This is a genomic window from Paenibacillus sp. J22R98, from assembly GCF_059383835.1.
The window spans coordinates 634,387-692,057 of the sequence record NZ_JBXENW010000002.1; the positions used below are offsets into that span (position 1 = coordinate 634,387).

Annotated in this window: 46 protein-coding genes, 7 tRNA genes and 1 riboswitch (2 of these 54 only partly in view); of the genes, 45 read left to right on the top strand and 8 right to left on the bottom strand. The window is 50.4% G+C overall.

Going from position 1 to position 57,671, the window contains the following annotated elements; all coding sequences use genetic code 11:
* Nucleotides 1–739, top strand: partial view of an asparaginase gene (locus AC50Y3_RS08280; RefSeq protein WP_494818303.1) — the 3' portion only. 491 nt of this gene lie to the left of the window's left edge; only the last 739 of its 1,230 coding nucleotides appear in the window; the start codon falls outside the window, past its left edge; the stop codon is at nucleotides 737–739.
* A gap of 558 nt (nucleotides 740–1,297) precedes the next feature.
* Nucleotides 1,298–1,459 carry a DUF1328 domain-containing protein gene (locus AC50Y3_RS08285; RefSeq protein ID WP_210657536.1) on the top strand — a complete coding sequence of 54 codons (162 nt, stop codon included), beginning with the start codon at nucleotides 1,298–1,300 and terminating at the stop codon, nucleotides 1,457–1,459.
* 183 nt (nucleotides 1,460–1,642) lie between these two features.
* Here AC50Y3_RS08285 and AC50Y3_RS08290 read toward each other — a convergent pair whose 3' ends face one another.
* Complete coding sequence (locus AC50Y3_RS08290) at nucleotides 1,643–2,500, bottom strand: AraC family transcriptional regulator (RefSeq protein ID WP_494818304.1); 858 nt, start codon at nucleotides 2,498–2,500, stop codon at nucleotides 1,643–1,645.
* A gap of 189 nt (nucleotides 2,501–2,689) precedes the next feature.
* Between AC50Y3_RS08290 and AC50Y3_RS08295 the strand changes: the two genes are divergently transcribed.
* From AC50Y3_RS08295 to AC50Y3_RS08310, 4 genes are all read left to right on the top strand, one after another.
* Complete coding sequence (locus tag AC50Y3_RS08295) at nucleotides 2,690–3,862, top strand: galactokinase (RefSeq protein ID WP_494818305.1); 1,173 nt, start codon at nucleotides 2,690–2,692, stop codon at nucleotides 3,860–3,862.
* 42 nt (nucleotides 3,863–3,904) lie between these two features.
* Nucleotides 3,905–4,894 (top strand): UDP-glucose 4-epimerase GalE, encoded by a 990-nt coding sequence (gene galE, locus AC50Y3_RS08300; RefSeq protein WP_494818306.1) that lies wholly within the window; start codon nucleotides 3,905–3,907, stop codon nucleotides 4,892–4,894.
* A gap of 32 nt (nucleotides 4,895–4,926) precedes the next feature.
* A complete protein-coding gene (locus AC50Y3_RS08305) occupies nucleotides 4,927–6,516 on the top strand; it encodes a UDP-glucose--hexose-1-phosphate uridylyltransferase (protein WP_494818307.1) in 1,590 nt (529 codons plus the stop codon).
* A 184-nt stretch (nucleotides 6,517–6,700) separates the two neighbouring features.
* Nucleotides 6,701–7,159 carry a hypothetical protein gene (locus AC50Y3_RS08310; protein WP_494818308.1) on the top strand — a complete coding sequence of 153 codons (459 nt, stop codon included), beginning with the start codon at nucleotides 6,701–6,703 and terminating at the stop codon, nucleotides 7,157–7,159.
* Between the two features lie 69 nt (nucleotides 7,160–7,228).
* Here the strand turns inward: AC50Y3_RS08310 and AC50Y3_RS08315 are convergent, their stop codons facing one another.
* Entirely contained in the window at nucleotides 7,229–7,456 is a 228-nt protein-coding gene (locus tag AC50Y3_RS08315; protein ID WP_091221340.1) for a DUF1128 domain-containing protein, read from the bottom strand.
* Nucleotides 7,457–7,560: 104 nt separating this feature from the next.
* Here AC50Y3_RS08315 and AC50Y3_RS08320 point away from each other — a divergent pair, with 104 nt between their 5' ends.
* From AC50Y3_RS08320 to AC50Y3_RS08390, 15 genes are all read left to right on the top strand, one after another.
* Nucleotides 7,561–8,190, top strand: coding sequence for a hypothetical protein (locus AC50Y3_RS08320; RefSeq protein WP_494818309.1), 630 nt, complete (start codon nucleotides 7,561–7,563; stop codon nucleotides 8,188–8,190).
* 36 nt (nucleotides 8,191–8,226) lie between these two features.
* Nucleotides 8,227–8,985: a sugar phosphate isomerase/epimerase family protein gene (locus AC50Y3_RS08325; RefSeq protein WP_494818310.1), complete on the top strand. Its 759-nt coding sequence runs from the start codon at nucleotides 8,227–8,229 to the stop codon at nucleotides 8,983–8,985.
* A gap of 83 nt (nucleotides 8,986–9,068) precedes the next feature.
* Nucleotides 9,069–10,217, top strand: a complete 1,149-nt coding sequence (locus AC50Y3_RS08330; RefSeq protein ID WP_494818311.1) for a Gfo/Idh/MocA family protein — start codon at nucleotides 9,069–9,071, stop codon at nucleotides 10,215–10,217.
* Nucleotides 10,218–10,235: 18 nt separating this feature from the next.
* A complete protein-coding gene (locus AC50Y3_RS08335; RefSeq protein ID WP_494818312.1) occupies nucleotides 10,236–10,820 on the top strand; it encodes a GNAT family N-acetyltransferase in 585 nt (194 codons plus the stop codon).
* 94 nt (nucleotides 10,821–10,914) lie between these two features.
* Nucleotides 10,915–11,463 (top strand): spore protease YyaC, encoded by a 549-nt coding sequence (yyaC, locus tag AC50Y3_RS08340; protein ID WP_494818313.1) that lies wholly within the window; start codon nucleotides 10,915–10,917, stop codon nucleotides 11,461–11,463.
* 20 nt (nucleotides 11,464–11,483) lie between these two features.
* Nucleotides 11,484–12,323 (top strand): alpha/beta fold hydrolase, encoded by an 840-nt coding sequence (locus AC50Y3_RS08345; RefSeq protein WP_494818314.1) that lies wholly within the window; start codon nucleotides 11,484–11,486, stop codon nucleotides 12,321–12,323.
* A gap of 34 nt (nucleotides 12,324–12,357) precedes the next feature.
* The gene (locus AC50Y3_RS08350; protein WP_494818315.1) at nucleotides 12,358–13,014 is read left to right on the top strand and encodes a DUF6483 family protein; all 657 of its coding nucleotides are present in this window, start codon (nucleotides 12,358–12,360) and stop codon (nucleotides 13,012–13,014) included.
* A 17-nt stretch (nucleotides 13,015–13,031) separates the two neighbouring features.
* The gene (locus AC50Y3_RS08355) at nucleotides 13,032–14,213 is read left to right on the top strand and encodes a class I SAM-dependent methyltransferase (RefSeq protein WP_494818316.1); all 1,182 of its coding nucleotides are present in this window, start codon (nucleotides 13,032–13,034) and stop codon (nucleotides 14,211–14,213) included.
* 151 nt (nucleotides 14,214–14,364) lie between these two features.
* Nucleotides 14,365–16,035: a histidine kinase N-terminal 7TM domain-containing diguanylate cyclase gene (locus AC50Y3_RS08360; protein ID WP_494818317.1), complete on the top strand. Its 1,671-nt coding sequence runs from the start codon at nucleotides 14,365–14,367 to the stop codon at nucleotides 16,033–16,035.
* Nucleotides 16,036–16,047: 12 nt separating this feature from the next.
* Entirely contained in the window at nucleotides 16,048–16,734 is a 687-nt protein-coding gene (locus AC50Y3_RS08365; RefSeq protein WP_494818318.1) for a GGDEF domain-containing protein, read from the top strand.
* Nucleotides 16,735–16,770: 36 nt separating this feature from the next.
* Entirely contained in the window at nucleotides 16,771–17,853 is a 1,083-nt protein-coding gene (locus AC50Y3_RS08370) for an HD-GYP domain-containing protein (RefSeq protein ID WP_494818319.1), read from the top strand.
* Between the two features lie 31 nt (nucleotides 17,854–17,884).
* A riboswitch (cyclic di-GMP riboswitch) is annotated at nucleotides 17,885–17,988 on the top strand.
* Nucleotides 17,989–18,116: 128 nt separating this feature from the next.
* Nucleotides 18,117–18,830, top strand: a complete 714-nt coding sequence (locus tag AC50Y3_RS08375; protein ID WP_494818320.1) for a PilZ domain-containing protein — start codon at nucleotides 18,117–18,119, stop codon at nucleotides 18,828–18,830.
* Nucleotides 18,831–18,984: 154 nt separating this feature from the next.
* On the top strand, nucleotides 18,985–21,096 hold the full coding sequence (locus tag AC50Y3_RS08380; RefSeq protein WP_494818321.1) for an O-antigen ligase family protein: 2,112 nt from the start codon (nucleotides 18,985–18,987) through the stop codon (nucleotides 21,094–21,096).
* A 50-nt stretch (nucleotides 21,097–21,146) separates the two neighbouring features.
* Nucleotides 21,147–21,437, top strand: a complete 291-nt coding sequence (locus tag AC50Y3_RS08385) for a MazG nucleotide pyrophosphohydrolase domain-containing protein (protein WP_494818322.1) — start codon at nucleotides 21,147–21,149, stop codon at nucleotides 21,435–21,437.
* Between the two features lie 94 nt (nucleotides 21,438–21,531).
* Nucleotides 21,532–21,894, top strand: a complete 363-nt coding sequence (locus AC50Y3_RS08390) for a hypothetical protein (protein ID WP_494818323.1) — start codon at nucleotides 21,532–21,534, stop codon at nucleotides 21,892–21,894.
* 132 nt (nucleotides 21,895–22,026) lie between these two features.
* Here AC50Y3_RS08390 and AC50Y3_RS08395 read toward each other — a convergent pair whose 3' ends face one another.
* Nucleotides 22,027–22,338 (bottom strand): dehydrogenase, encoded by a 312-nt coding sequence (locus AC50Y3_RS08395; RefSeq protein WP_494818324.1) that lies wholly within the window; start codon nucleotides 22,336–22,338, stop codon nucleotides 22,027–22,029.
* 158 nt (nucleotides 22,339–22,496) lie between these two features.
* Nucleotides 22,497–22,943 carry a cupredoxin domain-containing protein gene (locus AC50Y3_RS08400; RefSeq protein WP_494818325.1) on the bottom strand — a complete coding sequence of 149 codons (447 nt, stop codon included), beginning with the start codon at nucleotides 22,941–22,943 and terminating at the stop codon, nucleotides 22,497–22,499.
* A 159-nt stretch (nucleotides 22,944–23,102) separates the two neighbouring features.
* On the opposite strand from AC50Y3_RS08400, the gene uptA reads away from it, so the two are divergent.
* The 4 genes from uptA (at nucleotide 23,103) to AC50Y3_RS08420 (ending at nucleotide 27,328) form a co-directional block, all read left to right on the top strand.
* Nucleotides 23,103–23,729, top strand: a complete 627-nt coding sequence (gene uptA / locus AC50Y3_RS08405) for an undecaprenyl phosphate transporter UptA (RefSeq protein WP_494818326.1) — start codon at nucleotides 23,103–23,105, stop codon at nucleotides 23,727–23,729.
* Between the two features lie 80 nt (nucleotides 23,730–23,809).
* Nucleotides 23,810–24,376: a thioredoxin family protein gene (locus tag AC50Y3_RS08410; RefSeq protein WP_494818327.1), complete on the top strand. Its 567-nt coding sequence runs from the start codon at nucleotides 23,810–23,812 to the stop codon at nucleotides 24,374–24,376.
* A 1-nt stretch (nucleotide 24,377) separates the two neighbouring features.
* Entirely contained in the window at nucleotides 24,378–25,013 is a 636-nt protein-coding gene (locus AC50Y3_RS08415; protein ID WP_494818328.1) for an MBL fold metallo-hydrolase, read from the top strand.
* A gap of 110 nt (nucleotides 25,014–25,123) precedes the next feature.
* On the top strand, nucleotides 25,124–27,328 hold the full coding sequence (locus tag AC50Y3_RS08420) for a Tex family protein (protein ID WP_494818609.1): 2,205 nt from the start codon (nucleotides 25,124–25,126) through the stop codon (nucleotides 27,326–27,328).
* Nucleotides 27,329–27,428: 100 nt separating this feature from the next.
* On the opposite strand, the gene cmpA is transcribed toward AC50Y3_RS08420, so the two are convergent.
* Nucleotides 27,429–27,563 carry a cortex morphogenetic protein CmpA gene (gene cmpA / locus AC50Y3_RS08425; protein WP_090984639.1) on the bottom strand — a complete coding sequence of 45 codons (135 nt, stop codon included), beginning with the start codon at nucleotides 27,561–27,563 and terminating at the stop codon, nucleotides 27,429–27,431.
* Between the two features lie 123 nt (nucleotides 27,564–27,686).
* On the bottom strand, nucleotides 27,687–28,040 hold the full coding sequence (locus AC50Y3_RS08430) for a hydrolase/acyltransferase (RefSeq protein WP_494818329.1): 354 nt from the start codon (nucleotides 28,038–28,040) through the stop codon (nucleotides 27,687–27,689).
* Between the two features lie 198 nt (nucleotides 28,041–28,238).
* Between AC50Y3_RS08430 and AC50Y3_RS08435 the strand changes: the two genes are divergently transcribed.
* The 6 genes from AC50Y3_RS08435 (at nucleotide 28,239) to AC50Y3_RS08460 (ending at nucleotide 29,614) form a co-directional block, all read left to right on the top strand.
* On the top strand, nucleotides 28,239–28,718 hold the full coding sequence (locus AC50Y3_RS08435) for a SprT family protein (RefSeq protein ID WP_494818330.1): 480 nt from the start codon (nucleotides 28,239–28,241) through the stop codon (nucleotides 28,716–28,718).
* Nucleotides 28,719–28,746: 28 nt separating this feature from the next.
* Nucleotides 28,747–28,822: transfer RNA gene (locus AC50Y3_RS08440), tRNA-Asn, on the top strand.
* An 8-nt stretch (nucleotides 28,823–28,830) separates the two neighbouring features.
* A tRNA-Ser gene (locus AC50Y3_RS08445) sits at nucleotides 28,831–28,921 on the top strand.
* An 81-nt stretch (nucleotides 28,922–29,002) separates the two neighbouring features.
* Nucleotides 29,003–29,077, top strand: a tRNA-Glu gene (locus AC50Y3_RS08450).
* 36 nt (nucleotides 29,078–29,113) lie between these two features.
* A tRNA-Leu gene (locus AC50Y3_RS08455) sits at nucleotides 29,114–29,195 on the top strand.
* A gap of 77 nt (nucleotides 29,196–29,272) precedes the next feature.
* Nucleotides 29,273–29,614, top strand: coding sequence for a DUF952 domain-containing protein (locus AC50Y3_RS08460; RefSeq protein WP_494818331.1), 342 nt, complete (start codon nucleotides 29,273–29,275; stop codon nucleotides 29,612–29,614).
* Nucleotides 29,615–29,677: 63 nt separating this feature from the next.
* Here the strand turns inward: AC50Y3_RS08460 and AC50Y3_RS08465 are convergent, their stop codons facing one another.
* A complete protein-coding gene (locus tag AC50Y3_RS08465; RefSeq protein WP_494818610.1) occupies nucleotides 29,678–30,724 on the bottom strand; it encodes an LLM class flavin-dependent oxidoreductase in 1,047 nt (348 codons plus the stop codon).
* Nucleotides 30,725–30,988: 264 nt separating this feature from the next.
* Here AC50Y3_RS08465 and AC50Y3_RS08470 point away from each other — a divergent pair.
* The 11 genes from AC50Y3_RS08470 to pyrB all read left to right on the top strand — a co-directional run bounded on the left by AC50Y3_RS08470 (nucleotide 30,989) and on the right by pyrB (nucleotide 52,910).
* Nucleotides 30,989–31,063 (top strand) — tRNA-Glu (locus AC50Y3_RS08470).
* Between the two features lie 5 nt (nucleotides 31,064–31,068).
* Nucleotides 31,069–31,141, top strand: a tRNA-Lys gene (locus tag AC50Y3_RS08475).
* A 38-nt stretch (nucleotides 31,142–31,179) separates the two neighbouring features.
* Nucleotides 31,180–31,261: transfer RNA gene (locus AC50Y3_RS08480), tRNA-Leu, on the top strand.
* Between the two features lie 124 nt (nucleotides 31,262–31,385).
* A complete protein-coding gene (locus AC50Y3_RS08485) occupies nucleotides 31,386–32,042 on the top strand; it encodes an HAD family hydrolase (RefSeq protein ID WP_494818332.1) in 657 nt (218 codons plus the stop codon).
* A 147-nt stretch (nucleotides 32,043–32,189) separates the two neighbouring features.
* Entirely contained in the window at nucleotides 32,190–35,561 is a 3,372-nt protein-coding gene (locus AC50Y3_RS08490) for a GH36-type glycosyl hydrolase domain-containing protein (protein WP_494818333.1), read from the top strand.
* 191 nt (nucleotides 35,562–35,752) lie between these two features.
* Nucleotides 35,753–36,118 (top strand): hypothetical protein, encoded by a 366-nt coding sequence (locus tag AC50Y3_RS08495; RefSeq protein ID WP_494818334.1) that lies wholly within the window; start codon nucleotides 35,753–35,755, stop codon nucleotides 36,116–36,118.
* 130 nt (nucleotides 36,119–36,248) lie between these two features.
* Nucleotides 36,249–38,219 (top strand): glycoside hydrolase family 127 protein, encoded by a 1,971-nt coding sequence (locus AC50Y3_RS08500; protein ID WP_494818335.1) that lies wholly within the window; start codon nucleotides 36,249–36,251, stop codon nucleotides 38,217–38,219.
* 453 nt (nucleotides 38,220–38,672) lie between these two features.
* Entirely contained in the window at nucleotides 38,673–42,602 is a 3,930-nt protein-coding gene (locus AC50Y3_RS08505; RefSeq protein WP_494818336.1) for an immunoglobulin-like domain-containing protein, read from the top strand.
* A 71-nt stretch (nucleotides 42,603–42,673) separates the two neighbouring features.
* Nucleotides 42,674–50,410, top strand: coding sequence for an immunoglobulin-like domain-containing protein (locus tag AC50Y3_RS08510; protein ID WP_494818337.1), 7,737 nt, complete (start codon nucleotides 42,674–42,676; stop codon nucleotides 50,408–50,410).
* A 145-nt stretch (nucleotides 50,411–50,555) separates the two neighbouring features.
* Entirely contained in the window at nucleotides 50,556–51,908 is a 1,353-nt protein-coding gene (locus tag AC50Y3_RS08515) for a TrkH family potassium uptake protein (RefSeq protein ID WP_494818338.1), read from the top strand.
* An 81-nt stretch (nucleotides 51,909–51,989) separates the two neighbouring features.
* Nucleotides 51,990–52,910 carry an aspartate carbamoyltransferase gene (pyrB, locus tag AC50Y3_RS08520; protein ID WP_494818339.1) on the top strand — a complete coding sequence of 307 codons (921 nt, stop codon included), beginning with the start codon at nucleotides 51,990–51,992 and terminating at the stop codon, nucleotides 52,908–52,910.
* Between the two features lie 87 nt (nucleotides 52,911–52,997).
* Here the strand turns inward: pyrB and map are convergent, their stop codons facing one another.
* Nucleotides 52,998–53,744 carry a type I methionyl aminopeptidase gene (map, locus tag AC50Y3_RS08525; protein WP_494818340.1) on the bottom strand — a complete coding sequence of 249 codons (747 nt, stop codon included), beginning with the start codon at nucleotides 53,742–53,744 and terminating at the stop codon, nucleotides 52,998–53,000.
* 153 nt (nucleotides 53,745–53,897) lie between these two features.
* On the opposite strand from map, the gene AC50Y3_RS08530 reads away from it, so the two are divergent.
* The 3 genes from AC50Y3_RS08530 to AC50Y3_RS08540 all read left to right on the top strand — a co-directional run.
* Nucleotides 53,898–56,276, top strand: a complete 2,379-nt coding sequence (locus tag AC50Y3_RS08530; protein WP_494818341.1) for an AraC family transcriptional regulator — start codon at nucleotides 53,898–53,900, stop codon at nucleotides 56,274–56,276.
* Nucleotides 56,277–56,474: 198 nt separating this feature from the next.
* Nucleotides 56,475–57,422, top strand: coding sequence for an ABC transporter permease subunit (locus AC50Y3_RS08535; RefSeq protein ID WP_494818342.1), 948 nt, complete (start codon nucleotides 56,475–56,477; stop codon nucleotides 57,420–57,422).
* A gap of 14 nt (nucleotides 57,423–57,436) precedes the next feature.
* Nucleotides 57,437–57,671 carry the start of a carbohydrate ABC transporter permease gene (locus AC50Y3_RS08540; protein ID WP_494818343.1) on the top strand. 656 nt of this gene lie beyond the right edge of the window, so 235 of the gene's 891 nt are visible here — the first part of the coding sequence; its start codon is at nucleotides 57,437–57,439; its stop codon lies beyond the right edge, outside the window.

Here is a 57,671-nt window from a genome sequence, read left to right on the forward strand (position 1 = left end):
GTATACGCAGCCGGAGCATCCGCTCCAGCAGGAGCTGCTGCGCACAGTCGCGACAATGGCGGAGCTCGCTCCGGAGGAGATCGGCAGCGCTATCGACGGCTGCGGCCTGCCGGTGTTTGCGATGCCAATGTGGCGGCTCGCACTGGTTTATGCGCGTTTTGCCGCTTGGGGCAGCGAAGCTGCGTCTCCTGTTGCGGCAGAGAACGCCGCCGTGCTGGCGAGTGAGTTTGAAGGTGAAGCCGGAGCGGCTTCAGCTTCCACTGTGGCGGTAGGAGGCGGCGAAGCACGTGGGGCCGCATTGAAAAAAGCGGAAGCCGGAGTGGCTGGGACGCCAGGGACCGGCGTTGCAGGCGGAGGCGAAGGATCAGCTACATTGGCTGCCATTGCAGCCGCTGCGAAGCGCATCACCGCAGCGATGATCAGCCACCCGACCCTAGTGGAGGGTCCGGACCGGTTAGCCAGCGTGATGCTGGGTGACGGAAACGTAGTCGCCAAGAGCGGCGCGCAAGGCGTCTTCGTTTTCGGCCTGCGCAAGGAGCGGCTGGCAGTCGTCATTAAGTTGGCCGATGGTGGAGAGTCACCATGGCCTGAAGCGGTTTGTGCCATCCTCGAGCAGCTGAAGCTCGGCGAGACACTCATCACGCGGATCCGCAGCCAAATCTCACCCGAGATCCGCAACGACGCCGGCCAGCTCGTCGGCCACCGAAAATCCTGCTTAACACTGAAGCTGAACGTATAATCGCTATCTTGTTTCCGCCAGGAGTAGCTCTCAGGGATACACATATGCGCTAAACTGCCGATTTCAGTGGAAGAGTGGCACTAGGAGCAACACAAAGGTGGGAAACCGTTAGTTAGTGGCTGAAGAGTGGCACTAGGAGCAACACATAGGCGCAGAACCATCGGATTCGGAGAAAGAGTAGCTCTGGGAGCAACACACTTGCCCCGAGATCTACATGGGAGCCGAATCAGCGAATATCGTGCAAGAAGCTCGCCCAGAGTAGTGCGAAGTTGGTTGAAGAGCGGCGAATGGAGTAACTTAGGGGGGTGTAAGAGACCGTACCCAATACCTCACATTCGGTGAAAAAACCTGAATTACTATAATGAGCGGTATTGGATACCTCTCATATTTCGAGTAACTTTTAAAGTAAGTGAAAACAGAGGGTTACCTCATTACATCCGGGAACGTGGATGATGAGGTAACCCTTGTTTGCGTTTCAAGTACGTACAGGCTGTTTAAAGCAGAGTAAGGCAAGGTGCTACACCAAACAAACCAATTAAACCGAAAGGGTGAGGAATGATGTTGGGATATGCACTTATGTTTTTTATCATTGCTATTATTGCTGGAGTACTCGGGTTTTTCACACTCGCGTCAGCAGCAGCCGGAATAGCGAAAGTGTTGTTCGTTGTGTTCCTGGTGCTGTTCGTGATCTCGTTTATTTTTGGCCGCAGACGCGTCTAGCGCTTCGGTCTAGCCTCTAACGACGCAAAGCTGCGCCACTCGCGGGTTCCGCACCGACGGACCCGCGGCTCCGCATGCGCCTAGATCATCCGCGGATCTAGCGCCACGGGCTTCACTCGCGCCTAGCTGCACCAGCAGCGCCACCCGCGCGCGTTTCCCCGCGATCCGCGCGCGCCGCCGGCACTAAAGCCGGCGCATCGCTTCGCGATATGCCGTCGGCGACTGCCCGTAGAAGCGGCGGAACTGCTTCGAGAAGTACAGCGCGTCCTGGAAGCCGACGGACGCCGCGATCTGCTCGATCGTGAGCTCGAGGCGCTCGCGCAGCAGCAAATGCGCTTTGTCGATACGCAGCTTCAGCAGAAACGTGACGGGTGTAATGCCCGTCTGCTGCTTGAAGATGCGCGACAAATAAGCGCGGTTGTAGCCGAGCGCGTCGGCCATGTGTTCGATCGAGATCGGCTCGGCGTATTGCGTCGACAGATACCGGATGACGTCGCCGGCAAGCGCCTCGCTGTCTTGCCCGCGCTGCGCCGCGCCGGAATCCGTATCGGGCCCAGCCGCGCCGAACTCCGCGAACAGCAAGTACAAATAACCGACTGCGCGCAGATGGGCCGCCCCACCGCCAAGGCGGAAGGTTCGCTGGATGCTGCGGAACAACACGGCAACGCGTGGATTGCCTCCCGTATCCACGATCGGCATCGCCGAATCGAGACCGGCGCCGGCCACAAGCGGCTCCGCGTGCCGGCCTTCAAAGGCGATCCAGCGGTACCGCCAAGGATCTCCTTTGCTGGAGGCGTAACTGATCAGCTGCCCGGGCGGAATGAGGAAGGTCTGCCCGGCCCGCAATTCATACTGTCCGCCGGCATAGGTGAAGGTGCCGGAGCCGGACAGAATATGATGCATCAAATAGAAATCATAGACTTTAGGCCCGATCAAATGATCGGGCTTTGTCTGACTTTCCCCTGAGAACAATACATATAAATCACCATGTTCGTTCGGAACCGGATTTGAGAGCACGGTATAGGTAGGCTGCAGCGACATCGTGCTGAAACACCTCCATTTTCCAAGTGATTAGCTTACAGGTATTATAACACAGCAGGCTCGTTAATACCGTTAACAGGTCACAAAATTCCATGTGAAGTTCACATCAAGCCATTTTGTTCCTCTCTCTATTCCGCTATACTAAACCTATAAAACAACAACTAAAATCCAAGAAAGCGGTGTAGCACAATGGCGAACATCCATGAATTGACTGAGCGGTTTCTGAACACATACGGCAGGGAGTCGGCAGAACAAATAGCAGTATTCCACGCACCGGGCCGCGTCAATTTGATCGGCGAACATACGGACTACAACGGCGGCTATGTTTTCCCGGCTGCACTGACCTTCGGTACTACACTGCTGATTCGCAAACGCGAGGATCAACAGCTGGGACTCGCTTCCACAAACTTTGATCTTCATAAACATATTCCGATTTCACCGATCGTGCATGACGAAGCAGATGACTGGATGAATTATCCGAAAGGCATCGTGAACGAGCTCGAGCAGCGGGGCATCACGTTCAGCCAAGGCTTCGATCTCTTGTTCCATGGCGAAATTCCAAACGGAGCGGGCTTGTCGTCCTCGGCCTCCATCGAAGTCGTAACGGCTTATGCACTTCTAACCATGACAGGTCATGCGACAGACACGGTCCAAATTGCACGTCTCGCACAGAAGTCCGAGAATGAATTCAATGGCGTGCAATGCGGCATCATGGATCAATTCGCAGTTGCAAACGGCAAGAAGGATCATGCGATTCTGCTCATGTGCGACACGCTTGAATACGAGCTGATCCCGTTTAATTCCGGCGATTACCAAATCGTCATCGGCAACACAAACAAACGCCGCGGACTAGTGGACTCCAAATACAACGAGCGCCGCAGCCAGTGCGATCAAGCGGTTCAGGATCTCAAAGCAGCATTCCCTGAGCTAACGCTGCTCGGTCAGCTTTCCTTGGCGCAATTCGAAGCCAACCAGCACCTCATTCAAGATGAAATCGTATTGAAGCGTGCGAAACATGTAGTTGAAGAAATCGACCGCGTGCTTCAATCCATGAAAGTGCTCAAAGAAAATGATCTGCAAGCATTCGGCCAATTGATGAATGCCTCTCACGATTCGCTTCGCGACCTGTACGAAGTAACAGGAGACGAACTGGATACCATGGTAGCTGCGGCACGCACCGTTGACGGCGTACTTGGCTCCCGCATGACAGGCGCAGGCTTCGGCGGCTGCACGGTATCGCTTGTTCATAAGGACAGCGTAGAGACATTCAAAGCAGAGGTTGGACGCATCTATACAGAAACAACCGGACTTGTACCAGATTTCTACGTGTGCACGATCGGCAATGGAGTCGAACAACAATAATAGTAATCAATCAGTACCCAGATATAGAGGAGGAGAAACCATATGGCAGTTCTAGTAACAGGAGGCGCAGGCTACATCGGGTCGCACGCAGTGGCGGCTTTGCATGAACGCGGCGAGGAAATTGTAATTATCGATAATTTACAGCAGGGTCATAAGGAAGCGGTGCTTGGCGGAAAGTTGTACGTAGGCGATTTAAGAGACGGCGATTTCCTAGACACGGTATTCGGAGAGAACGCGATCGATGCCGTCATCCATTTTGCAGCAAACTCGCTCGTCGGCGAGAGCATGAAGGATCCCGGCAAATATTATCATAACAATGTCTACGGCACACTTTGTTTGCTGGAGAAAATGAACCAATACGGCGTCAAACGAATCGTGTTCTCGTCAACCGCAGCTACCTACGGCGAACCGGAAAACATTCCGATTCACGAGGAAGATCGTACGTTGCCGACCAATACGTACGGCGAAACGAAGCTTTCGATGGAGAAGATGATGAAGTGGTACGACACCGCTTACGACATGAAATACGTGTCGCTGCGTTATTTCAACGCAGCAGGCGCGCATGCAAGCGGCCGAATCGGGGAAGATCATCATCCGGAGACGCACTTGGTGCCGCTCGTGCTCCAAACCGCGCTCGGTCAGCGCAGCCATATCTCGATATTCGGCGATGACTATGCGACCGAAGACGGAACCTGCGTACGCGACTACATTCACGTGAGCGATCTGGCAGACGCCCATGTCCTTGCCGTAGAGCGACTGCGTCAAGGCGGCGACAGCGCCATCTACAACCTGGGCAATGGAACAGGCTTCTCCGTGAAGCAGGTCATTGATATTGCTCGCCAAGTAACAGGCCGCGAAATTCCGGCTGTTACGGAGACACGCCGTGCCGGCGACCCGGCTGTGCTTGTAGCTTCTTCGGATCGGGCACGCCGAGAGCTTGGCTGGAATCCATCCCGCAATAAGCTGGAAGACATTATTGGGAGCGCATGGGCTTGGCATCAAGCAAATCCAAGCGGCTACAACAAAGACTAGCATGTACCCGTGCCGCGAGAGGAGTAAATGCAATGACTAACCACCAGATGCCACAAGCGAGCACGGACACCGTGCTCCTTCATATAGAACGGCTCGTGCAATTTGCGGTGCAGCGCGGAATGATTGAGCCTCCGCTGGATGTCTTTGCATCCCGGAATGCGCTGCTTGAATTATTCGGGTTAACCGAAGCCTACGAAGGTATTGTGCCGGAGGAGCGGCTTGAGAGCGCCGTACCTTTGCTTGATCCGCTGCTGGATTACGGGGCTTCGATCGGGTTGATTGCAGATAATACGACGACCTTCCGTGATCTGCTGGATGCGCGTATTATGGGACTGCTGATGCCGCGTCCTTCCGAGGCTGCTGCGAGGTTTCGCCGCACGTCGGAGAACGAAGGCGTGAGTAAAGCAACCGATGAGTTCTACCGACTGAGCATCGATTCCAACTACATTCGGATGGACCGAATTGCGAAGAATCAGTATTGGGAGCAACCGACGGCCTATGGCAACCTGGAGATTACCGTCAATCTCTCCAAGCCTGAGAAAGACCCTCGGGAGATTGCATTGCTGAAGTCGCTTGCACCAACGAACAGTAATTACCCCAAATGTCTGCTATGCGCCGACAATGTAGGCTATGCCGGCCGAGCGGACCATCCGGCTCGTCAAAATCTGCGAATCGTGCCGCTGGAGCTGCAGGGTGAGACGTGGTACTTCCAATACTCGCCGTATGTGTATTACAACGAGCACAGTATCGTATTCCACGGCAAGCATGTTCCCATGCGTATCTCGGCGCTTACGTTTGCAAGACTGCTGGATTTCGTAGAAGTCGTTCCGCATTACTTCATCGGCTCCAATGCGGATCTGCCGATTGTAGGCGGCTCCATTCTTAACCATGACCATTTCCAAGCCGGACGCCATGTCTTCCCCATGGAGACAGCCGCTGTCGAGCACGTGTTTGCTCATCCGCAAGGGGACGGCGTTACGTACAGCATTGTAGCTTGGCCGATGTCAGTCGTTCGTTTGAACGGAACGGATAAAGAAGCGGTACTGCGCGCTGCAGGCAGCATCCTCGATGCATGGCGTGCATACAGCGACGCGGAAGCGGATATCCTTGCGTTCTCCGAGAAGAATGGCGAGCGGATACCGCATAATACGATTACGCCGATCGCAAGACTGCGCGACAATGGCGAATACGAGCTCGATCTGGTGCTGCGCAACAACCGCACAAGCGAGGAGCATCCGGATGGGATTTTCCACCCGCATCAGCATCTGCACCATATTAAGAAAGAGAATATCGGGCTCATCGAGGTCATGGGACTCGCGGTTCTTCCGGGACGTCTCAAAGCCGAGCTGGAACAGATTTCAGTCATTCTAACCGGCGAGCAAGCGTTTGACAGAGCCTCCCTCACGGGCGGACCGCTCGACAAACACGCCGATTGGATTACATCCATTGTGGAGAAGCACGGATCGTCGCATACAACCGAGCAAGCTGAGGCGCTTCTTCGTGACGAAGTCGGACGCAAGTTCCTTGAAGTGCTGATGGACGCAGGCGTCTATAAGCGTACACCGCCAGGCGCAGAAGCTTTTGCGCGATTCCTTCTCTCACTTGGTTTAAACCGGGTCTAAACGACAAAAGCCCATCCCTTGTGACAGGAGGAGATGGGTTTTTCTATTCTCGAGAGCAAGAAAATAATTATTTTCGAACAAATAATTTATATAATTTGTAATAATTATAGAATTTGAAGAGGGATATCGGTTGTTATGGCGAAAAACATATAGAAATCGTATTTCAAAGTCGGGGGGATGTTTAATGCCGCTTCCAATTATTCCTATTGATGAATTTCTGGCGTTGTCGACAGATGATCAAGTCGAGAAGCTGAAGCAGTGGAAAATGGACTATACGCTCAAGGATATTCGTGAAGCCTGGGGGTTCAAGCACTCGGCTCAGTACTATATGCTGCTGAAGAAGCTGCGGATTTACGAGCGCGTCGTGAACAAATCAGACAAATTCTCGCCGGAGCAAATTTTAACCTCCAGATCAGGCCCGGAAGCCTATACGGCGGGTGTTTATACGTATACCGAACGTTCCGTTCCGGCTGATCAATTCGGCTATGAATTGAATGTAACCCTGAGCGGTCCGGAGCTTGCTGATAAGCTGGAACGTCTGGCTCATTTTCTGAAAGGCGAGCATAAGGCTGTATCCATAAAGCTGTCCATCTCTGCATCCAAGGCAATTCAAGCTGGCGAAGATGAAAGCGCAGACATCTAGTCTCGTACATAACGGAACAACAAAAAAACCGAGCGCGTCCCGACTCGGTTTTTCTATTATCCAATTATCTTATTTCTCGCGAAGCTGGCCAAGCTCGGAGACGATGGCTTCCACTTCACTGATGCTGAATTTATCTTTGCTTGCCACAATATCGTAGATGTCCTTCAGATCCTCGTATCGTTCTAAGCTAAAATTATTCGCTTGCATCGCAGCGCCCGAGGCCATGCGCAGCTTGTTCTTTATCGTATCAATCATAAACGCGACGTTGTCTTGGGTTGCTTCCGATAAATTGTTCATTGTTTGATAGCTCCTCTCCATACTTGTCTGTGCTCGTATTGTAACATGCCTCACATCGTACATGCTACGCCCAATAAGACGTTGTTAAAGAGTGGAGGATATGGATGAAGATACGTTTGCTGCATAAACAACTCGATTCGGAGCAATGTCCCCTATTATATGAAACGAGCTTTGAGCATGAACAGGAGCTGGACAACTGGCGAATTTGCAGCGGAGAGTGGTGGGTCGAGAACGGCTGGCTGCAGGGCAGAAATCCGCTGAATGCGCCTGGAGTGCTGCTGAGCAAGCAGGATTTTCAAGGCAATGTGCTGGTGGAATTTGAAGGCCGCACCGTTCTGCCGAGCACCCATGATATTAACCTGATGTGGAATACCAGCTGGGACGAGGAGAAAAACATGCGTGGCGCCGCTTACGTCGCCGGACTCCAAGGCTGGTGGGAGGGCAAAATCGGACTAGAGAAGTCTCCTGACTATGTGCTGAATGCCGCTACGCCGTTGTTTGATTTTGAGCCCGGCCGTATTTATCACATTCAAGCCGGCAGCATTGATGGTCACTGTTTTGTCTGTGTGGACGGGAAGCTGCTGCTTGAGCTAACCGATTACGATCCAATCGATTCGCAGCTCCATACGAAGGTTGGTTTCGAGGCCTATGCAAGTTTTATCCAAATCCGAAATGTAAAGGTAAGAGCCATCGAATGGCAGCCGCTCGTTCGTTCGTACCCCGCTGAATTTTAACCCTACATTCCAATCATACGGAGGCTTAACATAACTATGACTGCACCTAAACTGGGCTTAATCGGTATTATGCATGAAGAAATGAAAACCGATCTGTGGGGAACACTCCGCCGGATCGCGGAAGTTGGATACAAAGGGATCGAAGGCGCGGAGCTGCTGCTCCCGGGCGATACAGCTGAGAATGTACGCCGGTTTCACGATCTCGGACTGCATGCCATCACCCTAAGTGCCAGCCGTGAGACGCTGCGCGGCGAACTGGATACGATTATTGCGAATGCGAAAGCGGTACAATCCTCCCATGTAACGGTTTGGTGGGGGCCGTGCAGCTCCAAAGAAGAGCTGCTGCTGGATGCTGAGCTGTACAATGCGGCAGGCGCTAGGCTGGCTGAAGAAGGGATTAAGCTTTGCTACCACAATCATGAGCATGAATTCCTAACCTCTTTTAACGGCGTGTCCGCCATGGATATTCTCGTGGAATACACCGATCCGAAAGCGGTATTTTTCGAAATGGACGTTGCCTGGATCACAATGGGCAAAGCGGATCCGGTACAAGTACTGCGCAGGATGGCCGGACGTATCCCCTCCATTCATATCAAGGACGTATTCAGTACAAGTGAGAAGGGCCACTGGACCGCAGTCGGGACAGGCGTTGTCAACATCGGCGATTCCATTCGTGCAGCGAAAGAGATCGGCGTAGATTGGATGGTTGTAGAGCAGGACAATCTGCGCAATCTTACTCCGCTTGAAACGATCACGGCAAGCTATTTGAATTTGAAAGAAGCCGGTTTGATCTAAATATAGCGAATAGAGCGATTGCTTCGGGGAACTGAGGCAATCGTTTTCTTTTAAGAATCCAACATGTGGAGGCGGCTGAAGAGATGCCGATTAAAGTTGGTATTGTTGGCGCAAGAGGACTTAGTACCCTGCAAGGCTTTCGGTGCATCGAGGATACGGAGGTTGTGGCACTGTGTGATCTGGATGGCGATTATGTGAAGGAAGCAGCGGCGAAGAACGGTATTCCTCGGACCTATCGCGTATTCGAAGATATGCTGGAATCGGATATCGATTCGGTTGTCATTTCAACGCCTATGCAGCTGCATGTCCCGCAAACGATTGCTGCCATACAAGCAGGCAAGCATGTATTAAGTGAAGTGACGGCAGGCGTTACAATGGACGAATTATGGTGGCTGAAGGAAACGGTGGAGTCATCGGATAAGGTGTATATGATGGCGGAGAACTACTGCTACATCCCGCAAAATCAACAAATTTTGAATATGGTCAAGCAAGGGTTGTTCGGTGATGTGTATTTCGGCGAGGGTGAGTATCTGCATGACGTACGCAGTCTGGCTACACGGTTCAACCGTGAAGGGAGTGCTGGGGGCTCGAAGCCGACCTGGCGCAGCTACTGGCAATTAGGCAAACGCGGAGCCTTCTATCCAACGCATAGTCTTGGACCGGTGATGCAGTGGTTTCAGGGCGACCGGATTCGTTCCGTATCCTGCTTCGGAGCCGGCTGGCATACGGATAAACGTTTCCGCCAAGAGGATACCTCCGTCACGATGTGCCAGATGGAAAGCGGGAAGCTGATTAAACTGCGAATAGACTGCATTTCGAAGCGTCCGCACAATATGAGCTACTACACCCTCCAAGGGACAAAAGGCAGCTTCGAGGCGCCTCGCGGCCTAGGCGATACGCACAAAATTTGGCTGGAGAGCATGGGCGATCCCGAGGATCATGCCGTTTGGCGACCGCTCAGCGATTATAACGATTATTTGCCCGAGCGTTATAAGAACGTGACGGAAGAGCAGAAGGCAGCAGGCCACTGGGGCGGCGATTATTTTATCGTGGAGGACTTTGTTGAAGCGGTGAAAGGCAATCGCAAGCCTGCTATCGATGTCTATGATGCTTGCGAATGGACGGCAGTTGCGCTCTTATCGGAGTTATCGATCATGAACGGCGGACGGACGATCGACATGCCGAATTTCAAGACAAGCTCATCCTTTAAGGATCAGATTATTAAACTATAAAAGAGGAGCAACTATACCATGAGCGAACAGCAGCATTCATCCCAACTTTTTATGGTTCGAGAGCATATTTCCACATTGCCCGCGCTTTCACTTCCTGCCGGATATGGTGTACGCAGCTTGCAGCCGGGGGACGAGAAAGCTTGGGAGCATATCATTAATGACTCGTTCGGAGGGGAGCATCCTTTCGATAAGGAGATGGCCTCCGACGAGCCCTATAGGCCGGAGCGGGTATGGTTCATCACGGATGAACGGAATGTACCGATTGCTACGGCATCGGCGTGGTTTCGCCCTCAATACAATGAAACGACAGGCTACTTGCATATGGTAGGTCTCCTGCAATCGCATGAAGGCAAGAGACTGGGGCTATCTGTCAGCCTGGCAGCACTGCTGCATATGGTGCAGGAGGGCTGCACAAGAGCGGTGCTGAACACCGATGATTTCCGCATCCCTGCCGTCAAAACCTACCTGAATCTCGGATTTGTACCCGTATTTACGGACAGCGGCCATCAGGATCGCTGGCAAGCTCTGGCGAACAAATTGAAATACCGCATAGACGCCATTCAAACCGATGGTACGCCAATCGTAATAGAACCTAACGCTTAATCTCCGACTGATGCCTCTTATTGGGAGGTAGATTTGAAGAGCGAGCGGCATTTCGTTACAATGAAGTCAGCTAAGATCGAAGGAGTCGTTCATCATGGGGAGTCGGGCGAAAGCGCGCAGACACCGAAATGAAGACCCGGTTGCCCGGGAGCGAGCAGGCATCGAAGGCGCGGAAGCATTGCTGCGCGAAGCGGCAGTGCTCCAGCCTGTCCGATCGAAGATGCTCTTCGTATGTATCGGTACCGATTGCTCAACAGGCGATTCGTTCGGTCCTTGGGTAGGCACGATGCTGCAGGAGGCCGGCTGGCCGAATGTGATCGGAACCTTAAAGCATCCTTGCGATGCCGATCACTATGAAAGGCTCGTTGCCGACATCCCGCCATTCATGACGGTGGTTGCTATAGATGCTTGTCTGGGTAAGAAGAATGAGGAGCCTTGCTATATGATTGGCAGAGGCCCGCTGTTTCCGGCGCAAGCGGTTGGTAAACGACTGACGCCTATCGGCGATTATAGCATTGCCGGTATCGTAGCGCCGCACAGTGTGAAACCCTATTGGGTGCTGCAGCACGCTTCTTTATTCGAAGTGATGGGAATGGCTCGCACTCTCGCGGATACAATAAATGAAGTATGGACGAAGAGTTGAATGAGAAGGGAAGAAGCCGCATGACAAAGAAGCAGCTTTCTCTGGCGAATAACGCCTTTCAATTGCCGAACGGTCAAACGATTGCTTATTTTGATTCGGCACCACAAACCGGCGAGTCCTCGGCCGATACTGCAATCGTGCTCTTGCATGGATTTTGCGGAAGCTCGGCCTATTGGGTGGAAGTGGTATCCACACTCTCGACGCATGGGCGGGTACTAGCACCGGACCTTCGCGGTCATGGCGGAAGTACGGCTCCGGATCAGTCTCCCTATGAGATGGAACAGTTCGCAGAGGATCTCCTCCTGCTGCTGCGTGAGCTTGGTATCGAGCGCATCTGCTTATTCGGGCATTCGCTTGGCGGTTATGTGTCATTAGCTTTCGCAGAGCAGCATCCGGAGATGCTGAAGTCATTTGCGCTTGTGCACTCTACTGCGAAGCCTGATAGCGAGGAAGCCAAAGGAAACCGGGAAAAAGCGGCGAAAGCGCTGCTTGCCGATGGCATTGGTCCGTTTGTAGAAGGACTGGTTCCAAAGCTGTTTGCACCTGCGCATAAAGAAACGATGGCGGCGGCTATATCCGATATGATCGAGATTGGACGAGGGACTTCGGCGGCCGGAGCTGCGGCGGCGGCGCTTGGCATGAAGGCTCGTCCTGATCGGACCGGTGTGTTGGAACAGCTGAATATACCGCGTCTGCTCGTTGCAGGATCTGAGGATGGCGTCATCGCTCCGGCGAATACATTTACGGTAGATGGTCCGCATGTTACACAAGTGCTCCTTGAGGGTTCCGGTCATATGAGTATGATTGAGGCGTCGGAGCAGCTGGTTGGTGAGATGGTCGCGTTTTTGAAGTCGCTATAAGCGGCAAGCAAGCTGAGGAGAGGGGATGCGGCCTTTGTTTCAAAGGGATTATTTTATGCGGATGATTGAGCAGATGAGTGAAGTTGCCGGCCAGGTTATGGGTCTGAGACAGCAGCGTAAGCAGGAGGAAGCGCTGCTTGTCATTGACGAGCTGCTCGATCGGCAGTTTCGGATGAACGGGAAGCTGATCCGTCAATTGTCCGATGCGGATCTTGTTCGGATGATGACAACGAACGGAATCGTAGAAACCGCCAATTTGCATGCGGTGGCGCTGCTGATTAAGGAAGAAGGCGAGATTCTTACCGAGCTTGGCAGGCAGGAGCAGGGGTATCCCCTGCAGCTGAAAGCCTTTCATCTCTTCATGAGGCTCGCTATTCTGGATGCGCCGGCGCTTCTGCGCACGCCTTCGGAAGAAGCGGCAGAGCTTGAAACGAAGCTCGGCATTTATGAGCTCCCAAGAGAGACGAAGCTTCTAATGTGGGAGTGGCACGAAAGCGGCGGGCGTTATGATGAGGCTGAGAACGTCCTGCATGAGCTATCAGAGGATGGTGCAATAGAGGCGGAGGAAGCGGTTGAGTTTTATCGCAGGCTCTTGCTGCTGCCGGATGAGTCGCTCCTGCAAGGCGGCTTACCGCGCGATGAGGTTAAAGAAGGTTTGGAACGTGTGAAGCAACAATTGACGCAAGCTTAGGAGCTGAAGAGTAACAGATGGAAAGCAAGGAACAATGGCAATCGGATATTGAGCAGTGGGTAGGCAGTGGACAGCTGCGGCAGGCGACCTTTAGCCAGCTGCGCCGCAAGGACGGCCAAGTGCCTGCGAAAACAGTCATTCGTCCGATTGAGCTTAAGGGAACGCTGCATTATCAATTTCAATATTATATCGACAATAAAGTGACACATGAGAATGTGCCGCAAGCGGATGCCGCAGATCGGATCGCAGCTTGGCTGGAGCAGCATTACAGGCAGGCGTTGTTCAAAACAAACGATGCGGATGTACAGGTGCTGTTCTCGAAGAAGGGCAAAGCAGCGATCGTGACGAAGCCTGCTACGGCTAAAGCAGAGTCCGAATCTCTGGCCCATAATAGGCAGAAGCAGCGTGTCGTACAAGAAGGCGAGGCAGCGCCGTTCATGGTGGAGCTTGGCATTATGACCAAAGACGGCCAAGTGATTGCGAAGAAACAGGATAAGTTTCGTCAGATCAACCGCTTCTTGGAGATGGTTACGGATGTGCTTCCGCATCTGCCGGCTGATCGCGAAATTACAATTGTGGACTTCGGCTGCGGCAAGTCCTATTTGACGTTTGCCCTCTATCATTTGCTTGCCGTGAAGCAGCAGCGAAGCATCTCGGTTGTCGGACTGGATCTGAAGGCCGATGTTATTGCATTCTGTTCCGAGCTTGCACAGAAGCTCGGTTACGATAAATTAAAATTCCAAGTCGGAGATATTGCGCAGTATAAGGATCAATCCAAAGTGGACATGGTCGTTACCTTGCATGCTTGCGATACGGCAACGGATGCAGCTCTGGTTAAAGCGATCGAATGGGGAGCTTCAGTCATTCTGTCCGTACCTTGCTGCCAGCACGAGCTGTTTCGGCAAATTCAGAACGAAGCGATGGCGCCTCTTCTGTCGCACGGGCTTCTTAAGGAACGGTTCTCTGCGCTTGCTACGGACGCCATCCGCACGCAGCTCTTGGAAGTGCTGGGCTATCGCACGCAGCTTCTGGAGTTTATCGATCCGGAGCATACACCCAAGAATATGTTGATCCGAGCAGTCCGCACAGCAGGAGGAGGGGCTGATTCAGCGCGTAAATGGCAGGAGTATGTCGTCTTCCGCGACATGCTGCAGGTGAAACCTTACTTGGAACAGGCACTTGAGGAACGGTTAAAGTAGGCGACCAAATAATATTTCTTCCCCATGTCAATAAAGATAACAAGTTTATTGTCGAATAATTAAACTGTATGATAGAATATAGTTACTTGTAAGTAGATTGTCCCAGTTCTTTTATGCGTTTAACAATTTGATTGTGATTTGGGTGAAGCGAATGGGACTAATGACAGGGCTGGATTTGAGCCTATTTCTTTTTTTATTCACCATTTTCATCTATGTATTTGCATTTAATGTAATCACAACACAGCATAAGGTCTACCTGTTATTTCACTTCTTCATGATGATTTGGCCACTCGGTCAAGTCGGCGTCCACACAACGGATCAACCACACCTCCAGATTATATACATTAATATTTCCTTTGTTGGTTTATCGATGCTTGGCTTTGGGTGGCTCCTGTTTACGAAATTTCTGGTGAACGCCAGCTACAGGCCGAGTCGCGCCACGCTCGTTTATATGATGATGCCATCGGTGCTCATCTCGATCGGCGTCTTATGGAATCCGTGGAATGCCTTCGCGACTACGGTGGATAATACTTACGACGAGAGGGTCTATGGTCCTATTTTCTGGGCGATGGTAGGCTTGTTAGTTTCGTATTACGTCTATACGGTACGCATCTTGCTGAAGGCCTATCATTCACGTAAGCTGTCACAGGATCGGGTACGGATCGCCAACGCGCTCACAGGCATATTTATTATGATGGCGTTTCCATTAATGGATTTAGTGGTAAACGTCATTCTTGATCCTTGGCTGCCGGTTATTCCCGGCCTTACGTCGCTTGGCATCGTGCTGTCTGATCTGTATTTTGTATTCTCCTTGAAGAAGCATCGTTCGCTCGACTTGGTTAAGATTGCGCAGCAGGATGTAATGGATACGTTGTCTGTAGGCATTATCGTGCTGGATGAGCATGACAATGTCATCGAGATGAACCGGATTGTCAACCCGCGTCTTCAAATTGCCATCGGTGAAACGCTCAATATGGAGGAACTCCTTTCTTGGTGCAATATCGACAAAGTGAATGAAGATGAGTTTCTGTACACGTACAGGATGGACCCTTCTCAGCGAATCCAGACCGAAATCATGATTGAGCAGGGCAACTCGCACAAGCAGTACTTCTCTCTGCATGTCGGACCGATTATTGTGAATGAAGGCCGGATCGGGAAAGTCATCACGTTTCAAGAAATTTCGGAGCTGAAGTCTCTGATCTTCAAGTCGCAGGAGCAGTATGCCTCGATGCAAGAGCGCAATCGCGCGCTTATCTTTATGCAAGACGAGCTTTTTCAAGCGAATCGCAAACTGGAGCAGATGGCGATTACAGACAGCCTGACAGGCTGTTTCAACCGCAGGTTTCTGATGCAGCAGCTGGAGCATGAGGTATTGACGAATATCCGCTACAAGATCCCATTTGCTCTCTTATTGTTTGATATCGATTTGTTCAAACTCGTAAACGATACATACGGCCATGTGATCGGTGATGAAGTCATTCGGAGAACGGCCGATGCCGTTCGCGGGGCACTTCGAAGAACCGATATATTGGCTCGCTACGGCGGTGAAGAGTTTACAGTCTATTTGCCCCATACAAATAGAGAGCAGGCGGACATGCTCGCCCAGCGCATACGGGAGGTCGTTCAGAACAACGAGATTGCAATCGGCCGAGGACGTTCTCCGGTATCCGTAACAATTAGCATGGGAATGCTTGTGGTAGAAGAGCAGTCCGAACTTCAGATTGAAGACGTCAAAGGTTACATAAGAGACTTATTCTCGAAAGTGGATTCCGCATTGTACAGAGCTAAAGACAATGGTCGCAATCGGGTAGTGAATTTATAAGGAGGACTGCGAATGTCGCGTAACGGACGTCTTACAGCGTGTGTGGCATCTTGTGGAGCAACACTAGCTACAGCGGGATTATGCCTACTTGCAAGTAAGACACCTACGCCGCTCGCTGTTCTATTCGGCACTGCTGCATTCGCAGCGATTGCCCTGCCTATTGGCTATTTCTTAGGACTCAAGTACGATCGATTGAAGAAAGCTTCCATAGTAGACAGCTTAACAGGACTGTATAATCGCAGGTTCATCGAGACGAATTTCAAGAAGCTGGCGATTAAAGCAAAGCGTAAACGGAAGAAAATGACGGTCATGTTGCTGGATGTCAATGACTTCAAAGAAGTCAACGACCGTATGGGCCACAGCCAAGGGGATACCGCGCTTGCGCTGATTGCAAAAACACTTACGGAATGCGCAGTTTACGGTGAAATTATCGGCCGCTGGGGCGGCGATGAGTTCATCATTATTTGTCCCTATGCAGATGACAAAGGAATAGAGCGTTTCGTAAAGCTCATTCACGATCAGCTTTTTAGCATTTCATTGCGAACCGGATTGCGATTGTCAGTTTCGGTTGGACATGCTTCATTTCCAGAAAACGGTGTGGAGCTTGGCCAGTTGTTGCAGTCAGCGGACAAGCGGATGTACGCAGAGAAATATGTCCGTAAGACGCAGTTGACCGAACCGGCAGCTTTACAGGCTTAAACCGGGAGCAAGCGGTAAAGGCGGGAAGAAACACCGATGAGAAAAGTTCACATCAACTCCGTTCAGCCGGGAGAAAAGTTAGCTCGCCCTATTTTGCAGGAGAATGGGAACATATTGCTTGGCGCCGGTGTGGAGTTAAATCAACGATTTATCGACAGATTGGCTGGTTTAGGCATTGACATGCTTTTCATTGATGATCCCCTGACAGAGGGTTTAGAGCCGACTACGGCTATTCAAGACAGCACGCACAAAGCAGCATCGGATACGATTTACAAGACGATGAATACGCTCATGGACCAACAGGTTACGAAAGGGCGAACGATAGCCCCCGAGCTTGGCCGCACCTTCCGTAAAGTATTCGGCGATATTATGCAGGACCTCATTAGACGTGAAGATGTAATGGTTAGCTTAACTAACATTCACGTGGCAGACAGCTACTTGTTCCACCATTCCCTGAATGTCACGATTCTGGCAGGCATCATGGGATTGGCCAGAGGGTATAACCGTACGCAGCTCGAAGAGCTTGGCATGGGTGCGATGTTATTCGATATCGGAATGACACGGCTGCCCAAAGAGATTTTGACCAAGACGACGGCATTAACGCCAAGCGAGCGGATGCTCATGGAGAAACATACCGAGGATGGCTTCAACATCATTCGGGCGCAGCATGATATTAGTTTGCTTTCGGCTCATTGCGCGCTGCAGCATCACGAGCGCTATGATGGTTCGGGTTATCCGCGTAAGCTTAAGCGGGAGGCCATTCATGAATACGCTCAGATCGTAGCGATCGCGGATGTCTATGATGCGCTGACCTCTCCCAGGCCGCATCGGAAACGTTATACACCATCGGAAGCGATTGAGTTTTTGTTTGCTGCAGGAAACACCTATTTTGATCTGGATTTAATCAAGATTTTCTGTAAGCATATTTCCATTTATCCGGTCGCGACAACGGTACTGCTCAGCTCAGGGCAAGTTGCCGTCGTTGCTGTGAACGACCCGCTCGCGGTTCATCGTCCAACGGTTCGGATTATCCGAGAGCCTGACGGAACAGCGCCTGCTGCAGCCTATCAGATCGACCTCAAAGACCAACATAAATTAATGATCGTGAAAGAACTGTAGATAGGTTAGCATTCTGCTGACAACTGCATATCATCGATACTGGCAAACTTATCGAAAGGTAAGGACGCAAAGTTAAAGGGTCTAAATGTCCGCTCATCATTTTAGTAGCGAACGAATGACAGCCTGACTGCCGAAATGAACCCCCGAGTTATCTCGTGGTTAAGGAAGCGGCTCCAGTATTGCATGAGGAAGCGCTTTTTCTGTTTTTTAGCGCCGTACTGTCGTTGCGGGAGCGTTTCTTCATATGTGAAGGAGGAAAGTAAATGTCAGGCATGAATGAACGAATCGGATCAGGCAAACCAACCTTTGCCATGAAAGCACTGCTGCACAGCCGTACGATGGTTGAGAAAGACGGCTATGTTGCCACTGGCGTGCTTGCCCATGCAGAAGGCGAAATGATGGAGATCGAACTGACGGAATTCAAAAACTTCGAGCTCGGTGAACCGGTTAGTTTAACCGTCTATTCACCTGTCGGCATTCACCGGCTGCAATCGACGATTATTGCGAAGGCAGAAGGTTCTATCGCGGTTATTTTCCCGGCTCGCTCGCTTGCGGGACTTGAAGAGAAACGGGAATCGCCGCGTATTGATATTGAGGCGAGAGGAACGATATCGCGTACCTATTCGCAAGAGGTCGAAGGCTCCAAAGGGGATAAAATAACGATTGAAGCTACAGATAGCTTCGATATAGAGCTGCGTAATATAAGCGATACCGGCGTGGGCTTCTCACTAATGAGCCCTCCGACACTAGTAAAAGGCGATACCCTCATCGCGAGTTTATCGCTTGGCTTCAAGCTGGATTGTGAAGTTGAAATTATCCGCAAGGAAGATGGAAGTGAGTGGAAGTTTTATGGAGCTCGCTTTCTCGATTTGGACGAGCAGCAGCAGCGGGCGCTTCGAGCGTATTTACTGCGCATGCAAATAGAGGCCTATTTCAAGCTTAAACAGGAGAAAGCAACAGCTAAGAAGGGCAGATAAACGCGATTTCCGCGTTGCAAATATAAGAAGGCGTTTGAACGGATGATCGTGATCCGGCAGCGTCTTCTTTTTTATAGTCAGCCTATTAATTATGGTACAATTGGAAAAATAACGGAATTCATGCGTTGGGGTTCGAGTAAAAGGGGAAGTGGTTATGCGAAGTGGGTTGACGGGATTAGCCGCGCTGGCCGTGGCTATCGTGCTGGGGGGCTCGGCTTATCATTATGGGATGTTCTTTGATACGATCTTTTATCGGTGGGAATCGATCCTTATAGTCGTATGCGTGTTCGTTGTAGGAACGGCTCTAGTTGTTCATTCTCGGAATGAGAATACGCGGCGCTGGAAGAGCGTTCCCACTGCGTTCTATAGCCTGTTGGCGATTGCACTGCTATATGCTGTGGCGCTGCTTCATCGACCGGCCTCCATGTTAGGCAGCTTCGATGAGGCTTTGCGGTGGATGGCGTATGCTGCTTATGCAATCACATTGTACAGCTGGTTTTGTTCCAGCTCCGATATGGCGGTGCTGCAGCAGCGCCGGATGTGGCTATCTGCGGCGATTCAAGGCTCTGGCGCTTTCGTATTAGCAGGCGCGATTGCGGGATGGATGGGATGGATCGCTTTTCCCGAAATCATCATGACCACCGGCGATGTGAGGTTATCCGCTGTAGGTGCCCGTTTGTCTGGGTTCATGCAATATCCGAATTTTCTGGGTGCTGTAGCAGGTGCCTATCTATTGTTCTACTTACTCTTGCTATTACGAACAAGGACTGCTGTATTATCGTTTATCGGGGCTGCGGCGGGAGTAGTGCCTGCTGTCTTAGCATTGCTGCTGACAGAATCAAGAGGAGCCTGGCTCGTGACCGTTTTTGCATGGTTGTGCGGTCTCTTGCTCCTGCGGAGTAAGGAGCGTGTTACATGGCTTATCTATAGCGGCTGGGCATTGATTAGCGGAGGGGCTGCCTATCGAGCCGTCGTTCATGCAGGCTTGCGTAGCGGTGCCTCAAGTGATGCTTCGGGCGAGAAAGTCCAGCTAGTGCAGCATGGGGCGACTGCGCAAGAGACCGTGTTTCTGGTTCTAATCTGTGCGGCTGCGCTTGCGGGATTCATTGGTTTGAGGTGGGTGCTGGCAAGGGGAAGAGAGCGGCTGCTCAGCCGAATTGCGTGGGGATGCTGGCTTGCGGGTATATTTGGCATGGTCATGCTGCTTCCGTCAGTGATTCAAGGCCGATTAAGCGGCGGGTTTCAGACGGCCGGTGCGCGCGGGTTATTTTATCAGGATGCGTGGCTGCTCATGAAGGAAGCGTTGTTCTTCGGCCGTGGCGGCGACACCTGGCGGATGTTGTTTACTCAAGTGCAGACGGCCCCTTATGTTGGGAATGAAGTGCATAGCGGTTACATTGAAATCGCGCTTGATCTGGGTATTGTCGGGCTGTTGGTTTTTGCCTTGGTTCTGTTTGTTCTGCTGCGGCGCGTGTGGCGATCGCATCCGATCGGACTTCTGCCTGTTAGTGTACTGCTGCTGCATGCTGTGGTGGATTTTGATATGTCCTTCGGGTATTATTGGCTCTTGCTGCTCAGCTGGGTGGTCTACTACTCCGGAGAAAGCGAGAGCCCGGTGGGCGTAAAGCGCGCTAGGGATATGGCGCCGCTGCAACGACCGCTGCGGACCGCGCTGCTCGCCGCGGCCGCGGTAGGTCTAACCGCCGCCGCTGTGCTCAGCGTTCGGTTCGACCGTGCCGTGCAGTACCGCGAGGCGGCTGTATCAGCCGCCCGCAGTGCTGCTGCGCAAACGGCCGCGCTTCGCGCGGCGCTCGAGTTGAATCCGTATTGGACGCGTATTCGACTCGAGCTTGCAGCACTGGCACCGCCGCGGGAACGGGCGGTGCTGCTGGCGGCCGGACTGCGCTATGAGCCGCAGTCCGTGCCGCTCTTGTGGGCGCTCGGCGAGCTGGCGGCCGAGCAGAGCGATGTGCACGGCGCGGCGGCGTACTGGCGCCTCGCCTTGCACTATGATCGTTACGACCGCGACAAGCAGACGGACGCGGTCGTCACGATGGCGCAGCTCGCGGATGGCATGCGAGCTGCTTCGCGCCTCGCGGATGCAAGGCTGGCCGCGCAAACGGCCGTCTCCTTCTTCGAAGCGTACGAGGCGCAGAAGGACAACCCCGGCGTGAACGGCCGCAAATTTGCCGTCACGGCACAGTCGCAGGCAGCGGCGGATCAAAGCCGCCTGCTCCTCAAGCAGCTCGGCTCAGCAACGAGCTAGCCATTTTGTATAATATGCCTATTCCTAACATAGAGAGGAAAGTAACGAAGATGAATACAGCCGAATTTCAGCAATATGTGAAAGAATGGAGCGCGCTCAAAGGGTTTGATCAGAGCTCCATTGAACAGAGGATGTTGTATTTAATGACGGAAGTCGGTGAGCTGGCTAAAGAGGTGCTGTCCGTCTCGTACCATCCGGATGCGGAGCGTAAAGCGAATCTGGGCCATGAGATGTATGATGTGGTCTGGAATATTTTCGATTTGGCGAATATGCTGGGTATCGATCTGGAACGGGCCTTCAAAGAGAAGATGCAGATTAATAACACGCGGACCTGGGCTTAGTTTTCAAAACAGGCGCATCACCCGTGAGGTTTGTCCACTCTTCCCGGTCAGGCTCGGCATAAGCTGTAAGCAACCCCCGAAAGGAGTGATGCTTATGGCATTGTCACGCGTAAGACCCAAATATTACTTGCCAAGCTCCGGTAAAGTCATCCGTACATCTGTGCCCAAAACATTAAATGAAACCACAACCACAGGTCCTACTTTCAGTCGACTAACCGTTGTTTGGGTAGCTCAAAATGGCGTGCCATTCCTGACAACCGGCTTCTTCGCCCGTTTGTTCCGGAATAATCAGGTCGTCGCCACAGCTGCGTTCGACTCGTTCGGCGTAGTTCGCTTTAACAACATCGGTACATTAACGAATGTGACTTACACGATCCGCACCTTTAATGCAAACGGTGTTCTGTTTCGTACACGTACCATTCCGTCCGGTGTTCAAACCTATGCAATCATTGGTTAAGCTCGATCTTCCCCTTCGCAAAACTCTCATTCACGACAACAGCAGCACGGCTCTTCAGAGAGAGCTGTGCTGCTGTTTATGTTTCGGGACGTGCTGCTGCGACGTGCGAAGCAAGGGAGGGAGGGGCGATCATCATCCTCCGAAGGCATCGCGGAATGCCGTACATAGCTTAGGCTGATCCACTTCCCACAGCGTGGCTATATCTGCGCTGACGTTCTCGTCAAACCAGTCGGAAAGCACCTTCCGGTTGCTGGCATGCTCATGAATCCACTGCAGATTGAGAATCACCTTTTGGACGTAGAGCTTCTCGGCGAGCTCCATTTTATCTTTGGGAATGTACACGCCAAGCCGTTTCACCGTACGGTAAAGCTCATTCTCGCAAGCGCGTCTGATTTTGCGTGCAGAAGGGTACTCCGAGGCGTGCTTCTGGGTGGAAGGTTTCATCGTAACCGACTCCTCTCTACCCCCTATATATGCACAAGCGCACATACTGGTCACAGTCGACAGAGGTCGGTTACGGCCAGCGTTGAGCAGCTCTATGGAGTGCCTCCTCACGCGACTAGCGGCTCCTGATAATGCTGCCTTCCGCACCCTCCCGCGTCCTACTGCACCACAATATACCCTACCATCGGCCCGCCGCTCGCCAGCGATGTATGCGTCAGACATAGGATCGGGTATGTCCCGCGCTGATCTGCAGTGAAGCGCACCACGGTAGTTTGACCCTTATTCACTTCTCCTTTGATGCCAAGCTCTTGGATGACAAAAGGATGCGATTTCCCGTTAATGCCCGTGATCCGCAGCTCGACATGCTCGCCCTTATTCACGACGAGGGTGCCGGGATCGAAGCGGTACACCTCCAGCTCCTTACCGTCATCGGTTTTGGTTTTGAACTCACCGGTTACAAGCTGATAGACGCGCGACTCCTGCTGCAAGGCGCCTGCTGCTCTGGATTGGTTCCATCTCAGGCTCGCGGCTGCAATCACGATGATGAGCACCAGTAGGGTGAATAACCAGAGCTGCTTTCTGCTGACGACAAAAACATTCGACATATTTGCTCACCCAGCTTTCCTACAAAAGTTACAGCTAGTCTATGCGGAGGCTTGGCCATGAATGCCTGCGGTGGAGCAGGGGGATGGAAGTATGCTAGAATATCGTAAGAGAGGCTTCATTTCTGGCAAATTGAAATCGAAGAGTCCTCAATATAGGGAATGATAGGAGTTGACGGAGTGGCCTGGTTTCATGAGTTAGTTGATACATTGCTGCAATGGATAGAGGGATTGGGGTATTTTGGAATACTGATCGGCCTCATGATCGAAGTTATCCCGAGTGAAATTGTTCTTGGCTATGCCGGCTACCTGGTACATGAGGGCAAGATTTCCTTTATCGGTGCGGTCATATTTGGTACATTAGGCGCGGTAGCTCAGCAATGGATTCTATATGCAATCGGTCGCTATGCGGGTCGGCCATTCTTTGAAAAGTACGGCAAATTTATCAAAATCAAACCGAAACACCTCGACATCGCGGAACGTTGGTTTCTGCGCTACGGGTCAGGCATCGTATTTACCGCAAGGTTTGTTCCGGTGATGCGTCAGGTTATCTCCATTCCTGCCGGAATGGCGCGGATGTCCTTCTTGCGATTTACCGTGCTCACTGGACTGGCTTCCATTCCATGGTCGATCCTATTTGTTTACTTAGGACGCTCGCTAGGTGCGAACTGGCATAATATCGACGATAAAGCGGCTCCGTACGTGCAGCCTGCCATCCTCATTGCGCTTGCGCTGCTGATCGTATACGTGCTGTATAAAGTGATGAAACGCAAAGGCAAGACCATTTAGGACGAGACGGTTTGTGCGCAGCCAGAAACATTTGATACAATGTAATAGATGAATAAGATTCCAGGAGGAGGCAAATTCACATGGCCAAAAATGTAGCAAATAAGTTGAATAAAGGCATCAGCCCCCAGCAATTCGTAGATTCCATGCAGAAAAATAAAGAAGCGTTTCAAGATTGGGGAAGCCGCTTCGAATGGGCAAGCGAGGACGACCGCGAGTTCTTCGAATCCATCAACAACCGCGATGATCTGCGCTGCTTGATACTTATGGCGGAGTGGTGCGGCGATGTTGTTCGCAATGTACCGGTTATTTTCAAAGCCATGGAACTGACTGGCATGCCAATTGACGTCCTTATAATTGAAGAGCATATGGAAACAATGGATGAGTTTCTGACAATGGGCGGACGCGCGATACCGATCGTCATTATTGCAGACACCGGCGGCCATGTGCTTGGCCAATGGGGCCCTCGTTCTGCCTACGTGCAGGAGCCGATGACAGCGTTCAAATTGGCGAACCCAGACCGTGAAGCTGCCGATTACCAAGAGAAGATCGCCCTCGCGCGTCAAGAAATGGGCCGCCGCTATGGTGAAGGTACGGCGTATCAGCAAGACATCATTAAAGAGCTGCGCACGCTGCTAGCATCGGTCTAATATGTTCAAGATGGAGACATTTACACTGGGTCCTCTGCAAACGAACTGTTACCTTCTCACCGAGGAAACCGGTAAACGCGCTTTCGTCATTGATCCCGGCATGGTACCGAAGCGACTCATCGAGCGAATCCGCGAGCGCGGGCTTATTATTGAAGCAATTGTTTTGACGCACGCGCATTTTGACCATATGGCGGGTGTCGATGAGATGCGCCGTGCATTCAGCTGCCCGGTATATCTCCATGATGCCGAAGCCGATTGGCTGACGGATGCGCGGAAGAATGGCTCTGCCCGCTGGTCGGATGTGACGGAGCCGCTCACCACGGAACCTGCTGAATTCGGGCTGTCCGAGGGGCAGAAGCTGGAGCTGATCGGACATACCTTCAGCATCCTGCACACGCCGGGACATTCTCCGGGCAGCGTTAGCTTGCTTTGCGGCGAGCATCTGATCAGCGGCGATGTGCTCTTCAAGCAGTCCGTCGGTCGCAGCGACTTGCCAGGGGGCAAGGAACGCGATTTGTACGATTCCATCCGTTTGAAATTATACAAGCTGGACCCTGCGGTACGGGTATATCCCGGTCATGGTCCACAGACGACAATAGGTTATGAAATGGCAAACAACCCTTTTGTGCCGGCTTAAACAGCTGGCCTTAAGGGTTCTATTCCGTTAATTGATGGAGGAATTGAAGCGTGGCTGAAACGAAACAGAAGTTGAAGGATGAAGAGATCGAGGGGAGCTCTGCCGGCAAGATCGAGTTATCGCCCGAAGAGAAAGCAGCTGAACAAGAACGCATCGTCAAACGCGTCTCTGCAGAGTTAAACTTGCCGCTTACCAAAGTAAAGTCAGCCGTATCGCTGCTTGATGAAGGCAATACGATTCCTTTCATCGCGAGGTATCGGAAGGAAATGACGGGCGAGCTGGATGAGAATGAGCTGCGCGGCATCGAAGAGAAGCTGCAGTACATGCGCAACCTGGAGAGCCGCAAGCGCGAGGTTATCCGTCTGATCGAGGAGCAGGGCAAGCTGACGGAAGAGCTGCGCAGCTCCATTATTGCTTCTGTGAAGCTGCAGGAGATCGAAGATCTGTACCGTCCATACCGACAGAAGAGAAAAACCCGTGCAAGCGTAGCGAAGGAACGTGGTTTGGAGCCGCTGGCGCAGTGGCTGCTGTCACAGCCGCGTCAAGCGGATCCCGCACGCGAGGCTGCACGTTACATAGACGAAGGAAAAGGCGTTCCGACAGCCGAAGACGCGCTTCAAGGCGCAATGGACATCATTGCCGAGCAGCTTGCTGATGATGCCAAAATTCGCGCGTGGGTGCGTCGGTACACGTTTGATCAAGGGATTATGCGCACAGAAGCGAAGGATGCGAAGCAGGAGACGGTGTACGAGATGTATTATGCGTATCAAGAGCCGCTGAAGAAGCTGCCGCCGCATCGCACGCTTGCTATCAACCGCGCTGAGCGAGAAGAAGTTCTTCGTGTCACATTGGATCTGCAGTCGGATAAAGTCCATGACTATATCGATCGCCAAATAATCCGTCCGCAGACAGCACCTGCGATCCGTACGATCTTGATGCAAACAATAGAGGATGCATACAAAAGATTAATCGCTCCGTCGATCGAGCGCGAGGTGCGCGGCGAATTGACGGAGAAAGCGGAAGAGCATGCCATCAGCATCTTCTCGACAAACCTGCGCAATCTGCTGCTACAACCGCCGGTTCGCGGCAATGTCGTGCTAGGCGTTGACCCGGCCTTCCGGACAGGCTGTAAGCTCGCTGTCATTGATGAAACGGGCAAGCTGCTTGAAGTAGCCGTTTCTTATCCGACGGCGCCTCATAATAAAGTAGCCGAAGCTGAGAAGCTGATTGGCGGCCTGATCGACCAATACAAAGTCGAGCTTATTGTCATCGGCAACGGTACGGCTTCACGCGAAACGGAACAATTCGTCGCGGAGCTTATCGGTAAACGCAAGAAAGCCAAGCTTCCTGGGGCGGATGCACTCAAATATATTATCGTGAATGAAGCAGGAGCGAGCGTTTATTCGGCGTCCAAGCTTGCTGCAGAGGAGTTTCCGAAGCTGGATGTTGCCGAGCGAAGCGCAGTTTCGATTGCACGTCGTTTGCAGGATCCGCTTGCTGAGCTCGTGAAGATTGAGCCCAAAGCAATCGGTGTTGGTCAATACCAGCATGATGTCAGCCAGAAGCGGTTGGAAGAGACGCTTGGCGGAGTCGTGGAATCCGCGGTTAACCATGTCGGTGTCGATGTGAATACGGCATCTCCGTCCCTGCTGTCCTATGTAGCCGGAATCAACGCAACAACGGCGAAGAATATCGTGAAATACCGCGAGGAGAAAGGCAAGTTCAGCGATCGCAAGACGCTGCAAAGCGTGCCAAGACTCGGTGCCAAAACCTACGAGCAGTGCATCGGTTTCATCCGGATTCCGGAGAGCAGCAATCCACTGGATCGTACGCCGATTCATCCGGAATCCTATGCCGTCGTTGATAAGCTATGTGCAGCGATTGGCTTGAAGCTGGATCATTTAGGCTCAGAAGCGTTCAAAGCGGCAATCTCCGCTATTAACACGGAAGAAGTCGCACAAACGCTGGGTGTTGGCGTTCCGACGCTGAGAGATATCGTGGACAGCCTGCTGCGCCCGGGTAGAGATCCGCGCGAAGAGCTGCCGGCCCCGATTTTCCATACGGATGTGCTCAGCATCGAGGATTTGACGGCGGGTATGGAGCTTCACGGCACAGTTCGCAACGTGATCGACTTCGGCGCTTTCGTCGATATTGGCATTAAGAATGATGGGCTCGTCCACATCTCGCAGCTCAGCAATAAATTCGTGAAACATCCGATGGATGTTGTATCCGTCGGGGATACCGTTACGGTATGGGTGCTTAGCGTCGATCATAAGAAGGGCAGAGTCAGTTTGACAATGCGCAAACCGGATTAATCAGCAGCAACTCATGGCATGGCAAAAAGGGTGTTATCTTCGAGCAGTCACGACAACAAGCGTCACTGCAAAGAGATAGCACCCTTTTTCTACAAATCGCTTACAAGCTCGCAGAATCCTCATCAGGCCGTTGACTCGTACGGTAGAAATACCAGCAATCGTTCAATAGACGAATTTGCCTGTGGTCTTTCTTCAGAAAAGCGCGCATCAGTTGATTGCACAGCCATTGCGGCATAGCTTCGCCCTCCTTCCAGCCATCACTTGTTGTACTAATAAGTGTATGGAAGTGGGCGAATGTCCGTGCATGTCCAACTAGCGCGAATGTTCAAGTTTTTGCAAAAACACGCGATTCGAAAGCTTAAATGTCGAGTTCTTCCTCGTACCACTGCTCTAATTGAGCTTGCAAAGCGCGAATTTCGGTGAGCAGCGAGATGAGCGGATAGGATTTCTCTTCAACGGACGAGAACTCTTTCTCCAGCTGATTCATGTAGTCAAGCCCGGAGTGGATGACAACGGATTTGTCGTGAAGCTCTACATCTGCACATTCTGCAATCGCATAAGGCAGTACCGGCACTTCGGTAGCGGTGAGCTTGTCGATTTCTTTATGCAGGCGCAAATTAAGCGCGCTTAATTGATACGCATGCGAGGCAGGCATTTCTACGAACGAGACATCTTGTCCGTTTTTCATTATGATATAACGCATTTCTGGCATGACAGTTTCTCCCCCTAATTAAACCAATCATCTAGATGAATGCTGATTAGACAATGGTCTACTCAAACCAATCATTTAGATGAATGCTGATTAGACATTGGTCTACTCAAACCAATCATCTTTACTACTTGACAGTGTAGCGTATTCATCCTTTAAAATTCAAGTATTATGGGTTACAAAATCAAGGGAGCGCATCAGATGCAGGATAATCAGCTACAAGAATGGGTCGAACGGGTTTCCCTGCAATATTTCGGAATTCCTTTCAGGCACCAAGCAACCTTCAACGGCAGATTGAAGTCTACGGGAGGACGCTATTTTACGAAGTCGCACAATATCGAGATCAGCCCTCATCAATTGGCCAATTATGGCGAAGAGGAAACCGAGAAGATCATCAAACATGAGCTATGCCATTATCATTTGCATATATTGAAGCGGGGATACCAGCATCGAGATGCGGATTTCAAGCAGCTGCTCGCCAAAGTAGGCGGGACGCGATTCTGCAAATCTCTGCCGGAAGGGGTCAAACGCAAGCAGGAACCCTATCGATTTAAGCTTGTTTGCCGCAGCTGCGGGACGGAATATTTGCGCAAAAGAAAGACCGATCCGCGCCGCTATGCATGCGGAAAATGCCGCGGAATTTTGTTGCTTTATAGGCTTGACTTCAATTCTCAGACATGATACATTATTTCTTGTCACTCATTACTATTCCCTGATAGCTCAGTTGGTAGAGCACTCGACTGTTAATCGAGTTGTCACAGGTTCGAGTCCTGTTCGGGGAGCCATTTCTTTTGGAGAGATACCCAAGTGGCTCAAGGGGACCCTCTGCTAAGGGGTTAGACTGCGTAAGTGGTGCGAGGGTTCGAATCCCTCTCTCTCCGCCATTTTTTCTGAATGGAACGCACTTATTAGTGGACATTCAATTCTCCAATCTCGTTAGCAGCGAGAGGGAGCTTGCAACAAGAGGCCCGTTGGTCAAGTGGTTAAGACACCTCCCTTTCACGGAGGTAACAGGGGTTCGAGTCCCCTACGGGTCACCATCTTCATTCTCGATATGGACAACTACATATCACTTCGCGGTCGTGGTGGAACGGCAGACACACCATCTTGAGGGGGTGGCGCTCACAAGGCGTGAGGGTTCAAATCCCTCCGACCGCATTCCCTAGAAAAACCCTTGAATATTCAAGGGTTTTTCTTCTGTTTAAATAGCTCATTGCGATGAAGGAGAGTACGAGATGATTTATCATTTTATCCATAAGCATGAATGGAAGGCGGCCAGAGAGCTTAATACATATGAGCCGCAGACGATCGCTTCTGATGGATTTATACACTGCTGCACGCAGGCTCAAATCAATCTGCTGGCCGGCATGTTGTTTAAAGGTGAGGAGGATTTACTTCTACTTGAGATTGACGAAACGGTTGCAGAGGCCGAACTTATATATGAAGATTTATATGAAATGAATCAACTATTCCCGCATCTCTATGGCGCTTTAAATCTGGATGCAGTCACGGAAATCTATCATGTGCAATTCATTGAAGACGATGAGGTTATATTACAACCCATTAGTAAAGAATAAAGAGCGTTGCCCATTCTCGAAGTAGTCGCTTACGAGAATAGGCACGCTCTTGTTGTTTCGTTCTTATGCTTCCAAACGTGCAAGCTCTTTGCGAACGATTGGCGCTACTTTGGTGCCAAGCAGCTCGATCGCGTGAAGTGTTTCCTTATGCGGCATTGTTCCGACGTTCACATGAAGGAAGAAACGCGTCACGCCTAAGTTCTTGCGCAGCAGAATGATTTTCTCTGCGACATATTCGGGATCGCCTACGTAGAGAGCGCCGCGGAGGCTGCGCGCTGCATCGAAAGTGGCACGGCTGTAAGGCTGGGTCCAGCCGCGCTCACGCCCAATGACGTTCATTTGGGCTTGGGTCGGGAGGAAGAAAGCATCAGCGGCTTGTTCAGAGGTGTCGCTGACGAAGCCATGTGAATGAGTCGCGATTTGCAAGGTAGCCGGATCATGGCCTGCACGAGCTGCCGCTTCTTTATAGAGATTCACTAATGGAGCGAAGCTCTCGGGCATGCCGCCGATGATTGCAAATGCAATTGGCAAGCCGAGCATACCGGCCCTGACCGCGGATTCCGGATTACCGCCGCTGGCAATCCACACCGGCAGCGGTTCTTGAACCGAGCGAGGGTAGACGCCAAGGTTTTGGAAGGCCGGGCGATGGCCGCCGCGCCAGCTTACTTTCTCTGACGCGCGAATTGCGAGCAGCAGCTCCAGCTTCTCTTCGAATAACTCATTATAATCGTGCAGGTCGTATCCGAAGAGCGGGAACGATTCGATAAACGAACCGCGGCCGGCCATAATTTCGGCACGTCCGTTCGAGATACCGTCTAAGGTGGAGAAGGCTTGATAAACACGGACAGGATCGTCCGAGGATAGAACGGTCACGGCGCTTGTGAGACGGATGCGTTTGGTCATCGCAGCGGCAGCTGCAAGCACGATAGCCGGCGCGGAGCCTGCATAATCTGATCGATGATGCTCCCCGACCCCATAGACATCAAGTCCAACTTGATCGGCGAGAACGATTTCTTCAACCGCATGTCGCAGTCTCTCCGCATGGTTCACGGCTTTACCGGTTGTAAGATCATTTGTTGCTTCTAAGAACGTGCTAATTCCTATTTCCATATTTACAGTAGTGGTGGTCAATTTGTTTCTCCTCCTTTATTAGTACTAGTGTACTCAGATGTGCGAAAGAAAAACAAGCTAATATGGAATAGTTAGTAGAGTTTTAGGGGATCGTACCGATGCACAGCGCAATGCATGGTTTTGGGCATAATTGTAAAATATAATCAGTGAAATAAATTGAAAAATAATGCTTGCTATTGCTGAACGGTTTAGATATAATAACACTTGTCGTTTGAAAAGCATGTCGAAAAACGACGATAATTAGGCCCGTTGGTCAAGTGGTTAAGACACCTCCCTTTCACGGAGGTAACAGGGGTTCGAGTCCCCTACGGGTCACCATTTAAGAGCCATTAGCTCAGTTGGTAGAGCACCTGACTTTTAATCAGGGTGTCGTAGGTTCGAGTCCTACATGGCTCACTTTACCTCATTCGATATGGAAATTCACATATCACTTCGCGGTCGTGGTGGAACGGCAGACACACCATCTTGAGGGGGTGGCGCTCACAAGGCGTGAGGGTTCAAATCCCTCCGACCGCATCCCAAGAAAAACCCGTAATTCCTTGCAGCATAAGGAGTTACGGGTTTTTCTGTTTTTTCTGCTTAGATAGAATCTGTTACAATGGTTATTATTTCCTGTTGTAACCAAGGAGGCGTACTCGCTATGTCCATTAAGGCGGTATTATTTGATTTTGATGGAACGCTCGCCGATACATTGCCATTATCGTTTCGTGCTTTTAAAGCCGTGTTTAAACAGTACGATCATCGAGAGGTGACCAACGATGAGCTTGTTTCCATGTTTGGTCCGACAGAAGAGGGCATTATAGGCGGAAACTTTACAGACCAAGCTTCCGTTTCACAGGCTGTTGAGGATTATTACGTGTTATATGAGAAGGGGCATTATGATAACTTTCCGAAAGAGCAGGAACTCGTTGCTTTACTTCAATTTCTGAAGGAGCAAGGCGTGAAAATTGGCGTCATCACCGGAAAAAGCAGACGTGCGTTTGCGATCTCATCCGAGGCATTGCAATTGCAGCCGTTTTTTGACGTCGCAATTACGGGTGATGACGTCGATAAACCGAAACCGGACCCCGAAGGCATACATAAAGCGCTGTACCTATTGGGAATAGATAAATCCAGTGCCATATTTGTCGGGGATAGCAATGCGGATATTCTCGCAGGTAAGGCTGCAGGACTTCGTACATACGGAGTTCGCTGGTTATCGACTTACCAAAGCTCGGTATATGATGTTGTACCGGATGGCGTGCTTAATCGTGTAGCCGAATTTTATGAGCTTCTTGAAACCGAGCATAAAGGATAGCAGCTAGAACAAATAGGAGAAGTGACGTAATCGCGTTGCTTCCCCTTTTTTTGTAAATTCCACCATGCGAATAGGGTATCAAACATGGTATTATATAGGTGGTGATACGTTTCACCAAATGAATAAATGAAATGAGAGTGGGCTAACGTGAACAACTCAGCTGAAACGAGCAAATCTCTTTCCAAAATCTCATTGAGTGGGGGAGGCCTGCAGTTTACTTTTTTGAACAGCGGCGACCTCTACCAAGCTTCACACGGGGATGTACTTCTCAATCAAGTACTCTCGAATGCGATCGACGGATCGTTTAACAATTTATTTCTGAGGTTATTCGCCGAAGATGGATCGATTGCGGAGGTTCTTCCACTGCTCGGCGTACGATCCCAAAGCCGCTTTGCTTACTCCGAGCATGCTGCCGTTTGGGAAGGCTCGGCGAAGGGCGTATGCTACAAGGTCATTTTCCGGTTATCGGATCGCGGCATCTGGTTCTGGGATATTGCCTTATCCGGTGACGGCGTTCAAGCAGATCTTGTGTATGGACAAGATATCGGCATCGCCAACCGAGGCGCCGTTCGTTCTAATGAAGCTTACGTCTCACAGTATATCGGTCATTCCGTGTTCGAAGACACGAGCAAAGGCTACGTCATTTGCTCCAGACAGAACCAACCGCAGCAAGGGAAATTCCCTTATTTGCAGCAAGGGGCGCTGACAGGCGCGATTGGCTACTCGACGGATGGATTCCAGCTCTTCGGATTGTCTTACAAAGATAGCAACGAAGCGGCAGGACTGCTACAGCCATCATTGGCGAACGAAGTCTACCAATACGAGTTTGCCTATGCGGCACTGCAATCGGATCGGATACAATTGAACGGTTCTGCGCGAGTCGTGTTCTATGGTTTGTATAAAGACAATCATGCCGATGCGGTTGCCACACTCGAATATGGCGATGAGGTTGCAGAAGCTTGGGCGTGGGCTGATTCACAGTCGCCGCTGGAAACGGTTCAAGAGCTTGAGAAGGTATCACTTCAGTCGAATATCGGTCAACCGCTTAGATCCGCATCATTGACCACAGCCGAAATTGAGCAGCGTTATCCTACGCGTCAACAAGAAGAGTGGGACGGAGAGACACTGCTGTCCTTCTTTACACCTACTCACGAGCATGTGGTGCTTAAGGAAAAGGAACTTCGCGTAGAACGTCCGCATGGTCATATTATGATGACTGGCAATAACGATCGGATGAACGAGCGGGTTCTTGCAACGACTTCCTTCATGTACGGCATCTTCAATTCGCATATCGTCGTGGGCAATACGTCCTTTAACAAAATGATGTCCAACGCTCGAAACGCGCTCAATATGATGAAGACATCCGGTCAACGCATCTATGTCGAAGTCGAAGGAAGCTATCGTCTGCTGGCGCTGCCATCCGCCTACGAGACTGGATTCAACTATGCCAAGTGGGTTTATAAATTGCCTGAGGACCAGATCGTCGTGACGAGCTTTACGACGGTGGATACGCCGGAGGTTCAGCTGCAGGTCGTTTCCGAAAGCGGCAAATCGTATCGTTATTTGGTGACGAACCAAGTGACAATGGATAATAATGAATACGAAGTTCCGTTCCGTATGGAGCAAGAAGGCGATGTCCTTACTTTCCGCGCGGATGATCGATCATATAGCCGTTCCGTTTATCCTGAGCTATGCTACCGTATGAAGCTTGCAGGTGCTTCGATGAGTGTTGGCGATGAGTGGCTGCTGGCTGACAATGTTCAGGCCGGCGATGCATCACTCGTTGTGCTGCAAGTCGATGCTGCCGCCATTTGGAGCTTAACGATTCAAGGACTTTTGAATGGGGAAGAGCTGCCTTTTGTGAACCGCAATTCGGAAGAAGAAGCGGCTCGTTACCGTGATTTCTACTTTAAAGTCATGAACGGCTTCCACCTTTCCATAACGGATGAGACAGCGTCGAGCGAGCTCGGTAATGTGAACACGCTCGCTTGGTGGTATACCCACAACATGCTCGTCCATTTCTCTACGCCGCATGGTCTTGAGCAATATGGCGGGGCTGCTTGGGGCTCGCGTGACGTATGTCAGGGGCCGGTAGAATATTTCATGGCCACGCAGAAGTATGACGTCGTTCGGACGATTCTTCAAACGGTGTTCTCCCATCAATATGAGGATACGGGCAACTGGCCGCAGTGGTTTATGTACGACAAGTACACCAAAGTGCAATCGGAAGAAAGCCACGGCGACATTATTGTTTGGCCGCTGAAGGTGATAGGCGACTATTTGAACGTGACCAAAGACTACAGCATTCTTGAAGAGCAGATCCCGTATACGAATCGGCATACGTTTGAGTTTACGGAACAAACGGATACGCTGCTTGGGCATGTGCTCAAAGAAATCAATTATATTAAAGAGCACTTCCTGCATGGTACGAACTTGTCTTCTTATGGCGATGGCGATTGGGACGACACCTTGCAGCCGGCTAATGCCCAGCTGAAGAAATATCTGGTCAGCAGCTGGACCGTATCCTTGACCTATCAAGTGATGAAGCAATTAGCCGCGGCGCTCGCTGATTACAATAAGGAATTATCGGAAGAGCTTAGTGTGCTGGCATCGGGCATTCAAGCCGATTTTAACCGTTATATGCTGCCAACAGGCACGATTCCGGGCTTCTTATATATGGAGAATCCGGAACAAGTGAAGCTGATGATTCATCCGGATGAGAACGAGACAGGCATCCAGTACCGGCTGCTGCCGATGACCAGAAGTATGATCGGCGAGCTGCTCACCAAAGAGCAAGCTTATGCCCATTACGACATCATTAAGGAAAAGCTGTATTTCCCGGATGGCGTACGGCTGATGAACAAACCGGCTGCCTATACCGGCGGCGTTAGCACGCGCTTCAAGCGTGCAGAGCAGGCTTCCAACTTCGGTCGGGAAATCGGCTTGCAATATGTGCATGCGCATATTCGGTTTGTCGAGGCAATGGCTAAGCTTGGCTTCCAGGACGAAGCATGGAAGGGTCTGCAGATGATTAATCCGGTTGGTCTGCGCGACGTAGTGCCAAATGCGGAATTACGCCAAAGCAACGCCTACTTCAGCAGCTCCGACGGCAAATTTGGCGACCGCTACGAGGCGCAGGAGCGATTCGATGAGTTAAGACAAGGCAAGGTTCAAGTGAAGGGCGGATGGAGAGTGTACTCCAGCGGCCCGGGAATCTACATGAACCAGCTCATCTCGAACTGTCTGGGCATTCGCCAAGAGGGCGGCGATCTCGTCATCGATCCTGTGCTGCCGAAGCATCTGAACGGGCTGCAGTTTGAGTTCCGACTAATGGATCAGCCGATCCGATTCGTCTATCATCTGGATGGCAGCGCTGAACGCCGGGTAACGATTAACGGGACGGAGGCTTCTCTGCAACCGACAGCGAACCGTTACCGTCAAGGCGGTGTACGGATTAACCGGGAGACGCTGCTTGCGGGATTGCGTTCCGATCAGAATGTAATTGAAATTTATATGTAGATCCTTCTACTAACGAACAACGCGTATCGATACGTTATCGGTGCGCGTTGTTTTATTTTGTGAATTGGGACATTCTCATAGTAACTAATAGTAGAATTATCCTAAAAATTGTGATATATATGATAATACAATAGTTCTATTGGAATAGTGTGGAAGGCCTACCATTATAGTTGCGATGCGAGGGAGTCATTATGAGGGAGCATTCGCCCAGCGGCAGCAAGATCTTTATTCAGCAGGATGCTGCATCAACAGTCATGAATGAGGCATTAATTGATTTTTATCTGGATACCCGCAATTTTAAAGCGATAGCAAAGCTGCAGGAGCTTCAATCCCAAGCCTGCAGCACCTGTTGGATTAAAGCGAAGATCTGCGCTGAAGGTGAGTATTTTATCCCGGAGCGGGTGATGGAACAGATTCAATGCAAGATCAACGAAATTGCGGCATCCGGGACGGTTTACATTGCAGATCCGATCTATTTCATCGAGCAGATGAAGGGGCAGCTTGTGGCAGAGTATCTGGAATGCAAAGGGAATCCCTATTATTTTGTACCTGTTTAACATGCGCAGCCTCCGGAGATATTCGGGGCTGTTTTTTTTATGTTTGGAAGGAAATAACTTCTTCATGTCGAACTTTAGGAATTGCTGTATGTATACATTGGACAAAGGCAGAAGGGAATGAAAGATTGACATGCATAACATTGCACAGGTAACTTGGAAAGATGTTTCGTTGGAGGAAGGCTTCTGGGGCAAGTGGCAGCAAACCAATGCCCGTTCTACGGTTAATGCGGTGTATGACCGCTTCTACGAGACAGGCAGAATTAATGCCATGCGTCTGGATTGGCAAGAAGGAATGGACAATAAACCGCATATTTTCTGGGATTCCGATGTGGCCAAATGGATGGAAGGCGCGGCGTATATTTTGTATTACCATCCGGATGAAGAGATTAGCAAGAAGCTGGAAACGGTAATTGACTATATCGAGCAGGGACAAGACGAAGATGGTTATTTCAATTCGTATTTTTTGACATGTGAGCCGGTGAATCGTTTCAATGACCGGACCGCGCATGAGCTCTATACCGCAGGCCATATGATGGAAGCGGCCGTTGCTCATTTTTACTCAACGGGCAGTAAGCGCTTTCTAAACATTATGACACGTTTTGCGGATTTTATTGAAAAAGCGTTTAAGCTTGAAGGAACAGCTAAATATTCGGCACCGGGTCACCAAGAGATTGAATTGGCACTTGTTCGGTTGTGGCAGGCTACAGGAGAAGATCGTTATTTGGAGCTCTCGAAGCATTTCGTTGATATCCGCGGTACGCAGGCGCATGATCGCATTTTCTCCGTGAAGAACGGAACTTGGCCGGCTAGCCCGCCGCTTAACAGCCAATTATTATATAACGATACCTATGCGCAGGATGATGCGCCGGCGCGTCAACTCCCGGCAGCTGCAGGTCATGCGGTAAGAGCTATGTATTTCTACTCTTCGATGGCCGATCTTGCCAGGGAGTATAATGATCAAGAGTTGTACGAAGCGTGCTTGCGGCTGTGGGATGATGCTACACTTCGCAAAATGTACGTTACCGGCGGCGTGAGCGGGGAACGCTTCGGTGAGGCGATCGGTGCGGCTTATATTCTTCCAAACGCAGACTCCTACGCGGAGACATGCGCCTCGATCGCAATGGCGTTCTTTGCGCAGCGGTTGTTCTCGATCCACCCTGATGCACGCTATGCGGATATCATTGAACGCCAAATGTATAATGGTGCTCTGGCGGGGCTGTCGCTTGACGGAGGGGCTTTCTTCTATGATAATGCGCTGCAGTCTGCCCCGGCGCATAATGATTTTCTGAAAGGTATCCATGATACACGGAATCTGTTCCCGCATTATCGTCGCGAGCGTGTATTCGAATGCTCCTGCTGCCCGCCTAACATCTTCAGGTTCATCGCTTCACTTGGAGAGTACATCTATGCGACGGAGAAGGATACGCTGTACATTAGTCAATATGTGCAGAGCAAGGCTGATATCAAGCTGGCTTCCGGTACGATGCCGGTCACGCAAACGACAAACTATCCTTGGTCGGAAACGGTGGCTGTTCATGTGGATGCCGAGCAAACGCCCCATGCAATTATCGCATTCCGGATGCCTGGGTGGTGCACGAACCCGAGCGCCGCGATCAACGGGGATATAGTATTCGATACGAACACGCTGGCTTCGGGAATTGAATTGAAGCATGGCTACTTGTATATCCCGGCAAGCTTGATTGAGGGAGGCAGCGTAACGCTCACCTTCCCGATGCCGGTTGTCGAGCTGGAGGCGAACCCGCTAGTAGCGGAAGGTGCAGGCAAGGTTGCCTTAATGCGCGGACCCGTCGTGTACTGCTTGGAAGCGGCGGACAATGATTTTAATCTATTCGATATGACGATTCTGCGCGAGCCGCAGTACAAGTCCGAGCTGCGGGAGGTTAACGGTGTACCGGTTGTGATGCTGCAAGGGCAGGCTGCGGTCCGTTCTAACGAGGAATGGGATCAAACGCTATATCGCTCCGGCGGCTCCAAGTATACGAAGGTAAGCTTTACTGCCGTCCCATACTTTGCTTGGGCTAACCGTGAGGTTGGCGATATGGTCGTCTGGCTGCGCAAGGAATCAAATTTATTCGCTTAATGAGGTTTTAGGAGCAGCTTCTCAAGAAATGGAGAAGCTGCTTCTTTTTTGCTTAAATCTGTGGAAATTCGAGAATGTTTTCAATAATAATCTGTCGAAAGTGAGGGGGATTAACATATTTATTAATGAGAAACATGTCGATTCCCCCCATTTTAAGCATTGGCCGAGCGTAGTGAATAAACGCTTCATGAATTGGAATTGCCTGAAAAATTACGTGAAATAGTGGATGAATTTTACAGTTATCGGATGTTTTATTGCGTAATTCCCCCGATTTACTCGAACTAAGGCTCCTATTAGAATAGGGTTTACAATACATTTACGTTTAAATAGTTAGCGAAGGGAGACTCGCATCAGCTTCGTTGGACAAGCAGGCAGAGGAATATGTTCGGTAGGATTATGATTTATCGATTGTTTAAATACAAACAAAAATTCACAGAATGAGGGCTGATCTCCATGATTCAAGTAAGAAATAAAGTGATGCAGAGCTCTCTGGCAGCACTTCTGCTGTTAGGACCTGCAGTTGGATCGATTCCACAGCATGCGGCGGCAGCGGTTGTAGTGAATCCTTTGGCTGTTGTCACGGATGCAGATGCAGTTGCCGCGGATGCAGCGGCACTGGCGCTTCAATATGTTTCGAATGCTCCTATTGATATCACTGCCGTTACACAAAATCTACTGCTGCCGACGACGGGAACGTTGGGCTCAACGATCGTATGGACGACAGATAATCCTACTTATATAAAGATGTATGGCGCAAGTGATTTTAATAATCAGAATGGTAACGTCAACCGTCCTACATCAGTAGATCAAGTGGTGCATTTGACAGCATTGATTACGAAGAATGCCGTTTCGGAAACGAGAACCTTCGAGGTTACCGTGAAGGCAGCAAACTACAACGGTGTTCAGCAATATGGCTGGGGCGGGACTAGTCCGAATAATAAGTACTCGAGTGCCGCTGACGTAACTTTTGACGCGGCCGGAAACATGTATGTTGTCGATGTGGCGTCGGTTTTTGATTGGTTTACTGGCGCGGGAACTTCCAATACGGTTGTCAAGAAGTACGACGGCAATGGGAATTTCGTGAAGAGATATGCAATTAATGACATCGGCCTTAAAAATATTGTTGTTGTAGGCAACACACTATACGGCATTTATAAAGTAGCTAGCACAGAAGAATTCGGAGCAGCGACGAACTATGCGATGAAATATGACTTGCTTACTTCCGCAGCGATTGGCGATCCGGTTGACTTAGGCCTAGAAGATAGCGATCAAGCCGTTACGCAAGCTCTGGCAGTGGATGGAGCAGGTTTCTTTTATATCAATTTTGGAGGTACAAGCATTAAAAGGTTTCATCCGGATGGAACGCTTGATGCCGGATTTGCTTATGATGGCAGCGACTATTTAGGGGCTGGAACGACTTTAAGCAAAGTAAACGAGATTGCCGTTAATAACGGGAAACTTTATGTTACATCGGATAATGGTTATTTCTTAGTTTGCGACACTACTACCGGCCTAACGGACGGAACACTGACCGATGCAATGAAAGCGTCATTGCCGGTTGCCGGTCCATTCAAGATGCCGGTTGTTTCAAGCGATGCTTCAGGAAACGTCTATTTGATGGCGAATAATGCGGTTTATAAATTCGATCATCTTGGCGCGCTTGTAAGTAAGATCCCAACCAACCCTACCCTATCGAATAACGGAATGAAAACGGTACTTGGTTTGGATATACAGAGTCTGGATGGCGTATATACCAATGATTTCGGTACTGTACTCAACAAAGTCAGCGCAGCAGCAGTTAGTGATGCCTATGCGGTTGCTTTTGATAAGTTCAATTTATCAGTTGGCTACCGTACGGATGAGACGCCATTCGCAGTAAAGAGCAACCTATCGCTGCCTGCCAGCGGCGTTGATGGATCTGCAATTGCTTGGACATCCAGTGATCCAACGGTTATAGCTGCTAACGGCACGATAACTCGTCCAAAACCGTCTCAAGGCGACAAATCGGTTACCTTGACGGCAACGATCACTAGAGGCGCGGCAACTCCCGATTCCAAGACATTTAACCTGACCGTAGTGGCAAGAACGCTTGCGGAGATGGGGCCGGCGGATGCACCATCTGCAGCGCTATCGCAAGGTACCGCAGCCGGAACGACGAAGCTTAGCAGCGTAGATGCAACGATGAAGTACTCCGTTAACGGTGGAGCATATGAAAGCATTGCAGACGGTGTGACTTCAATCGATAACATTGCCGTTAAAGTCGGCGATACCATCAAGGTTTACGTAGATGCGACGGTAGATCACCTGGCATCAAGCGAGCAGACGTTGACTGTTGGGCTTGCGAATATTAAGCCGGTTGGTGCTCCTTCTACTACGTTATCGCCGGGCTCCACGGCAGGCACAACGAAGCTCAGCGGCATAAATGCGACGATGCAGTACGCTGTAGGAAATGGAGAATACCAAGCCATTGCTGAAGGCGTGACCTCAATCGACATTCCGGTCAATGTCGGCGATACGATCCAAGTCTACATACCTGCAACCGAAGAAGTGCCTGCTTCTCCGGTGCAAACGTTGACTGTGGCATTAGCGGATATTAAGGCCGCCGCAGCACCTGCAACAGGAGCTCTTCAACTAGGAACTACAGGTGGGACAACTACGCTGATCGGCGTAACGACTGGGATGGAGTACAAAGTAGGGAACGGCGGCACCTACACGCCAATCGAAGGAACAACTGTTGAGATTCCGGTTAACGCGGGCGATCATATTTTTGCGCGAATTGCTCAAACAAGTGGGCAGCCTGCATCGGATGCGCAAGACCTCGTAGTCGGATTGTCAAACATTAAGCCTGCAGCAGCACCGAATGCCACACTGGCAGTTGGGTCTACCAACGGCTCGACGAAGTTAAACGGCGTATCAAACGCAATGGAATATTCGTTGAATGACGGCACCTACACAGCCATTTCGGGAACTTCGGTTGAAATTACGGATGTTGCTGAAGGTGATGAAATTAAGGTTCGCGTTAAAGCAACAGCTTTGCAACCGGCATCCGACGAGCAAGTACTACCGGTAACGTTAGACTTGATCAAACAACCGGATCCAGTAATACCGCCTAGCGGTGGTGGTGGTGGATTTGTCGGCAACGGTGAAACCAAAGAGGTTGGGCGAGCCGGCGATGCGACAAATACTCGCACTACGCAACCGGACGGAACATTCAAGGACGAAGTCGTTCTATCCGCTGAAGATGCAGCGAAGGCATTAACTGCAGGTAAGAAATCCGTGGACATTACGCTAACGGATGAGAAAGACAAAGTGTCCAGCCAATCCGTAACGCTTCCAAGCGATGCAGTGAAGAAGCTGGCAGACGCCAAGGCTGATGTAGCGATCAATACGACTAAAGTCCAAGTGCAAATTCCAAGTACATCCTTGAACAGCACGAAGGCAGATGTACAATTCACGATTAATCCGATTCAAGATACGGCCGGATTCGAAAAAAACGCTGTTAAACAGGCAGTGGTACAACTAGTTGCAGGCGGCAATGAATTGAAAGTCATCGGCAAGCCTGTCGAAATTGCAACCAATCTTGAGGGACAGCCTGTAACTCTTGTTTTGCCGCTTGGAGATTTGAACGCGGATGATCTGAATGATATCGCCATCTATATTGAGCATGGTGATGGAACGAAAGAGCTCGTCCACGGTACGGTTGTCCAATACGACAAGTCCGGCCAGCAGGGTCTATCGTTCAAAGTAACTAAATTCAGTACATTCTCCATCGTGAAGATTCCGGGCGTAGACAACTACCTCGCCGAAGGAACCGTTCAGAAAGCTTTCGTGCATGGCTATGAAGACGGTACTTTCCGTCCGAATGCTCAAATCACGCGTGCCGAAGTAGCGACGATTATCGCGCAAATCGCTCCAGTCGAAGCAAAAGGTGCAGATATTGCGTACTCCGATGTTAATGGCAGCTATTGGGCGAAGAATGCGATCTCTACCGTCACGAAGATGGGCCTCATGAAAGGTTATAACGATGGCACCTTCCACGGTGGTCAAAACATTACACGCGCAGAAATGGCAGCGATTATAGCGAAGCTGCTAGGCTCGGCAGATACGTCGGCAGCAAGTACGTTCAAAGATATTACGACAAGCTGGGCACGTGCCTCCATCGAACTGGTCTATGCCAAAGGCATTATTAAGGGCTACGAGGATGGAACATTCCGTCCGCTGAACTCGCTCACTCGCGCAGAAGCAGTTACGATGATCAATCATTTCTTGGGTCGCAGTAAAGTAACCGGGGCAGTTGCAGCAACATGGTCTGACGTTCCGGCTAGTTTCTGGGCATTCGGTGAAATCGAAGCAGCTTCAAAGGATCTACCCCATAAAGCATAGTTGTATGTCGCTAGAGAGAAGACGTCAACATTGTCGTTGACTAAAAATTGACAGAGGATGGGTTGCAACAGATGAATTATTCTAAGTTACTCTCAAAAAGACTCACCAAGAGCATCGCCGTATTGTCCGTTTCAGCTCTTATGATGTCGAACATGGCAACTGCATTTGGCGATCGAGCCGTGCTTCCAAGCCCAGTTCCGGGACAGCAAGGATTGTTTCCGAATACGCCTGCTGAAGATGAACACAAGGGGATCTCCGTAAGTTATGCCAGCGATTCGTCGCTAACGCAATCGGAGCTTGATGCCTTCAAGCAGCAAGCTGCAGAAAGCCTCAATGCTGCTCGCGAGCGTTATGTGCAAAGTCAGTTGAAGGTTCAGCTAGTAGATGCTGACGGTAATCCGTATAAACCCGACGATATCGTTAATGTTATCGTACAGCTGGAAGGACAAACCGTTTCCCAACTGACGGCTGCCAACAGCGGTCCTCGTCCAACGCAGCAAGCTGTAACCAATGCAAGAAATAAAGTGCTTGAAGATATTCAGGCTACACAAGACCTCATTCAGAGCGGTCTATCGGGAAATGGCGCTATAAACCAATTAAGCGGAGGCGCGAAGACGGGAGCTCGTCAAGTTGTTTTCAAGCAAGAATATGAAAATGTTTTCAAAGGCTTCAGCGTGGATCATATCAAATTTAGCGATATCGACTATATTAAGTCGCTGCCAGGCGTGAAATCCGTTACGCTGCAGCGCACGTTCATGCCGGCTGAATCTACTTTGAACAAGCAGCACGAATTTACGCATATCGAGGATCTGTGGAGCGGTGCTGCAGTAGGGAAGCCTGTTGGTTACCAGGGTGAAGGCATGGTCGTTGCGATCGTCGATACGGGCGTGGATTATAACCACGAAGCGTTCCCGGATCCGACTCCTGGCGCTATGGCGAAAGCGAAATTCAAGACAGGGAAGTATAAGAGAAAAGACGGTTCGACTTCATTGAAAGTAGTCGCGGGCTACAACTGGGCGGATCAGAACGATGACATCATTCCGCGCGTTGAATTGCCAACTTCCAATACCAGCTCACACGGCGTTCACGTTGCCGGGATTGCCGCAGGAGCCGGACCTATCCTAGATGGCGTTGCGCCGGAAGCGCAGATCATCGCGGAGAAAGTGTTCTCCGATCATTTGCCGGGCGCACTGGAAGAGGACATCGTGAAGGGGATTGACCATGCGGCTTCCCTTGGTGCGGATGCCATCAATATGAGCTTGGGTTCCTCCTCCTCCTTCGATGAGAGAGATCCTCAAGATCCGATTGGCATTGCAATCCGCAATGCAACGGATGCCGGCCATATCGTTGTCGTTGCGGCAGGCAATGCTTCGAACGCCTATGATGGGCAGTCGAAGAATTTGAAATCAACGATTCGCTTAGGCGAAACGCCGGATTTGAATAAAATCGGTTCTCCCGGCGTGTATCCGGATTCGTTCACGGTAGCTGCCGCGAACAATTTGATTAACAAAAGAACGATCGGCTTCCAATTCATGGATGAGAACGAGCAGGACGTTGTCATTCATGGCGAGGGATTAGATAGCTTTGAATCGGATACTAACACGATCGTTTCCTTGGGTCCGGATAAAGTCGGCGTTCCGGCTGATTTTGCAGGCAGAACAGATATTGCAGGTAAAATCGTCCTTATTAAGCGCGGATCGCTGTCATTCAATGACAAGGTTGCAAATGCGAAGAATGCCGGTGCGAGTGGCGTTATCGTCTATAACAATAGCGACGAGAATCAAGCTCCGTCACCGCAAGGCATGATGCATGACACTCCGTTTTCGTTCATTAGCAATGCAGATGGTCTTGTATTGGAATCGGCCATCGCAATATTTAACGAGTACGACGGCGGCGGTAATGTCGGCATTGGTGGGGCGGTTGTTCAAACATTGGCAGCGGGAGCGAAGATCAAGAAATATGGAGCCATTCCAATTACGATCGTTTCGGATGTGGAAGGCTCGGCTTTCTCAGCTTCCAATCCGGGTCATCCTACTGACTTTACATCATGGGGTACGACAAGCGATTTGAACTTGAAGCCGGATATTATGGCTCCCGGGCATATTATCGTGTCATCCATCCGATCTTCGGATCCGGCAATTGCTAATGGTGCCGATAATGCCTACGAGCAGGAGAGCGGTACATCGATGGCAGCTCCATATGTAGCAGGCGCTGTTGTGGATGTGATGCAAGCTTTGATCGATACGAAAGGCTTTACGCCGGGTACGAGGGAATTTGCGCAAACCGTTAAGAACTTATTGATGAATACATCGATCCCGGCTGTACGTGATTATGTAACGGATGCCGATGCACCTGATTACATGACGCAATATCAACCGAGAAGACAAGGCTCCGGTATGATTCGTCCGGATCTGGCCGTGCAAACGCCTGTTGTCGTAGCAGGGGCGGATGGAACGGCAGGTATCAGCCTGAAAGAAATCGACGAAGAGACGACGTTCACCTTGACGGCTACGAATCTGACGAACCAGCCGGTTAAATACGATCTAAGCGGCACCGTTATGGAGGATATCCTGAACGTTGCGTCAGATTCAAGTTCAGACAACATCCGTAGTAAGTATAGGAAAGATTCCACTGTGGAATTTACTTCAAAGGGTCAAGATGTGACAACCATTACCGTTCCGGCTAATGGGAAGGCGAACATCGATGTTACATTGACGATTGATAACAGCTTCACAAGAAATACATTTGCCGAAGGTTATATCAAACTTCAGCCGGCTAATGCCAGCTTGCCTGCGCTAAGTGTGCCATATAACGGCTTCTACGGTAAATGGGATGAGCCAAGCATCATCGATACACCGATCATGCAAGACGATTCCGGCGTATGGGCGCATAATGAGCCAACGTCCATCGGCATAGCGACGCCAATTGGGACGTTCTTCCACCCGCTTCCGGAGACGGCTGAAGAGAAAGCATTGGGAGATAAATTCTATTCCTTTAGCTTCGATCGACGTATGGGAATCGCACCGGTTTCGCTTCTGGCTTTGCTGCGGAATGCACGTCATCTTAATGTAGACGTTGTGGATCAGACTCACACTCCGGTCACGCATTTAACGGATGATGAGTGGCAGCCTAAAGCGGATCCATATACATCCGGATCCTCCGCAATTATGACAGGTGACATGATCTGGGATGGCACGAATGAAGGCGTACCTGTCCCTGACGGTCAATATTATTTTGCGGTAACGGCAACGGCTGACTATCCGGGTGCTCGTCCGCAGCCAACCGTATATCTGCCTGTGTTCAAGGATACCACTGCACCTGCGGTGACGATTCTGAAGCACCAAGGCTATGAAGACTTCAATAGTCCGGAAGTGGCGGCTAGCGGCGGTTACACGCTGAAATTCACAGTGGCTGACGAGAGTATTACACCTAATAATTATGGGAATGTCGTTCTCGCACAGAATGGTATTGAACTGACGCCGGCTGAAATGCCGTTGATCACGAAAAATGAAGACGGCACCTATCAAATTGACTTATCCGGCAAGGATAATTACGGTGATCCGTGGCTGAAGAACGGCAAAAATGTGTTCAATCTCTATGTATTTGACCGTGCAGGCAATGCAAGCAATGATGAAACGGTCGTCATCGAGAATAACCAGAACGCCGTTACGATCGATCTCCACTCGGCATCCTACAATCATGGTGTCAGGAGCCTTTACTGGGATGCCAATGTAAAGCCGGGCGGCAATGTGAATCTAAGCATTGATGCCTATGGAGAAGAGCTCGAAAAAGTTCAAGCTGTCATCATGGGCGAGGCCGATGGTAGGTTCTCTGTACTGAAGACTACTCCGGTCGATGTTGCCTTTACGTCCACGACTTTGACGAATCATATCGAGAAGAAGTACTCGGTTGAAGCGGATATCGCAATTCCGAGCGACTTAGCGCCCGATATGTACAGAGTGGGCTATGTGTTCCTTAAGAATGGCGAAGTTTGGAACAGTCCGGGTGTTCCGTTCATCGGGATTGACACTTATGTAAGTAACGAAGCGCCGACGATCACATTGAACACGAGTCAAGCAGCTGATCAAACAGGTACGACGACTTCGAGAGCCTATGCCGTAACACCGGGCGAAGGGCCAGTATCCTTGATGCTGAATACGACCATTTCGGATAAGTATGTGTTATCAAGAGGCTACAAAGTAAGCGTACAAGTGGATAGCGGAGCTCCGGTAGTGATGGGCAGCATTATTCATACGGTCGCCGGTCCGGAAAATCTGCGTTATCCGGTGCAATTGGCCGAAGGCGCTCATACACTCGTATTCACAGTCGTTGACGCAGTAGGTGATTCCAGCACCGTTAGCTATAATGCCAATGTCAATGATACGACTGTTGATGTGATGAATGGCGGTACATTAATTGATAGTATCCCAATCAAAGCTGCCGGAACGCTATCGACAGATGAAGCAGTTGTAGACTTCGACGGAATGGATAGGGAAGTTCATTCGGAGTCCGATGATCCGTATCTTTCCGGAACTTTGACAACGCCAAATGGTAGTGATCCTTTAAATCCTAATCCTGATTTTGCACCGGTATTGTTAATGGGCGATCAGCAGGAGTCGGCTGTTCTCCATTATCTTTCCAAAGATTTTAGAGCTAGCCAAAACGGTCAGGAAATTTTTTATCCTGCGGGCACTTATCTCTTCGATCGCCAATTAACAGGTTATCGGGATGCAGGCGGATACGGTCAAGGATATAGTCAAATTCCGGTAACGGTCATTGACTATATGGGCAATAAATCGGTGTCTTACATCGATCTGTACAAAGACAATGTCGAGACACGGGTAGATCTGGACGGTGCTATGAAGGATCCGGCCAATACCGTATCCTACTACACCAATGACGACACATTCACCATTACAGGAACCGTAACGGATCCGGTGAGTGATATTTATGCACTCATGGTTGATTGGCATAAAGCCAGAGAATGGACGATTGAAACACCGATTGAAGTCAGAAATATGTACAGAAATTTGTTTGGTACTGAATGGATGCAAACATTTGGTTGGGATCTGCAGGCTGAAGGATTGGTTCAGAAGCTTGCGGATACGGCAGATATCGATGGTGATGGAAAGCCTGATGGCGTGCATACGTTCAGCTTTACCGCAACTGATCTTAAGCCCGGTCATAACATGTTCGAGATTGACGGCGGCAAAGTCATGCCGAACGCTAAAACATCGTTCACAGGTAATCATCCCTTGGTACTCAATATTGATGTATTCCGTTTCGCCGGATCAGAAGCTTCCGATGGAGGTCTCGTATCGGATGTTGCTAACGGATTGACGTGGGATCGCATCAAAGGCCAGAATCCGGATGGCGAGCTGAATAAGGCTTATACGAATCTGGCGTTGCCGACTTATGACAAAGCCACTCAAACGACGATCAGCTGGAGCAGTACGCCGAATATCATTTCGAATGAAGGTCTGGTAACCAGACAATCGGTTGATACGGACGTCACGCTGACTGCCACAGTTACAAGAGGAACGGAGTCCGTTACGGTGCCATTCACCGTGAAGGTTCCGGCACTTAACTCGGTTGACCCTGTTGATGAGGATCTCTCGTATCTGACATGGGATACGATTCGCGGTGCCAACCTCGATCCAACAGATATCAGAGAAGCGCTGACACTACCATTACATGGTGCTAACGGCACATCGATTAGTTGGAGCTCAGATACGACTCAGTATGTGACCAATGAAGGAATCGTTTATAAACCGGTATTTGGCGAACCGGATGCAGTTGTACATCTGACTGCGACTGTAACAGATGGCACTGTGACGAAGACGAATACATTCGATGTAACCGTTAAGGCAGATATGGACAATCAAATCGAGACGCAGATTCGCAGAGCCATTCAAGCACTCGATGTCAAGAAATTGCTCGGCAAGAACGTCTCTGAGATCGATGTCACGCAAGACTTGGTGCTGCCTGCAAGCTTCGATGGCGGAGGTGCGATTATTTGGGAATCGGATAACGGCTATGGTGTTGGAGATCCTTCTCCGTATCTCTCCGCAGCGGGTAAAGTAACCAGACCGACTGCAGAAGAAGGCAACCAAGGTGCCAGCCTCTATGCGAGATTTACGCTGAACGGCTACTACATGTGGGAAAGATACGACTTCTATATCAGAAGTGCGGATACGAATGACGGTGAATCCGTGCAAGCGGCACAGGCTGCAATCGTATGGAATTTGATTAAGCAGGATAACGCGGATCAACAAGCGGTAACAACCGACCTGAACCTGCCGACAGCAGGCAATTACGGAACGTCCGTCGCATGGACTTCGAGTAATCCATCTGTTATCGCAGCGAATGGAACAGTAGTAAGACCTTCTAAATCTCAGCCAGATGCAGAAGTCACGCTGACAGCAACAACAAGTAAGAATGGTGCAGATCCAATGCAGAAGTCCATTAAAGTTGTTGTATTGCATGACCCTGCCAAAGCAGATGCTCCATCGGGTGGCGGCATTGGCGGCGGCGCAATTGGCGGAGGAGACACAGGCACAGGCACTGGTACTGATAGCAAAGCAATCGACGCGCCAAGCAAAGTGACTGAAACAGTAGAAGCAGGCCGCACGATTGCTTCCGTTAAAGTAGACGATGCAGCACTTCAAGAAGCACTGAAGAATCGTGCAGCCGGTGTAATCGTCAACCTGAAATCGGAGAAAGCGAGCGATGTTGCTCAAGCCGTTCTAAGCGCGCAAACGGTACAAGAGCTTGTTAACAAGCAAGCGACGATCGTATTTACGGCTCCGGGCGCATCTTATACGCTCGATACGACTGAATTGGATCTGCATGCAGCATCGATCCTTCTCGGAAATGGCTTGGATTTGAACGATATTCAAATTTCGATTCAAATTGTGAAGCCTACTGCAGAAGAGCAGCAAACAATCGACAAATCCGCAGCAGCAAACAATACGACAATCGTTGGAGCACCGGTATCGTTTAACATGGTTGCTTCTTATGAAGGCAAAGAAGTTATCATGGATAAATTCAATGGTTATGTACAGCGCAGCATTGCGATTCCGTCCGGATCGAACAACGTTTCCACTGGTGTTGTAATCGACGAAGACGGCACGATGCGTCAAGTGCCGACATGGATCGAAGAGAAAGACGGCAAAACGGTTGTGACAATCAACAGCTTGACGAACAGCATGTACGCAGTTGTTAGCCAAAATGAGCAAGTTGCATTCCAAGATGTGAAGTCCGGCTGGGCAAAGTCTGCAATTGAAGACCTAGCTTCCAGAATGATCGTGAAGGGTCAATCCGCCGGTAAGTTTAATCCTAGCGGTAATATGACAAGAGCAGAGTTCGCAACGATTCTTGTGAAAGCGCTGGGTATCAAAGCAAGCAAAACTACGTCACAGTTCCAAGATGTAGCCGCAAACGTATGGTATGCGAAATCCGTTTCTGCAGCCTACGAATACGGCCTCATCTCAGGCGTGACGGAGAACAATTTTGCACCGAATAAATATGTAACTCGTCAAGAAGCCATGTCTATGCTGGCACGCGCAATGAAATGGGCAGGCTACGACACGACAATCCAAGCAAGCGGCATCGCCAGCGCTCTTGCAAGCTTTAAAGATCAAGGAACCGTTAGCGAATGGGCACGATCGGCAGTGGCTGTTAACGTGAAATTCGGAATCGTATCCGGAGATGCAACGCACTCCCTGCATCCGACTACCAACATCAGCCGTGCGGAAGTATCGGTCATCGTGGAGAAATTGCTGAAAAATGCAAAATTAATTAACTAGCACTTATAATCAGTAAAGGGCAGTGCGTGATTAACCTCACGCACTGCTTTTTTTGCTATTTGGGATCAGGGTATGGGGTATCGCATGTTCGCTTACACTGGTAAAATTGAACTTATTGAAGATTAAGAGAGGGAGAAGTCGGTTCATGCTGCGTGCAATCATTCGGAAAATGTCACCTGCAAGGCTCATCGTATCCGCTTATGTAATCGGGATTTTATTCATTACGCTGCTGCTCATGCTGCCTGTCAGCTGGAAGCCCGGCGTGCGTTTGTCATTCATTGATGCCTTATTCACGGCCGCCAGCGCAGTGAGTGTTACGGGACTTACGACAGTCAGCACAGGCGATTCGTTCAGCGTCTTCGGCGCGGCGGTGCTCATCTTTGCCTTCCAATTCGGCGGGATCGGCATCATGACGCTCGGCAGCTTCTATTGGTTCCTGCTGGGAGAGCGGGTCGGCCTGCTGGAGCGTAAGCTCATCATGATCGATCAGAATCGGAACCAGCTGTCAGGACTCATGCAGCTGATGAAGCTGGTGCTGCTGCTCACGCTCGCGATCGAGCTGCTGGGAACGATCCTATTCAGCGTGTATTTCTATACGAGCGGCGCTTCGGACACGCTATGGAGTGCCATGTTTAACGGGTTATTCCATGCCGTTTCAGCCTTTACAAATGCGGGTTTTGACTTGTTTGGGGATTCACTCATTCGTTACTCGGACGACTACTTCGTACAAAGCGTAACGATGGCGCTCATTGTGCTTGGGGCTGTCGGTTTTCCCGTTCTTGCTGAGCTGACGGAATGGGCAAGACATAAGAATAAACGGTTTCGGTTTTCCTTATTCACGAAGGTTACGATGGTCACGCACGCCGTGCTCATCCTGCTCGGCTTTGTCGTGATATGGCTGACGGAAGCGGGTCATTCCTTCGCGAATATGCCTATTCCCCAACAGCTGATGAATGCTTTGTTTACTTCCATCACATCGCGCAGCGCCGGCCTTACGATCATCGATATATCCTCGCTGCATCAGGCGTCACAGCTGCTCATCTCGGTACTGATGTTTATCGGGGCGAGTCCGTCAAGCGTTGGCGGAGGTATCCGAACGACGACGATCGCTATTATTGTGATCGTGATGATCAACTTTGCCAAAGGCGAGAAGGAGATTCGGCTGTTCAACCGCTCGATTAGCAAGGATGACGTCTATAAGAGCTTTGTGTTTTTTGCGATGTCCGTGCTGCTCGTCATTATAGGCATATTCGCTGTGCTCATGGCGGAAGCGCACCGTTATGATCTCTCGGCTGTGCTGTTCGAGGTCGCTTCCGCATTCGGTACATGCGGGCTGTCGACGGGCATAACGGGGTCGCTTCACATATCAGGCAAAATCACCCTCATTCTGCTCATGTTCATCGGTCGAATCGGGATGTTCTTGTTCTTCTCCTTATTCACGTCCGGTAAGAAGAAGCCGGATATTAAGTACCCCGAAGAGAAGCTGATTATTGGGTAATTTATCATTGGCATGGTTTGAATGTACGAGTAGGACTGGCTTATAATCGAATGGACAACGCGCAAAAGGGGATGGCGAAGAATGAGTGGATTGTATCATGTACTCGGAGCGAAGCAATTCGATCGAGGAGAGCTGGAGGAGCTGTTCGAATCAGCGAAAGAGATGGAGCAGGTGGCGCGGGAAGGCGGAAACCAGCGTTTCCCGAACAAAATAATGAGCACGCTCTTCTTCGAGGCGAGCACACGTACCCGCTTCTCCTTCGAATCGGCCATGCACCGACTGGGCGGCCGCGTAATCGGCACGGAGAATGCAAGCCAATTCTCGTCCACGATTAAAGGAGAAACGCTGGAAGATACGATTCGCATCATTTCGGGCTACAGCGATCTCATCGTCATGCGTCATACGGATATTGGCGCCGCGAAACGCGCCGCAGCGGTTTCGAATGTACCGGTTATCAATGCGGGGGACGGCTCCGGCGAGCATCCAACCCAGGCACTCCTTGATTTGTATACGATTCAGAAGGAATTCGGCCATATCGACGGGCTGCATATCGCGATGATCGGGGACCTGACTTATGGCAGGACCGTGCATTCCTTGAGCTATCTGCTCGCGAATTACAAGGATGTTCATTTGTCCTTTATCTCACCGGATAATGTTCGTATCCCTTCCTACGTGAAGCAGTACTTGGATGAGAAGGGCATATCCTACGAGGAAACAACCGATCTGTCCGGCATTGCCAAGACGGCGGATGTGTTCTACCAGACGCGGATTCAGAAGGAGCGATTCCCTTCGCCGGAGGAGTACAGCAAGGCGGAAGGGAAATATATAATCGATCGCAAGCTGCTAGATGAGATGAAGGGAAATGCGATGATTCTTCATCCGCTGCCGCGTGCCGGAGAAATTCATCCTGAGGTAGACAGCGACCCGAGGGCGGCCTACTTCAGACAAGCTCAGAATGGCTTGTATATCCGGATGGCGCTTGTGGAGAAATGCTTCTCGTAGAGGCACTCGCCGCACCATCAGCGAAATAGAAAAGGCTGTCTCCACCAATGCGCCGCAGCGCATTGGTGGAGACAGCCTTTTTACATCCTATTGTTTGGTAAGAATAATCGGACCTTCGTCCGTAATGGCGATGGTATGCTCATATTGAGCGGAGAGTCCGCCGTCCATCGTGCGGGCAGTCCATCCATCGGAATCGATTTTGCTTTGCCACACGCCTGTGTTCAGCATCGGCTCGATGGTCATGACCATGCCGGCTTTCAGCCTAATTCCGCGTCCCGGAGGACCATAATGCGGTACCTGCGGTTCTTCATGCATATCCTGCCCGATGCCATGACCGATAAATTCACGAACAACGGAGAAGCCTTCTGCTTCAGCATGCTTCTGGATCGCGTTCGACACATCGCCCATGCGGTTGCCCACAACGGCTTGCTCGATCCCCTTGTACATCGCTTCTTCAGTTACTTGTAGCAGTTTCTTCGCTTGTGCGGATACTTTGCCTACCGCGTATGACCAAGCGGAGTCAGCCAGCCAGCCATTCAAGTTGACGACCATGTCGATGGTGACGATATCGCCTTCCTTCAGCGGAGTTGCCGAAGGGAAGCCGTGACAAATGACGTCGTTGACGGAGGCGCAGGTCGCGTACGCGTAGCCCTTATAACCTTTCTGCTCCGGCTTCGCGCCGTGCTGCTCCATAAATTTCTCAGCAAACTGATCAATTTCATTGGTTGTGATGCCGGGTTTAATCATGTTCGCGATTTCGCGGTGGCAGGCTGCGAGAATTTCGCCTGCTTTGCGCATATGCTCGATTTCATCTTTTGTTTTAATTATGATCATGTCACACCTCTTTAATGGCTAATTATAATGAAAAAAACGGTCTTCGTAAAGAAACCGGCTTTACGGCACCGCGTGAAATTGATATAGCAGACTTACTTACAATTTGCCATAATAATAGGTAAGCGAAGTTTCCGTGCTAAAGGGGGAGCAACTGTGAAAGGCTTCGGTATATACAAGTCGAAAAAATATTTGCAGCGTGTTTTAATCTCCATTATGCTTTCCATGGTCATAGTGCTCATGGCATTAGCCGTAGCTAATACGTATGTGCTCGAAGACTCCGTCAGACGCAACCAAGAGCAGTCCAACCTCAAGGTATTATCGCAAATTCAATATAACCTCTCGTACATGAATGAAATTATCAATCATCTATCCAACTATGTGAATAAAGACAATCTGCTCGCTACACTTCTATTCGATGAGAAGCTGCCTAAGATGGATTTTATACGCGGCTATCAGCGGATGTCGAGCATTATGGAGAGCGCTTCCTTTCTTCATTCCATTGCAATTTATAATCACACGCAAAATGAAATTTACGGCACGACAAGCGCCTTCCTGCTGGACGGCGGCAAAACAAAAGCAAGCATCCGCGAGTGGCTCTTTAATCCTTCAAAGCCCCATCCTACGTCAAGACTTATTCCTGTCAGCCTGGAGAAGGCAGACGGAGGCATCGATGCTTTTGCTTTTCTCGTTACGAACTCACTTAAACCGTTCTCCAGGGCGGAATCGGCGATCATTCTGTACATCAAATCCGATTGGGTGTTCGAGAGCTTGAAGAGGATGGATGCGGTCAGCAATGACAAAGAGGGCAATGAAATTTACATTGCCGATCAAGACGGCCATCTCTATTCTTCGGATGATGCCGTAACCGATCAGGACAAGGCTAAGAGAGATCAAATCAAACAGCTGGTCCAGCGAGATAAAGCGATGAACCAGCAGCAATCCGGCTTTGTCGTTGGCAAGATCGACGGCAGCAAGCAGCTCGTATCCTATATGGATGACGGCGTTCGAAATTGGACGATCATCTATGTGCAGTCTTACGATTTAATGATGAAGGATGTTCGGTCAACGCGGACGAAATCATTCGCCATTACGGGTATTTTCCTGGTGCTGTCCATCGGCTTGTCGATTTGGCTGTCCTACAAGCTGTATACGCCGATTGAACGGATGCTGCGCCGTATTCGCCTGCAATCACCAAGAGGGGAGTCGAGTGCAGCGCCATTCGACGGCGATGAGCTGCATTTGATGAGCGACAATTATATGCGGCTCTCGCACAAGCTGCAGGAAATCAGCTCGGAGCAAATCGTGAGCAAATACTATTTGCGCAAGCTGCTGATGGACAGCAGTCTGTTTACGCATCATGATATGCTCGAAGTGATCGAGAAGCATGGACTTGGCATCTCGGTGAAGGAGGAGCTGCTCGTCTGCGTGCTGCGGATCGATGAATTTCAGGCGTTTGATCGCAATACGACAGGCGCTGCGAAGAAGCTCTACAGCTTTGCAATCGTCAACATTGCCAATGAAATCATGGCGAAACGGTATCTCTGCGAAGTGGTGGAGGTGCGAGGCGACCACGTGGTGCTGATTGTTTCTGGACAATCGCCTAATACAGACAAAGGTACTGCCGAAAGTGCACAAGAACAAGCAGCAATGCTGGCTGAGCAGGTTGTGCCGATTGTGCGAGAAATTCAGGAAACGATTCTTCATTTCTATGGCATATCGCTCTCCTGCGGAGTAAGCGATCCTATTCCACAATTTCCGTACATTTCGTCGGCCTATAATCAGGCGCTGCAAGTGTGTAATTACAAGATCATCTATGGCCATATGGCGGTGATAACCCCCGATCAAATCAAGGAGAATTTGTTCAACAAGCAATCCGCTATCCCGGATGTTATTGAACGCAAGCTCTCTGAGGCGCTGAAGAAAGGCCAAATGTCCGAGGCGGGAAGCGAGCTCGAGAAGGCATTTACATTGCTGGCGACGTTCGGGTATGACGATATGCTTAGAGCGGTCTCCAACTTGGCTTGGGTGGTGAAGAATACGGCAGCGGAGATCGCGAATAACCGGGTCATCAAATTTGATGTCGATTTGGAATACGCGACTCAAATTACGCAGGAGAAAGAAACGCTGGAGGAAATGTATATTGCGCTGCTGTCGCTTTGCGCGAGGATCTGCGAAGGTCAGCGTCCGGCAACGATGGAGCGCAACGATATGATTCTGGAGACGATCAAGGAATTGGTTGAACAGAAGTACGCTGACATTAATTTAAGTCAGCAGTCGATCGCGGCTACCGTTAAACTCTCGTCGGCATACATCGGCAAGATGTTTAAAGACAGCACCTCCATGTCCATTACGGAGTATATGAATGAGGTTCGACTAAAACATGCGCAGCTGCTGCTTGAAACCGATGATTATACAGTCATCGAAATTATGGAGAAATGCGGCTATTCGAATCCGAGCTATTTCTTCAGGCTATTCAAAGGGAAGTTCGGAAGCACGCCGAAGGAATACCGGATGAAGAAATCCATCTCATAACGGACTTGTCCTTTGACCGCCGTTCCCACAATGCCTCTTGAGGCAGTGGGAACGGCGGTTTTATTGTATCTGCAGGCATGTAAACTGCATAAATTCGAACATTTTACACGTGCCGGATACAGCTTTTCGAAAATCGTATTCTATATTTCGTGCTCTGGGCATGGCAACATGAAGGTCAGAAGGAGGAGGTCACAAGTCATGAGGAATTCGGGACAAAGCAGCAAAGGAAACTGGCTAGGCCGGGAATGGCGGCATTTGCGCAAGAACAGAGAGCTGCTGCTGCTCGCCGTGCCGGGCATTCTTTACAAATTAGTCATCAATTATTTCCCGATGGTCGGTTTGATTCTTGCGTTTAAGTTCTTTCGGTATGATCAAGGCATCTTCGGCAGCAGGTGGGTAGGCTTCGATAACTTTGAGTTTCTCATTAAGTCGCAGGATGCACTGCGTATCATTCGGAACACCTTGTTGTATAACTGCGTGTATATCGTGCTTGGCACGGTAACCGCGCTGCTCTTCGCACTGCTGCTTAATGAAGTATCAGGGCGAATGGTGAAAATTTACCAGACCGCGATGTTTCTGCCTTACTTTATATCGCTCGTCCTTGTCGGCTATATAGCCTACGCCTTTCTGGAGCATAAGAGCGGTTATTTGAACAATATTCTGCAGAACATCGGGATGGAGCCGCACAAATGGTATTTTGAGACAACGCCATGGCTCTTTATCCTTCCTTTGGTATCGATATGGAAGGGTGTCGGCTTCTCCACACTCGTCTACTACGCCGGCATTATGGGCATTAACAGCGAATATTACGAAGCGGCCCGACTCGACGGTGCTTCCAGAGTACAAATGATGACGCGAATCACGCTGCCGCTGCTGAAGCCGCTTATTATTATTTTGTTTATTCTCGGACTGGGCAATATTTTCCGCGGGGATTTCGGTTTGCACTACTTTGTACCTAATAACGTGGGACTTAACTTTGCGACGACAGACATTATTGATACTTACGTTTATCGTGCGCTTACGAAGCTGGGTGACATTAACTCAGGCGCAGCTGTCGGATTCCTGCAGTCTGTGGTCGGCTTGGTGACCATTGTATCAGCGAATTATTTGGTGCGTAGAGTCGATAAGGACAGCGCTTTATTCTAGGAGGAATTGGGATTATGTCGAATGCGAAATCCATGCAGCAATCCAATTGGTTCATCAATGCATTTTTCCTTATTGTCAGCGCGCTCATCGTGCTTCCGTTCTTGCTCGTCATCGCAGTATCGATTACCTCCGAGAACAGTCTCGTTCAGAACGGATACCGCTTCATTCCGAGTGAGTTTAGTTTGGAGGCATTTCGGATTGTGTTGAAGGAACCGACCATTATGCTCCGCGGCTATGGCGTCACGATTA

Coding starts and splice junctions, on each gene's coding strand:
- AC50Y3_RS08285 (WP_210657536.1), top strand. CDS start 1,298: ATGTTGGGATATGCACTTATGTTTTTTATCATTGCTATTATTGCTGGA.
- AC50Y3_RS08290 (WP_494818304.1), bottom strand. CDS start 2,500: ATGTCGCTGCAGCCTACCTATACCGTGCTCTCAAATCCGGTTCCGAAC.
- AC50Y3_RS08295 (WP_494818305.1), top strand. CDS start 2,690: ATGGCGAACATCCATGAATTGACTGAGCGGTTTCTGAACACATACGGC.
- galE (WP_494818306.1), top strand. CDS start 3,905: ATGGCAGTTCTAGTAACAGGAGGCGCAGGCTACATCGGGTCGCACGCA.
- AC50Y3_RS08305 (WP_494818307.1), top strand. CDS start 4,927: ATGACTAACCACCAGATGCCACAAGCGAGCACGGACACCGTGCTCCTT.
- AC50Y3_RS08310 (WP_494818308.1), top strand. CDS start 6,701: ATGCCGCTTCCAATTATTCCTATTGATGAATTTCTGGCGTTGTCGACA.
- AC50Y3_RS08315 (WP_091221340.1), bottom strand. CDS start 7,456: ATGAACAATTTATCGGAAGCAACCCAAGACAACGTCGCGTTTATGATT.
- AC50Y3_RS08320 (WP_494818309.1), top strand. CDS start 7,561: ATGAAGATACGTTTGCTGCATAAACAACTCGATTCGGAGCAATGTCCC.
- AC50Y3_RS08325 (WP_494818310.1), top strand. CDS start 8,227: ATGACTGCACCTAAACTGGGCTTAATCGGTATTATGCATGAAGAAATG.
- AC50Y3_RS08330 (WP_494818311.1), top strand. CDS start 9,069: ATGCCGATTAAAGTTGGTATTGTTGGCGCAAGAGGACTTAGTACCCTG.
- AC50Y3_RS08335 (WP_494818312.1), top strand. CDS start 10,236: ATGAGCGAACAGCAGCATTCATCCCAACTTTTTATGGTTCGAGAGCAT.
- yyaC (WP_494818313.1), top strand. CDS start 10,915: ATGGGGAGTCGGGCGAAAGCGCGCAGACACCGAAATGAAGACCCGGTT.
- AC50Y3_RS08345 (WP_494818314.1), top strand. CDS start 11,484: ATGACAAAGAAGCAGCTTTCTCTGGCGAATAACGCCTTTCAATTGCCG.
- AC50Y3_RS08355 (WP_494818316.1), top strand. CDS start 13,032: ATGGAAAGCAAGGAACAATGGCAATCGGATATTGAGCAGTGGGTAGGC.
- AC50Y3_RS08360 (WP_494818317.1), top strand. CDS start 14,365: ATGGGACTAATGACAGGGCTGGATTTGAGCCTATTTCTTTTTTTATTC.
- AC50Y3_RS08365 (WP_494818318.1), top strand. CDS start 16,048: ATGTCGCGTAACGGACGTCTTACAGCGTGTGTGGCATCTTGTGGAGCA.
- AC50Y3_RS08370 (WP_494818319.1), top strand. CDS start 16,771: ATGAGAAAAGTTCACATCAACTCCGTTCAGCCGGGAGAAAAGTTAGCT.
- AC50Y3_RS08375 (WP_494818320.1), top strand. CDS start 18,117: ATGTCAGGCATGAATGAACGAATCGGATCAGGCAAACCAACCTTTGCC.
- AC50Y3_RS08380 (WP_494818321.1), top strand. CDS start 18,985: ATGCGAAGTGGGTTGACGGGATTAGCCGCGCTGGCCGTGGCTATCGTG.
- AC50Y3_RS08385 (WP_494818322.1), top strand. CDS start 21,147: ATGAATACAGCCGAATTTCAGCAATATGTGAAAGAATGGAGCGCGCTC.
- AC50Y3_RS08390 (WP_494818323.1), top strand. CDS start 21,532: ATGGCATTGTCACGCGTAAGACCCAAATATTACTTGCCAAGCTCCGGT.
- AC50Y3_RS08395 (WP_494818324.1), bottom strand. CDS start 22,338: ATGAAACCTTCCACCCAGAAGCACGCCTCGGAGTACCCTTCTGCACGC.
- AC50Y3_RS08400 (WP_494818325.1), bottom strand. CDS start 22,943: ATGTCGAATGTTTTTGTCGTCAGCAGAAAGCAGCTCTGGTTATTCACC.
- uptA (WP_494818326.1), top strand. CDS start 23,103: ATGATAGGAGTTGACGGAGTGGCCTGGTTTCATGAGTTAGTTGATACA.
- AC50Y3_RS08410 (WP_494818327.1), top strand. CDS start 23,810: ATGGCCAAAAATGTAGCAAATAAGTTGAATAAAGGCATCAGCCCCCAG.
- AC50Y3_RS08415 (WP_494818328.1), top strand. CDS start 24,378: ATGTTCAAGATGGAGACATTTACACTGGGTCCTCTGCAAACGAACTGT.
- cmpA (WP_090984639.1), bottom strand. CDS start 27,563: ATGCCGCAATGGCTGTGCAATCAACTGATGCGCGCTTTTCTGAAGAAA.
- AC50Y3_RS08430 (WP_494818329.1), bottom strand. CDS start 28,040: ATGCCAGAAATGCGTTATATCATAATGAAAAACGGACAAGATGTCTCG.
- AC50Y3_RS08435 (WP_494818330.1), top strand. CDS start 28,239: ATGCAGGATAATCAGCTACAAGAATGGGTCGAACGGGTTTCCCTGCAA.
- AC50Y3_RS08460 (WP_494818331.1), top strand. CDS start 29,273: ATGATTTATCATTTTATCCATAAGCATGAATGGAAGGCGGCCAGAGAG.
- AC50Y3_RS08465 (WP_494818610.1), bottom strand. CDS start 30,724: ATGGAAATAGGAATTAGCACGTTCTTAGAAGCAACAAATGATCTTACA.
- AC50Y3_RS08485 (WP_494818332.1), top strand. CDS start 31,386: ATGTCCATTAAGGCGGTATTATTTGATTTTGATGGAACGCTCGCCGAT.
- AC50Y3_RS08495 (WP_494818334.1), top strand. CDS start 35,753: ATGAGGGAGCATTCGCCCAGCGGCAGCAAGATCTTTATTCAGCAGGAT.
- AC50Y3_RS08500 (WP_494818335.1), top strand. CDS start 36,249: ATGCATAACATTGCACAGGTAACTTGGAAAGATGTTTCGTTGGAGGAA.
- AC50Y3_RS08505 (WP_494818336.1), top strand. CDS start 38,673: ATGATTCAAGTAAGAAATAAAGTGATGCAGAGCTCTCTGGCAGCACTT.
- AC50Y3_RS08510 (WP_494818337.1), top strand. CDS start 42,674: ATGAATTATTCTAAGTTACTCTCAAAAAGACTCACCAAGAGCATCGCC.
- AC50Y3_RS08515 (WP_494818338.1), top strand. CDS start 50,556: ATGCTGCGTGCAATCATTCGGAAAATGTCACCTGCAAGGCTCATCGTA.
- pyrB (WP_494818339.1), top strand. CDS start 51,990: ATGAGTGGATTGTATCATGTACTCGGAGCGAAGCAATTCGATCGAGGA.
- map (WP_494818340.1), bottom strand. CDS start 53,744: ATGATCATAATTAAAACAAAAGATGAAATCGAGCATATGCGCAAAGCA.
- AC50Y3_RS08535 (WP_494818342.1), top strand. CDS start 56,475: ATGAGGAATTCGGGACAAAGCAGCAAAGGAAACTGGCTAGGCCGGGAA.